Source organism: Bradyrhizobium sp. BEA-2-5 (genome assembly GCF_032918025.1).
GTDB lineage: Bacteria > Pseudomonadota > Alphaproteobacteria > Rhizobiales > Xanthobacteraceae > Bradyrhizobium > Bradyrhizobium pachyrhizi.
In genome coordinates this window covers 7,191,854-7,249,524 of record NZ_CP136629.1, presented here as the reverse complement: position 1 = coordinate 7,249,524, position 57,671 = coordinate 7,191,854, and the positions used below count along the sequence as shown (strand labels likewise).

At 59.9% G+C, this 57,671-nt stretch carries 49 protein-coding genes and 6 pseudogenes (2 of these 55 running past the window's edge); 39 read left to right on the top strand and 16 right to left on the bottom strand.

The window, feature by feature from the left end; genetic code table 11:
• The 3 genes in view from RX327_RS33780 to RX327_RS33770 are tightly spaced (at most 28 nt apart) and all read right to left on the bottom strand, a layout consistent with a single transcriptional unit that may run on beyond the window.
• Positions 1-613: the 5' portion of a CpaD family pilus assembly lipoprotein gene (locus RX327_RS33780; protein ID WP_283088543.1), read on the bottom strand. Its footprint begins 50 nt before the window's first position; the window shows 613 of its 663 coding nt (coding positions 1-613); the start codon lies at positions 611-613; the stop codon falls past the left edge of the window.
• A gap of 9 nt (positions 614-622) precedes the next feature.
• Positions 623-2,089, bottom strand: a complete 1,467-nt coding sequence (locus RX327_RS33775; protein ID WP_410712109.1) for a type II and III secretion system protein family protein — start codon at positions 2,087-2,089, stop codon at positions 623-625.
• Between the two features lie 28 nt (positions 2,090-2,117).
• A complete protein-coding gene (locus RX327_RS33770) occupies positions 2,118-2,807 on the bottom strand; it encodes a response regulator transcription factor (protein WP_283088542.1) in 690 nt (229 codons plus the stop codon).
• A 583-nt stretch (positions 2,808-3,390) separates the two neighbouring features.
• Here RX327_RS33770 and RX327_RS33765 point away from each other — a divergent pair.
• The gene (locus RX327_RS33765; protein WP_317248480.1) at positions 3,391-3,609 is read left to right on the top strand and encodes a hypothetical protein; all 219 of its coding nucleotides are present in this window, start codon (positions 3,391-3,393) and stop codon (positions 3,607-3,609) included.
• 79 nt (positions 3,610-3,688) lie between these two features.
• Positions 3,689-3,847 (top strand): annotated as a pseudogene (locus RX327_RS39425) (DUF6538 domain-containing protein); the annotation flags it as partial.
• Here the strand turns inward: RX327_RS39425 and RX327_RS33760 are convergent.
• Positions 3,842-4,330 carry a hypothetical protein gene (locus tag RX327_RS33760; RefSeq protein ID WP_317248479.1) on the bottom strand — a complete coding sequence of 163 codons (489 nt, stop codon included), beginning with the start codon at positions 4,328-4,330 and terminating at the stop codon, positions 3,842-3,844. The pseudogene RX327_RS39425 and the gene RX327_RS33760 overlap by 6 nt on opposite strands.
• A gap of 8 nt (positions 4,331-4,338) precedes the next feature.
• Between RX327_RS33760 and RX327_RS33755 the strand changes: the two genes are divergently transcribed.
• The gene (locus tag RX327_RS33755; RefSeq protein ID WP_317248478.1) at positions 4,339-5,082 is read left to right on the top strand and encodes a site-specific integrase; all 744 of its coding nucleotides are present in this window, start codon (positions 4,339-4,341) and stop codon (positions 5,080-5,082) included.
• Here RX327_RS33755 and RX327_RS33750 read toward each other — a convergent pair.
• The gene (locus RX327_RS33750; protein ID WP_317248477.1) at positions 5,079-5,612 is read right to left on the bottom strand and encodes an Lrp/AsnC family transcriptional regulator; all 534 of its coding nucleotides are present in this window, start codon (positions 5,610-5,612) and stop codon (positions 5,079-5,081) included. The genes RX327_RS33755 and RX327_RS33750 overlap by 4 nt on opposite strands.
• 160 nt (positions 5,613-5,772) lie before the next feature.
• Here RX327_RS33750 and RX327_RS33745 point away from each other — a divergent pair, with 160 nt between their 5' ends.
• The 5 genes from RX327_RS33745 (at position 5,773) to RX327_RS33725 (ending at position 9,978) form a co-directional block, all read left to right on the top strand.
• Positions 5,773-6,645 (top strand): DMT family transporter, encoded by an 873-nt coding sequence (locus RX327_RS33745; RefSeq protein ID WP_317248476.1) that lies wholly within the window; start codon positions 5,773-5,775, stop codon positions 6,643-6,645.
• Positions 6,646-6,895: 250 nt separating this feature from the next.
• The gene (locus tag RX327_RS33740) at positions 6,896-7,306 is read left to right on the top strand and encodes a hypothetical protein (RefSeq protein WP_317248475.1); all 411 of its coding nucleotides are present in this window, start codon (positions 6,896-6,898) and stop codon (positions 7,304-7,306) included.
• Complete coding sequence (locus RX327_RS33735) at positions 7,188-7,943, top strand: UvrD-helicase domain-containing protein (protein WP_410712108.1); 756 nt, start codon at positions 7,188-7,190, stop codon at positions 7,941-7,943. The genes RX327_RS33740 and RX327_RS33735 overlap by 119 nt, the downstream gene beginning before the upstream one ends.
• Before the next feature lie 435 nt (positions 7,944-8,378).
• Complete coding sequence (locus tag RX327_RS33730) at positions 8,379-8,714, top strand: helix-turn-helix transcriptional regulator (RefSeq protein ID WP_283088535.1); 336 nt, start codon at positions 8,379-8,381, stop codon at positions 8,712-8,714.
• Positions 8,704-9,978 (top strand): HipA domain-containing protein, encoded by a 1,275-nt coding sequence (locus tag RX327_RS33725; RefSeq protein WP_317248473.1) that lies wholly within the window; start codon positions 8,704-8,706, stop codon positions 9,976-9,978. The genes RX327_RS33730 and RX327_RS33725 overlap by 11 nt, the downstream gene beginning before the upstream one ends.
• Before the next feature lie 201 nt (positions 9,979-10,179).
• Here the strand turns inward: RX327_RS33725 and RX327_RS33720 are convergent, their stop codons facing one another.
• Positions 10,180-13,593: an autotransporter domain-containing protein gene (locus RX327_RS33720; RefSeq protein ID WP_317248472.1), complete on the bottom strand. Its 3,414-nt coding sequence runs from the start codon at positions 13,591-13,593 to the stop codon at positions 10,180-10,182.
• A 909-nt stretch (positions 13,594-14,502) separates the two neighbouring features.
• Between RX327_RS33720 and RX327_RS33715 the strand changes: the two are divergent.
• Positions 14,503-15,833: pseudogene (locus RX327_RS33715) on the top strand (MFS transporter).
• Positions 15,834-16,056: 223 nt separating this feature from the next.
• Here RX327_RS33715 and RX327_RS33710 read toward each other — a convergent pair.
• The 3 genes from RX327_RS33710 to RX327_RS33700 form a co-directional block, all read right to left on the bottom strand.
• Positions 16,057-16,452 (bottom strand): hypothetical protein, encoded by a 396-nt coding sequence (locus RX327_RS33710; RefSeq protein WP_317248471.1) that lies wholly within the window; start codon positions 16,450-16,452, stop codon positions 16,057-16,059.
• A gap of 401 nt (positions 16,453-16,853) precedes the next feature.
• Positions 16,854-17,111, bottom strand: a complete 258-nt coding sequence (locus RX327_RS33705) for a hypothetical protein (protein ID WP_317248470.1) — start codon at positions 17,109-17,111, stop codon at positions 16,854-16,856.
• Complete coding sequence (locus RX327_RS33700; RefSeq protein ID WP_280973388.1) at positions 17,098-17,667, bottom strand: type II toxin-antitoxin system HicB family antitoxin; 570 nt, start codon at positions 17,665-17,667, stop codon at positions 17,098-17,100. The genes RX327_RS33705 and RX327_RS33700 overlap by 14 nt, the downstream gene beginning before the upstream one ends.
• A 394-nt stretch (positions 17,668-18,061) precedes the next feature.
• On the opposite strand from RX327_RS33700, the gene RX327_RS33695 reads away from it, so the two are divergent.
• Complete coding sequence (locus RX327_RS33695; protein WP_317248469.1) at positions 18,062-19,084, top strand: IS1 family transposase; 1,023 nt, start codon at positions 18,062-18,064, stop codon at positions 19,082-19,084.
• Here the strand turns inward: RX327_RS33695 and RX327_RS33690 are convergent, their stop codons facing one another.
• Positions 19,085-19,723, bottom strand: a complete 639-nt coding sequence (locus tag RX327_RS33690; protein ID WP_317248468.1) for a hypothetical protein — start codon at positions 19,721-19,723, stop codon at positions 19,085-19,087.
• Between the two features lie 183 nt (positions 19,724-19,906).
• Here RX327_RS33690 and RX327_RS33685 point away from each other — a divergent pair.
• The 3 genes and pseudogenes from RX327_RS33685 to RX327_RS33675 form a co-directional block, all read left to right on the top strand.
• Positions 19,907-20,824, top strand: a pseudogene (locus tag RX327_RS33685) (Ku protein); the annotation flags it as partial.
• 223 nt (positions 20,825-21,047) lie between these two features.
• Positions 21,048-21,551 carry an NUDIX domain-containing protein gene (locus RX327_RS33680; RefSeq protein WP_317248467.1) on the top strand — a complete coding sequence of 168 codons (504 nt, stop codon included), beginning with the start codon at positions 21,048-21,050 and terminating at the stop codon, positions 21,549-21,551.
• A pseudogene (locus RX327_RS33675) lies at positions 21,548-22,011 on the top strand (metallophosphoesterase family protein). Before RX327_RS33680 ends, RX327_RS33675 begins: the two are co-directional and overlap by 4 nt.
• Positions 22,012-22,082: 71 nt before the next feature.
• On the opposite strand, the gene ligD reads toward RX327_RS33675, so the two are convergent.
• A complete protein-coding gene (ligD, locus tag RX327_RS33670) occupies positions 22,083-23,030 on the bottom strand; it encodes a non-homologous end-joining DNA ligase (protein WP_317248466.1) in 948 nt (315 codons plus the stop codon).
• 149 nt (positions 23,031-23,179) lie between these two features.
• Between ligD and RX327_RS33665 the strand changes: the two genes are divergently transcribed.
• Complete coding sequence (locus RX327_RS33665; protein ID WP_317248465.1) at positions 23,180-23,794, top strand: cell envelope biogenesis protein TolA; 615 nt, start codon at positions 23,180-23,182, stop codon at positions 23,792-23,794.
• Positions 23,795-24,019: 225 nt separating this feature from the next.
• Here RX327_RS33665 and RX327_RS33660 read toward each other — a convergent pair whose 3' ends face one another.
• Positions 24,020-25,438 carry an FAD-binding oxidoreductase gene (locus tag RX327_RS33660; RefSeq protein ID WP_317248464.1) on the bottom strand — a complete coding sequence of 473 codons (1,419 nt, stop codon included), beginning with the start codon at positions 25,436-25,438 and terminating at the stop codon, positions 24,020-24,022.
• 447 nt (positions 25,439-25,885) lie between these two features.
• Positions 25,886-26,518: pseudogene (locus RX327_RS33655) on the bottom strand (DNA ligase); the annotation flags it as partial.
• A 643-nt stretch (positions 26,519-27,161) separates the two neighbouring features.
• Between RX327_RS33655 and RX327_RS33650 the strand changes: the two are divergent.
• Positions 27,162-27,440 (top strand): hypothetical protein, encoded by a 279-nt coding sequence (locus tag RX327_RS33650; protein WP_317248463.1) that lies wholly within the window; start codon positions 27,162-27,164, stop codon positions 27,438-27,440.
• On the opposite strand, the gene RX327_RS33645 is transcribed toward RX327_RS33650, so the two are convergent.
• Positions 27,437-27,637 (bottom strand): hypothetical protein, encoded by a 201-nt coding sequence (locus RX327_RS33645; protein ID WP_317248462.1) that lies wholly within the window; start codon positions 27,635-27,637, stop codon positions 27,437-27,439. The two genes, RX327_RS33650 and RX327_RS33645, sit on opposite strands and share 4 nt — an antisense overlap.
• Before the next feature lie 155 nt (positions 27,638-27,792).
• On the opposite strand from RX327_RS33645, the gene RX327_RS33640 reads away from it, so the two are divergent.
• The 9 genes from RX327_RS33640 to RX327_RS33600 all read left to right on the top strand — a co-directional run bounded on the left by RX327_RS33640 (position 27,793) and on the right by RX327_RS33600 (position 40,502).
• A complete protein-coding gene (locus RX327_RS33640; RefSeq protein WP_317248461.1) occupies positions 27,793-27,981 on the top strand; it encodes a hypothetical protein in 189 nt (62 codons plus the stop codon).
• A 551-nt stretch (positions 27,982-28,532) separates the two neighbouring features.
• On the top strand, positions 28,533-29,054 hold the full coding sequence (locus RX327_RS33635; protein ID WP_317248460.1) for a thermonuclease family protein: 522 nt from the start codon (positions 28,533-28,535) through the stop codon (positions 29,052-29,054).
• Positions 29,055-29,159: 105 nt separating this feature from the next.
• On the top strand, positions 29,160-29,351 hold the full coding sequence (locus RX327_RS33630; protein ID WP_317248459.1) for a hypothetical protein: 192 nt from the start codon (positions 29,160-29,162) through the stop codon (positions 29,349-29,351).
• A gap of 534 nt (positions 29,352-29,885) precedes the next feature.
• Positions 29,886-30,842: an ArdC family protein gene (locus RX327_RS33625; protein WP_317248458.1), complete on the top strand. Its 957-nt coding sequence runs from the start codon at positions 29,886-29,888 to the stop codon at positions 30,840-30,842.
• Positions 30,843-30,950: 108 nt separating this feature from the next.
• Positions 30,951-33,068 carry a ParB/RepB/Spo0J family partition protein gene (locus tag RX327_RS33620; protein ID WP_317248457.1) on the top strand — a complete coding sequence of 706 codons (2,118 nt, stop codon included), beginning with the start codon at positions 30,951-30,953 and terminating at the stop codon, positions 33,066-33,068.
• A gap of 177 nt (positions 33,069-33,245) precedes the next feature.
• Positions 33,246-37,568 carry a strawberry notch-like NTP hydrolase domain-containing protein gene (locus RX327_RS33615; protein ID WP_317248456.1) on the top strand — a complete coding sequence of 1,441 codons (4,323 nt, stop codon included), beginning with the start codon at positions 33,246-33,248 and terminating at the stop codon, positions 37,566-37,568.
• Complete coding sequence (locus RX327_RS33610) at positions 37,568-38,668, top strand: toprim domain-containing protein (protein ID WP_317248455.1); 1,101 nt, start codon at positions 37,568-37,570, stop codon at positions 38,666-38,668. Before RX327_RS33615 ends, RX327_RS33610 begins: the two co-directional genes overlap by 1 nt.
• A gap of 294 nt (positions 38,669-38,962) precedes the next feature.
• Positions 38,963-39,886, top strand: coding sequence for a DUF2493 domain-containing protein (locus tag RX327_RS33605; RefSeq protein WP_317248454.1), 924 nt, complete (start codon positions 38,963-38,965; stop codon positions 39,884-39,886).
• 136 nt (positions 39,887-40,022) lie between these two features.
• Positions 40,023-40,502 carry a hypothetical protein gene (locus RX327_RS33600; RefSeq protein WP_317248453.1) on the top strand — a complete coding sequence of 160 codons (480 nt, stop codon included), beginning with the start codon at positions 40,023-40,025 and terminating at the stop codon, positions 40,500-40,502.
• 36 nt (positions 40,503-40,538) lie between these two features.
• Here RX327_RS33600 and RX327_RS33595 read toward each other — a convergent pair.
• Positions 40,539-40,658 (bottom strand): annotated as a pseudogene (locus RX327_RS33595) (DUF736 family protein); the annotation flags it as partial.
• Between the two features lie 402 nt (positions 40,659-41,060).
• On the opposite strand from RX327_RS33595, the gene RX327_RS33590 reads away from it, so the two are divergent.
• Entirely contained in the window at positions 41,061-41,381 is a 321-nt protein-coding gene (locus RX327_RS33590) for a DUF736 domain-containing protein (protein ID WP_128929802.1), read from the top strand.
• 175 nt (positions 41,382-41,556) lie between these two features.
• Here the strand turns inward: RX327_RS33590 and RX327_RS33585 are convergent, their stop codons facing one another.
• The gene (locus tag RX327_RS33585) at positions 41,557-42,885 is read right to left on the bottom strand and encodes an MFS transporter (RefSeq protein WP_283088512.1); all 1,329 of its coding nucleotides are present in this window, start codon (positions 42,883-42,885) and stop codon (positions 41,557-41,559) included.
• A 1,426-nt stretch (positions 42,886-44,311) separates the two neighbouring features.
• Between RX327_RS33585 and RX327_RS33580 the strand changes: the two genes are divergently transcribed.
• From RX327_RS33580 to RX327_RS33515, 14 genes are all read left to right on the top strand, one after another.
• Entirely contained in the window at positions 44,312-44,656 is a 345-nt protein-coding gene (locus RX327_RS33580; RefSeq protein ID WP_317248452.1) for a hypothetical protein, read from the top strand.
• 392 nt (positions 44,657-45,048) lie between these two features.
• Positions 45,049-45,309 (top strand): hypothetical protein, encoded by a 261-nt coding sequence (locus RX327_RS33575; RefSeq protein ID WP_317248450.1) that lies wholly within the window; start codon positions 45,049-45,051, stop codon positions 45,307-45,309.
• Between the two features lie 119 nt (positions 45,310-45,428).
• Entirely contained in the window at positions 45,429-45,968 is a 540-nt protein-coding gene (locus RX327_RS33570; protein WP_283088507.1) for a nucleotidyl transferase AbiEii/AbiGii toxin family protein, read from the top strand.
• A 354-nt stretch (positions 45,969-46,322) separates the two neighbouring features.
• Positions 46,323-46,565 (top strand): hypothetical protein, encoded by a 243-nt coding sequence (locus tag RX327_RS33565; RefSeq protein ID WP_317248449.1) that lies wholly within the window; start codon positions 46,323-46,325, stop codon positions 46,563-46,565.
• Between the two features lie 78 nt (positions 46,566-46,643).
• On the top strand, positions 46,644-46,922 hold the full coding sequence (locus RX327_RS33560; protein ID WP_317248448.1) for a helix-turn-helix domain-containing protein: 279 nt from the start codon (positions 46,644-46,646) through the stop codon (positions 46,920-46,922).
• Positions 46,923-46,924: 2 nt separating this feature from the next.
• On the top strand, positions 46,925-47,827 hold the full coding sequence (locus RX327_RS33555) for a replication initiator protein A (protein ID WP_410712107.1): 903 nt from the start codon (positions 46,925-46,927) through the stop codon (positions 47,825-47,827).
• Positions 47,824-48,288, top strand: coding sequence for a DUF2840 domain-containing protein (locus tag RX327_RS33550; protein ID WP_317248447.1), 465 nt, complete (start codon positions 47,824-47,826; stop codon positions 48,286-48,288). Before RX327_RS33555 ends, RX327_RS33550 begins: the two co-directional genes overlap by 4 nt.
• Complete coding sequence (locus RX327_RS33545) at positions 48,285-48,797, top strand: S26 family signal peptidase (protein ID WP_317248446.1); 513 nt, start codon at positions 48,285-48,287, stop codon at positions 48,795-48,797. The genes RX327_RS33550 and RX327_RS33545 overlap by 4 nt, the downstream gene beginning before the upstream one ends.
• 206 nt (positions 48,798-49,003) lie before the next feature.
• Entirely contained in the window at positions 49,004-49,681 is a 678-nt protein-coding gene (locus RX327_RS33540) for a lytic transglycosylase domain-containing protein (RefSeq protein ID WP_317248445.1), read from the top strand.
• A gap of 721 nt (positions 49,682-50,402) precedes the next feature.
• Positions 50,403-51,464 (top strand): IS110 family transposase, encoded by a 1,062-nt coding sequence (locus RX327_RS33535; RefSeq protein ID WP_317248444.1) that lies wholly within the window; start codon positions 50,403-50,405, stop codon positions 51,462-51,464.
• A 546-nt stretch (positions 51,465-52,010) separates the two neighbouring features.
• Complete coding sequence (locus RX327_RS33530) at positions 52,011-53,774, top strand: relaxase/mobilization nuclease domain-containing protein (RefSeq protein ID WP_317248443.1); 1,764 nt, start codon at positions 52,011-52,013, stop codon at positions 53,772-53,774.
• A gap of 36 nt (positions 53,775-53,810) precedes the next feature.
• Positions 53,811-55,793 (top strand): conjugal transfer protein TraG, encoded by a 1,983-nt coding sequence (locus RX327_RS33525; protein ID WP_317248442.1) that lies wholly within the window; start codon positions 53,811-53,813, stop codon positions 55,791-55,793.
• Positions 55,794-55,799: 6 nt separating this feature from the next.
• A complete protein-coding gene (locus tag RX327_RS33520) occupies positions 55,800-56,228 on the top strand; it encodes a CopG family transcriptional regulator (RefSeq protein WP_317248441.1) in 429 nt (142 codons plus the stop codon).
• A 131-nt stretch (positions 56,229-56,359) separates the two neighbouring features.
• Positions 56,360-57,671, top strand: partial view of an MFS transporter gene (locus RX327_RS33515; RefSeq protein ID WP_317248440.1) — the 5' portion only. The gene runs 23 nt beyond the window's last position; only the first 1,312 of its 1,335 coding nucleotides appear in the window; its start codon is at positions 56,360-56,362; its stop codon lies beyond the right edge, outside the window.

Below are 57,671 nucleotides of genomic sequence, written 5' to 3'. Positions count from 1 at the left end.
ACGCCTTGTTGCTAGGTGTGCCCAAGTTGCTGTTATTGCCTGTCGCGAAGATTTTGTATGTGGCAACCGGAATGGCCGCCCGATTCCCATCACTTGGCATGACGACCTGATTGTCAAGCAAGTCGTGCGGATCGTTGACCATGATCGCAAGGTTATTGCGGATCGAGCAGCCAAGCGTCGGGTCGAAAGAATTGTCGTTCACTGATGGGCCGACGATTGACATCGAAGGACAGACCGGAGGGTGTGCCTCATACGTCGTCGCCTCGATTCGAGCGGCAAAGCCATCGCGCCGGTCGATGGATGGGCCGTACAGGCGGATGTTGTAAGCGTCGACGCCCATTGCGCGGGCCTCATGGGCTATCTGCGCTCCGAGCCGGGGTGAGGCGGCGATGTCGAGGTGGAGCGCGTCGCGCCGACCGCGACTGGTACGTGCGATGAAATCCCACAGGCGCCGCCGTTCGGACCCTCGAAGGCTCTGTAGCAGTAAAACGTTCCTCTCCTTTTGAACCAGGACCGCCTGCGCGGCCGGCTCGAGATAGGTTGGGCCCGTGCTTGTACAGCCACCTAGACTGGCCGTCAGAGCGATCAGGGGGCCCACAATTCGCGGTGTCATTGTCGATCCTCATTCGATGATGTGGCCGGTACGCCGTGTCGCGCTTGGTACGCTGGTCGAGGGAGCGCCGTGGTCAGTCGGGCGAGTTGCCATCGTGTTCGTCAGACTGCGCGCCAGGTCTGAGGGCGGTGCGATGCGGTCGGTAGGGGCACTCATCTGCCGCGTGTTCGATCTTGGTCGCACAACGTAAGGCGTGACGATAATTACGAGTTCCGTCTCCTCCTTTTGAAAAGAGGATGAACGAAACAGCGCACCAAGAATCGGCACGTCACCCAGCCAAGGGAAAGTCGTGATATCCGTATTGAAGTTACGGCGGATTAGCCCGCCGATTGCAAAGCTTTGGCCGCTGGCGAGCTCGACGACCGTGTTGGCACGCCGGGTGGAAAGCGCCGGCACGGAGATGCCGTTGATGGTAACAGCGCCTTGCGCCGATAGCTCGCTGACTTCAGGCTTTACGCGGATATTGATTTGATTGTTACTGAGAACGGTCGGCACAAACTCCAGGCTGACGCCGAAGTGGCGGAACTCGACGGAGACCTGGCGATTGTCCTGCAACACCGGGATAGGAAATTCGCCGCCGGCCAGGAAGCTGGCGGATTCGCCGGACATTGCGGTGAGGTTCGGTTCAGCGAGAACTGAGGCAAGGCGCTCATGGGCCAGTGCATCGAGTACAGCGCTGACGTTGACACCGCCGGCGTTGAAACCGATCTTTGCCGTACCGCCGCCCTGGGCCGCGCCGGTACCACCCCCACTGCCACTGATCAAGCCGAGCGTGAAAGGGCCAGCTTGACCGGAAGCGGAGAGGTTGACGCCGAGCTCCTTCATGGCGCTGCGGGAGACCTCCGCCACACGCACGCTCAGATTAACCTGCAATGACCCGGCCACCTGGATCTTGTTGACGACGAGGGCGCCCGTACCGAGAAACTGCTCGGTGACTTTGACCGCGCTATCGACGATCTCCGCATTGGGCGCTGTACCGCTCAGGATGGCGCCGCGCGGGGTGTAGCTGACCTGGATCGGATAGTCGCCGACCTGGGCTTTCAGCGTGGCACGCAGGTCCTCGATCGGCTGGGAAACGACGACACGCAGTTCGGCGAGCGCTTCCCCGTTGTCGTTCAGCGCGAACAGGCTGGTTCGTCCGGATTTCTTGCCAAAAACGAAGATGGTCTTGTTCGACGGCGCCTGATAGTCCGCGATCGTGGGATCAGCGACAAAGATGCTCGCAGCTGGCGCGGGCAGATGAATTGTCTTACCGAGCGAGGAGGAAATGTTCAGCGTACCGCTGATGCCCTCAGGAGCCGCACGCGGGGGTCCCCCTCCATCATCTCGTTTGATCTGAGCTACGGCAGCAGGCGGGGATAGCAGAACGATCACGCACAGGAGCTGCGAAAGACAAGCAAGCAAGCCGGACGAAAGGGCGTTGGTGGCGATCGGTCCTCGATTGACGCCAGCATGCTTATCAAGAACGAGTTTCAAGATGGTCGCTTCTCTCAAGTGCAAGTGACTACGCGGCCGACGCCGCACATTTCAATTCCAGGACGTAGCCGATCCCGCGCGCGGTCGTAATTTGCAATGTCGCGCCGGCCTGACTCAAATGACCGCGTAAACGATAGATTCCGACTTCAAGCGCATTGGTTGAGACTTCGTTGTCAAATGCATAGAGGCTGTCCTCCAACGAAGAGCGCGCTACGGTGCGCCCTGCGCGGCTGAGCAGATGTTCAAGAATGCACACCTCGCGGCGCGCGATCCTCAGCGGCCGACCATTAACGTAGGCCTGCCGACCGATCGGATCGAATCTTAGATTGCCGAAAGCAACGACGGGCGCCGTCATTTGCGTTGCTCGGCGCAATGTGGCGCGCATGCGCGCGATGAGTTCATCGGTAGACACGGGCTTGGGCAGGAAGTCGTCCGCGCCGCCATTGAAGATCGCGATACGCCTGCCGAGCTCGTTACAGCTGCTCATTATCAGGGCAGGCATCGAATGTCCGTCGCGTCTCAACTGTTTCAGCCAATCCAATCCGTTTCCGTCCGGGAGAACCAACTCGAGCAGGAGAATGTCATAGCTGGCGCAACCAAAAGCGGCGGCTGCCTCATCGAGAGTGTACGCTACGTCAACGGCAAAACCGCAATCCGAGAGCGCGTCGTGTACAATGCGCACTGGGTCCGTTTCATGATCAACCAGTAGCGTTCGCATTCATCACCTCTTCTCAAGTCGTGCCAAGAACGCTGAGAAAATCACCCTGGAACTTGACCCGCGAGCGAAATTGAGCGTTCCCCGCTTGCGCGTAAATGTTGGCAGCCGGAATGGACTAAGCAGAGCCGTACTGGCCAACCGAACACCTGATCCGGCCCATTGCTAGCTCGAGTCCTATTCCCGGCGGCCTGTGGCTCGCATGCAGCATAAATGGCGTCCAATCTGGATTGGCTGCAGGAGCACAGATCGCGATCAATCAAATGTAGCGACAAGCTTGGCGGCACCTCGTCCATCGCCACGACAATTTTGGAAGTTGTTGTCGACATTGTGAGTTATGATTGCGAGAAACACATGAGTTGGTGAAATCGATTGTTTGGATGAAATGCATTTACATGGCGGATCGATAACAAGGCGATTCTGTGGTCTGGACCAGATCGATCGATGTTCTGAACACCGACTGCTATTGCACGGCGTCGGGATTGAATGGCTACAGAGCATAATGGGCATGTGCGTCGCCGACTTGCCGGGCCTCACGCAGCCGGTAGATGTTCCGTAGCCAAGCGACCAGGCCGTGGCATCCCTGATGGATGCGGTTCTGGCCGATCTGAGCAGCAGCACCTCGGCAAGTGCCGCCGCGCACGCGTGTCCATCGCCCGATGCGATGACCGGCGCGGTGCGAGAAATGCAGAAGGTCGAACTTGCCTCCCATCTTGTAGGCCCTGATCTTCTCGAGCGGATCGACTTGGCCCTCTCAAGGCTGAAACAGGGGGTCGATTCCCCTAGGGAGCGCCAGCGGCTCTAGAAAGCGCTGAGAATTCAAAAACATCTAGCAAATCATGGCTTTGACTGCGCTCCGGTGGTAGCACTTGGACGTAGCTTTGATGCGCGCGCTGATGGGAATGATCAAGGATAGACACGGGACTTATTACGTCCAGCGGAGGGTGCCAGAACGATTGCAAGAGGCAGTCGCCCGCGTGCTCAATTCAGGCCGGGATCGCCAAGTCTTCCTCAAGAAGTCGCTAGGGACCAAGAACCTAAAGGCGGCCAACGTGGCCGCAACGCACGTCCTCGCAGACTTCGACCGGACGCTTGCAGATGCTGAGGCGCTGCTGAAGGAACGCCCCGTCATCCCGTCCCTGACCGATGCGCAGATAAAGCGCATGGCTGAAGCATACTACGCGGCCAGATTGGCGACTGACGAGGAGGAGCGCCGCGAGGGCACTGGCTCCGAGCCTTTGTTCCAAAGCATTGCGGAGCAACTCAGTGCGGCCGGTATCAAGTATCAAACCCCATTTGCCGTTGGCGTGATGCCAGAGGCGGGCTTGTCGGACCGCGAAGTTCTGAAGCGCGCAGGCACACTGGAATACGAGTTGGCCATCGTCCCTCCTGCCTTGGCTCGAGGTGACATCAGCGTCATCCGAGAGGAGCTGGACGAACTGATGAATGATTTTCAACTCAACCTTGACCCCAAAAGCGAGTCGTACCGAAAGCTCGGCATGGCGGTGTGCCTTGGTCTGACCCATTTAGCGAGATGCGACTGGAAGAGGATCAGTCTGAGCGAGAGCCCTTTGACGCCCGCGACCTCCAAACCATCTTCAACGCGCCGCTCTTCACCGAGCACAATCTCCCCATCGGCGCGAAGGGCGAGGCAGGGATATGGTTGCCGTTGCTCGCACTCTTCACTGGCGCGCGCCAAGCTGAGTACGCTGGCCTTCGTGTCTCTGATGTCCGTGAGGATGAGGAGACAGGCGTTCCGCTCATGTGGTTCACGAGGGATACCAAGGCAGGACGAAGGCCCAAGACGAAGACATCCGAGCGCGTCGTTCCCGTACACCCCCTGCTTACAAAACTGGGTTTTCTTAATTACGTCGCTACACGGCGCAAAGAGGGTGAGCGCGCTTGGCTGTTCCCTACAGTAGCTCCTGATCAGAAGGGCGCTCTTAGTGCTTGGTCGAAGTGGTGGGGCCGGTATTTGCGTAACCACGTCGGCATCAACGACCGTAACAAAGTGTACCATAGCTTCCGCCATGGCTTTCAGGACGCACTCCGGCGCACCACACCTGACGAGGAGCTGCGCGATGCTTTAACAGGACGAAGCAGCGGCAAGTCGGTTGGCCGAACCTATGGCGCCAAGGAGATGTTGCGGCGTTGGGGTGCCAAACCCTCAAGCGAGCAGTCGATGACATCTCGTATCCCGGTCTGGACCTGTCGCACATTCGTACGTCAGGGCCTGTTAAGCGCACGCGCGACATCAAGAAATAGTCCACGCGTTTAGTCCTCAACCGGGAGCTCAGTCGTAGATTTGGTTTCTGAGAGGACGATTTCACTCGTGTAAGCGCGAACGCCGGGAGCGACTTTCAACATGCGACGCGCAAACTCTTGGTAGTGAGCGACATCTCTACTGCGAACCAACAAGATGTAGTCCGTATCACCCGCAATTAGCATGCACTGCATTACGCGGGGCGAAGCCATCATGCGCGCTTCGAAGCTGTGCATCATTGCCTCAGTAGGTCCATCGAGCTTCAGGCGCACAACAGTAAGCAATGGGTAACCCATAGCTTCGGCGGACAGCAGGGATACCGTACGCTTGACTACACCGGCACTCCTCAACCGGCGGACACGCTTCAGGCACGCCGGAGGAGACAAGCCGACTTGATCGGCTAACACCTGGTTCGCAATCAGCCCATCCACTTGCAACGAGCGGAGAATGCGCCTGTCAATCGCGTCCAGCGCGAAGCTAGAGCCTTCGCCGGGCTTTTCATTTCGAAAGCCAAGCCGCCGCTTTGTGCGTTTAGATTTCTTCATACGTCAGTTATAGGGCCAAAAACCTAGATTTTCACGTCAAAAAAGAAATCATGATCTTGCAGGTTCGCGCTACATACTCCGCATGAACACACAAGCTCTCCAGCTCGAAACGCAGGGACCGCTTTCCACGCGAAGCCCGTCTGCGCGCGACATCGCTTACATGCTGGTGCTTGCGGTGCTTTGGGGCCTTTCAATCCCGGTCACGAAGTACGGCCTCCAATCAGTGCCACCGCTGACCCTGACTGCGATGCGTTTTGCTGTCGCAGTGGTTCTCCTGTTCCTTTGCTCGGTCGGTAAGCCAGCGCTGGGCCTCAACGCTCTTCCTCACGCTGCCGCCCTTGGTGTTTTGGGGATTGGAGTAGGTCAAGTCTCTCAGGCCTTTGGCATCAAAGGAACGACGGCCTCCGTTGGTACGATCATATCGGCCACAATTCCTATCTTCGTGGTGGTTTTCGCAGCGCTTCGTCTCGGGCAGCGGGTAACAGGGCGCCAACAGCTTGGACTGTTAGCGGCGTTTCTCGGCATTGGTTTGGTCGCGCTTGGACGCGAGCAGGGAGCTGGCAGTGTGCTCTCTTCTGGCGTGGCGGGCGCCCTTTGGATGCTGGTGTCGGCGTTCGCGATTGCGTTTTACTATGTTTGGAGTGTCGAGCTTACGAGAAAATATGACACCATTGCTGTAGCAGCGTGGAGCACCCTCTTCGGCTTTTTGGCGCTGCTGCCATGGTGCGCGTGGGAGATGTCGCAAACTTCTGTTCACGTCACGGCTGGAGCGTTGGGTGCCGCCGTGTACTTGGGCACCGCCGTCAGCGTCATAGGTCTCTTCTTGTGGCTCTACATCTTGAAAACCGTTTCTGCCCCTGTTGCGGCAAGCGTTCAATATCTTCAGCCCGTCTTTGGCATTGCCGCCGCCGCTGCGATGTTTGGGGACAGGCTTGGTCTGCTTTTCGGCGCAGGAGTAGTGCTGATCCTCACCGGCCTTGCTCTTGCTGTAGCCGCTCGCGGCAAGGCTGACGAAGCAGTGCCGCACGAATGAGCCTGATATTCTTCAAGCTGATTTACCGCCACTACTCATCCTCTCAGCCTCTTTGGCAGGACGTCGATGGGGAGATGCAATAGGTGGCTGGTTAGTCGGTTTGCCGTTGACGTCGGGTCCAGTCGCAGCCTTTCTTGCTGTCCAATACGGTGCGGATTTTGCTGCGACCGCTACAAGTGGCTCGCTGGTCGGCACCGCTGCGCAGGCCTGCTTCAGCCTTGGGTATGCGTCACTGGCCCGACAAGGCTGTATGGCAGCCCTATTGGTGGGAGCGGCGGCCTATGCAGTTGCAGGTCTCCTGCTTCAGTTTTTGCCGCTGCCGCATTGGGGCTTCTTTCTCGTTGCGTTTACCACGTTTACGCTCAAGAACGTGGAAGAGATCCGGCACAAGCTGATTAAGCTAAACGGATGCGTGCCGCCGGAGATCACGATCTATCCGTGGTACACCTTCGTCCTTCACGAGATGGTGCGCCCTTATCAAGGCTGCGTTCATCAAGAGCGGGTCGCAGGCGTTCACTTCGCCAAGGGCGCCACGCGTACCTATGTCCAGAAGGCGGACGTTCGCTCGCCTCATTGCACAGCAAGGCAAAATCGCCGAGGCGATCGGAGATGGGAAAGTCATTCGCAGGTTGAACGATATGTTTGCCCACATCTTGGTTGATGAGGTGCAGAACCTTGCTGGATTTGACATCGATGTCCTGGAGCTGCTGCTCCGCTCTACCATTGCCATGTCTCTCGTCGGCGATATTCGCCAGTCGACCTACCGCACCAGCTACGCGACAAAGAACAAGAAGTTTTGCGGACGCGGCTTCGTTCTGAAGGCCGGAGCCTGGCAGAAGGCGGGTCTCTGTGAAGTGACTTACATGGCGCAAAGCCGCCGTTGCATCCAACCGATCTGTGACGTGGCCGACCTCATTTTTCTCGATCTCCCCAAAGCTCAATCGAAGAACGAGCGTCAGACCGTGCACGACGGCGTCTTCGTGGTGCGGACGATCCACATCGAGAAATACCGGAGGCAGTATCGGCCGCAAGTGCTGCGGCTCGACCGGCGGTTTGGCACCGATCTCCCGGCCGAGAACTTTGGCATGGTCAAAGGTCTCGGTTTTGAGCGTGTTCTGATCATTCCGTATGGAGGGATCACCAAGTGGCTCCGCACAGGTAAGGTGGAGCACGTTGCCGGATCGGCAGACGAGGTCTATGTCGGCATTACCCGCGCCTATCTGAGTGTCGCTTTTATCCACGACGGTGATGTTGCCGTGCCGGGAATCTCTGTCTTTGAACCACAGGCTCAAGAATGACCCATGGTGCTCGTGTTAGAATGCCGCGATGACCGAATCCCCACCCGAATAGGACCAGCCCCGCCCAGCCGGGATCATGGCGCGAAACATTGCCGATCCTTTGAAGCTGTCCTGCCTCCAATTGCACGGCGTATCCGCAGAATGATCCAGCGGCTCGGACCGGCAATGCGAGTTCGCGCCATGCCGTCGGCCACGGCGCGGCAGCACCTGAAACCTACACGATGGTGCGAGCCCTTCAGGCTCTGCTTACCCTCGATCAGCTGGCCTTTTACACTGATGCGTGCCGGTGAGGCGCGCTGGTTCCCCTTCTAAGCGATCTATAAATAGATCACGAAGGCTTAAATGATCTGTTTATAAATCATTATCTTGACATTAGTTCCGTGATGGTCTATAGATAGACCATGAGGCCTCTTATGCCCCATTTATGGATCAAGCGTGCCCAAGACCAACCGTCCTGTTTCACCCTATGCCGCCGATGCCGCGATCCGGCTCGGTCAGCTCATTCGCCGCGGGCGCATTGACCGCCACATGACGGTCGGTGCCCTGGCGGAACGGGCAGGGGTCTCGCGTGGCCTCATGCAACGCATCGAGGCGGGCGACACCGGCTGCGCCATTGGTGCCGTATTCGAGGCTGCGGCAATTGTCGGCGTGCGCCTGTTCGATGCCGGCCAGGTGACGATGTCGCGCGATGTCGAATCCAGCCGCGAAGTGATGGCCTTACTTCCCAAAGCGATCCGCAGCCACCGAACCGAGCCCGATGATGACTTCTGAGCAAAGACATGCCTATGTATGGGTTTGGTTGCCGGACAGCATGCAACCTGTCGTCGCGGGTCTTTTGTCCGCGAGCGGCAAGCAACTCGTCTACAATTACGGGCAGAGCTATCTCCGCCGGAACAATGCGATCCCGCTTTATGAGCCGGAATTGCCGCTCAAAAGCGGCGTCCTTCCGCTCCTTAACGGGCTCAACATGCCCAACTGCATTCGCGACGCGGCACCCGACGCGTGGGGCCGACGCATCATCATCAATCGCAAATTCGGTTCAGGCGGAAAAGATGTCGATCCCGGCAGCCTCGACGAGCTGACCTATCTTATGGAGTCCGGATCGGACCGTATCGGCGCGCTCGATTTTCAAGCATCTGCGTCGGACTATGTACCCCGCGAAAGCGCCGAAGTGTCGCTTGATGAACTCCTGGACGCTGCAACGCTGGTTGAAAAAGGAGTGCCGCTGACAGCGGAACTCGACCGGGCGCTTCTTCTCGGAAGCTCCATCGGCGGCGCACGGCCAAAAGCCATGATCACGTCCGGCAACAAGAAATTCGTGGCGAAGTTCTCGTCGCAGAACGACCTTTTCGGCGTGGTGAAAGCCGAATTCGTCGCCATGCGCCTTGCATCCATCATCGGTCTCACCGTCGCGCCCGTGGGCCTCAAACGCGCCGCCGGGAAGGATGTGCTGCTCATCGAGCGCTTCGACCGCGAAAAAGCCCAGGAAGGCTGGCGCCGCAAGTCCATGGTCTCGGCGCTCACGCTGCTTGAGCTCGACGAAATGATGGCCCGCTACGCGAGCTACGAGCAGCTTGCGACCGTCATTCGACACCGCTTCACGTCACCCAAAGAGACCTTGAAGGAACTCTTTGGCAGGCTCGTGTTCAACATCCTGTCCGGCAACACTGACGACCACGCGCGAAACCATGCCGCGTTCTGGAACGGTGCGGCACTTACGCTCACGCCTGCCTATGACATCTGTCCCCAGAATCGGACGGGCGGGGAGGCATCGCAGGCCATGTTGATCATGGGGCAGGAGCGTGCGAGCCAAATCGCGCTCTGCCTGAAAGCCGCGCCCTTGTTCCTGCTCAATGAGGGGGAAGCGATCCTTATCGCGACCGCGCAAATCAAGACCATCAAGGAACGCTGGGCGCAGGTGTGCGACGAGGCCGCGCTCAGCGAGGTCGACCGGAATTTCCTGTGGCGCCGCCAGTTCTTCAATCCCTATGCGTTCATCGACGCGCCCGAGGCTATCACGCGCCTCGTCGGTTAAAGGCGCTGTCGGATAGATCGTCAGCGTTGATAAAAAGCGCTGCTTGCCCTCGAGCGAGTTCGCTCCGACATCCCGCTAGACGCCAGCAACGGCGTTCAGGCAGGCTGACCTCGATTGCGTAAGTTCTTGTCGACGAGATCTGGATTGAAATAACGTGATCTCATTGCTGTGCAGCACGCGGGCCGAAATGCTGCGTGCGTATCAGAACTTCACGTTGAAGGTGGCATTCAGTCCGTTCTGGGTGATGCCTGAACCGAACTGCCCCTGGTAGGCGATGCCAAGGGTGCTGTTGCTCGAAAGCTGGAAGTCCAACCCGGATTCGACGAGTGCCATGTCCTTGCCAATGGATAGGCCTGAAGCTGCAAAAGGGCTGGAGCCAGCAGCAAAGCTGGCGGTCGACAGCGGAATGAGGTCGCCTATGGCATGACGCCAGCCAATATCGGCTCGCGCAGTCGTGGCTATCTGGCCAAGTTGAAAACGGGTGGTCGCATAAACGCCGAGAGTGGAGAGCGTCGTATCCATCGTGTCAGGGTGAACACTAAGCGCCGCTCCGTTCAATCCCCTCTCGCTAAAGCTGTCCGTCGCCGCGCGAACATGGGCGAGACTGGCATAGGGCTTGATCACCGAATACTTACCGAGATGGACTTTATAGCCGAGTTCTCCAAAAATCTGGAACGTGCCTGCATCGTAATCCGAGATCAAGTTGTCGTTGAAGCCCGGGAACCGAACGTTGCGGCTCATCTCAAGATCGTGCCATGTATAGGCAAGCCCTGAGCGGAAAGCGATGGCCCCTTCTGGCACGGTCCACTCGGTGCCGGCATAGGTTCCGAACGTGTAATTGTCGCTGCGGCCTGACGAGGAAGCAGCGCCAACCTTGAAAGTGGAACGGCTATAGCCCGCAAGGACACCGACGCGCCAGTCATCAAATACTGGCGTGTCGATCCCGGTCATGAGGCCGCTAATGGTGGATCTGGTGCTTGCCCCATTGCTATCACCTGATTGGGTCGTCCATCCGCCAAAGGCAGAACCCCACGCCGCATAGCCTCGCAGGTCATAAGAGGGCAGGTCAGAGGAAGCCGGGCCGACCAGGCCTGTGGCAGATGCAGAATTGCCGTGCGACCTGTTCTGCTCAGGACCATAACCCATCACCGCCATCGCTGAGGTTGGCGCGCCGCCAAACGCCTGTTCGAGACGGTTGTAGACTGCCGAACGCGCATAGTAGCTGTCATTGACACGTCTGCCCTGCTCCGACGCATAGATGGACGGAGAAAGTTGACGCAGCCCAGATGTCACCGCCGTGCCGTCCGGCGCTGAAAAGTCGAGCGCCGCGACGAGTGGGTGCAGCCCTATAGCCGCGTTGCCAGCTACTCGATCGAGCGCCGCGCCCACCCGGCGGCTGTTGGCATCGGCTCCATAACGCGAATAGGCATCGGATGGGCGGGAGAGTGTCAAGGCGTAGGTGTTGTCGCCTTGAGCCGTTGCACTCGCCAGCAAGGTTGGGGATTGCAGGGCTGTCGTCACGTTCGCGAACGAGCCTGTGAGATTTGTTGCATTCAGCCACTGATCGGAGGAGACGTTAAAGCCGTTACCATACCAGCCACGCTGCGGGGTGATCGTGAGCGTACCATCGAGCGTCGCATTGCCATTCACCTCGAGATGGCTGAACGCGCCAGTATCGTTTACGGCGACCTGCAAGCGACCGGTCGAGGTTTGCAGATAGTCGCCATACACCTTGATGCTGTTGTCAAGGCCGCCGATGAGGGGCGCGACAGCACCGCTGTTGGTGAAGCGACCACTAGCATTGAGCAGATAACTGCCGTTACCGGACAGGGTTGCACCTTGCGCGACACTTGCGTCATACACCTCGTGATTGCCAGTCAACGTCGTGGCGCCACCGCCGAACTGCAGCGAAAGATTGTTACGTCCGACGATATTACCGTCGTAGCGGGTTACAAAATTTGCGTCGGGCTCCTGCGTTGAGTGACCGTTCGCATCAGGCTTCAACCCGAACGTAAATTTGGTCAGACGCGGAGCACCGTTCTCATCAACCTGGTTGTAGTCAGACAGGATGTGCCCCGACATCATTGCGCCACGCATCACATTGATCTCGCCGACGTAACCATTGTTCGACATGTACATCGCTGCATGATTGCCAGCCAGGCGCCCGGTCAGATCGAACTTGCTGACGAGCGGACCGTCGATTTCGCTCAGCATCGGGGCCGGTTTGGTGCCAATCGTGCGAATATACGAACCACGATATTCATCGTCATTGCCCATCGCATTGTTACCAAAATCGAAACTTGTCGCGATGCCACGCTCACCGAGAGCCTGTACGTCCCCGCGCTGAGTCAGCGTGTGATCCTTGCCATAGGCGAACATGACACCGCGCCCATTCGCGCCGTCGGCGTACACGCGGGTCCCAGGCGGAATTATGATCTGATTGTCTTCGCCGTCGACGCGGATGCCGGCGCCACCTGCTCCTTTCGAAAGCAGGTCGGCGCGCTGGACCACAGTGTTGCCGCTGCCATAAACGTGTAGTCCCAGTCCGGGCGAAGCCGTATTGTACGTATTTGGCAGATAGGCGGTACCGTCAGCATTCCGAGCGAAAAACGGATTGTCGTTTATCAGATCGCGACCAGTGCCATAGATGGAGTAACCAAATAGATTACGCCGATCAATGCTTTGGCCGGTGTCCTGGAAGGCGGCGATCTCCGCCTCCATCGGGGCGGTGTAGTTCCGGTATTGCTGGTGGCTCAACAGGCTGTTCTTAAGCTCGCTATGCGAGACAAAGGGGACATCCAGCCGGCCGTCCTCAGTCATCACTCGAACCGGAATACCTGGCATGGCACCGGCCAGCACTTCACTCACATGCTTCCCGGCAAAATAGCCCCGATCGTGGCGCAGGTCGAAAACGTTCTCAGCTGGCGGGTTCACGCACAGCGAGCAATAGATCACCTGCCCCGGCCTGGCTTGTTTGCCGTTGTCGTCATACAAATGGTTAGTCCAGGCATTTATCGCCTTAGGGAAGTACGGTGATATCGGCTCGGTGGGCCAACCGTCATAACCGTCAATGGTACCGGCCATTCCCAGCTGATGAGCGAACTCATGAATCATAACAGGTGCCAGGCCGATCTTCGGCGTCATTGGCAATTGCGAAGGAATGTATGCTTCGGATGAAAATCCCATTTCGCCGATCGCAATCATACCATGCGCGCCATGGTTCAACTCGCCCGGATTCTGACCGGTGACTGCCGCCTGCACCTTGTTCTCGCCATCAGGCGACCTCTGGACTGAGGCCCATGCCGTATTGCCCTGAATTCCGCCGATGTTGACGACGGCAGGCGACTGCCCGGGTTTGACCCTTATTATTTCGGCCCAATAGCGGATCGCTGCGAGCGAATGGTCCGTTTCCCATTGCGGTAGATTCCGAACTGAATACGCCGGCTCGCCACCTCCGCCACAACAGAAAGGGCCATCTCCGGGACCAAATATTCGTGCTCGGATGAAGGACACGCCGTTCGAATCTCTAACATCGTAAGTTTCAACCGCTCTACTGGGGGAATCCAGCAAAGCACTAGCGGCAAGCACGATAGTCGTAATTGTCTTCGTCTTCATTTACAGATTCTGTTCGAGGTCTTGATTTCCGGCGTGCTTCGCCGTCCAACTTGGAGCGCGCGTGCACGCAGATGCGCCAGCGAAGCGCAGCCGTCATTGATCGGACATCGGCCTTGCGCCTTCGTAGCCCGAGTCTGGCGGTAGAACTTCAATTCGAAAGGAAGGCTAGTTTTCTGGAGGGAAGTCAGCCTTGATGAAGTCAAGTCAACTCACAAGTATGTCCCTCATTGCTGGTGACTTTGATTTCAACTTCCTCAAGCTCAAACTCTGGCACTTCACGCTTGCCATTTGCGATTCGCCGAGCCGCGGCTCGCCAGAGCGAATATGACCGCCTGATGCTTCGCGGCCGTGGCCGATGTCGAGCGTTTTCATGGGCCCCGTTAACAATGCGAGCTCCTCTTTTGATCGCAGATAAATCCTGCATTCTGCAGCGCCAATCCCGACAAAGCAGGCGGCTGCACGCAACTAACAAGCAGCTGAGCAAAAGCCGGGCCAAATCGTGATGCCTTCGCCGTACGCAACCAGATAAACGCAGCAACGTCGCGCGGCGGCCCTCCTGCATGAAAATAGGCGGTGCCCGTTCGTCGCCCTCCAATGTTGTCGCAAACTCGCCATTGCACAGGAGCAAAACGACTGCCCCGCCCGACAATCGCAGCGCGCCTTGTTCATCTTTGCTGGCGATCACCGTGATTGGTTCAAGGTTTGAATGGGGCGCGCGCAAGAGGCAGGCATTTTTGTTGCACTCATCGCCGTGAGCTTCGTCCTGGCCTGCGTCAGGCAGATGTAGAGCATCGGGACGCGAGCCCGGCCACCTCAAGCTAGACGACCTGTAGAGCAACAGAAATACAACGCGCGCGATCTGACTGGTCGAAATGGTCGGCCGGCGATCGGAGTTCAGACGGATCGGGAATGGCTAGGCAGTTTACTGGGGAGAAGCCGGAGCGTGTCCTCGTTCCGGCAGACGAGCGTTTGACCGGCCGCGCCGTGTCGGGAGCAACCATCGGCAATATTCGCGAAATCTACGCTTCCGAAGCTATAGCTTTTTCACCATCCAGATCGATCATGCATTCTTCCCGGCAAGCGACCCGTTCGCCAGCCTCATGCTGTCGCTCGCAACCTTCGGCGCTGGTTTTGTAACCAGGCCGATCGGGGCCATCGTGCTCGGCTCGTACTAGGATCGGGCCCGCCGCCGATCCGCGATGAGCGCCAGCTTTACCTTGATGAGCGTCGCCGTCCTCGTGCTGCACTTACGTCCTTGTAGGAGACAATAGGATTTGCCGCTCAGCTGCTGGTTATTTTCGCGCGTTTAGTGCAGGGCTTCTCGCTGGGCGGTGAGATTGGTCCGACAACTGCCTATTTGCTGGAAGCGGCACCGGCCGAGGGGCGCGGTCTTGCTGTCTCGTTTCAGCCTGCCAGCCAACAGATCGCTGCAACGGCCGGGGCGCTTGTTGGAGAAATACTCTCCCTGACCATGACCAGCGAGGCACTCAACGCGTACGGATGGCGGATCGCGCTCTTGCTCGGCGCCGCTACGCTGCTGCCGTTCGGATTTTGGCTGCGGAGCGGCTTGCCCGAAACGTTGCACCGGCCCCAAGCGCCGGCTCCGGGCGTTCAGCCTGTAAGAAGATTGCCTGCCACTCGCCGTATCATCAGCTTGGGATTCGTCGTCCTGGCCATTGCACGATCATCACCTACGTCACGGGATATATGACCACCTATGCACTGAACACCCTACAAGTTTCCGCGCCTCTCGCCTTTGGCACCACGCTCGTTAACAATACGGTAGGAATTGCTGCCGCGCTGCTGGGCGGCTGGCTCGCAGACCGCGCGGGCCGCCGGCACATCATTATATGGCCGCAGATCGCTGCGTTGTTGATGACCTATCCGGTGTTCTTCTGAATCTCAGAGAGCCGCAGTGCCCTCGCACTTCTCGGGGGTCTCGGCGCGCTCACCCTCATCGGAACGATTCCGTATAGCGCCTTCTATGTGAGCATGGCCGAAGGTTTACCCAAGAACATTCGTGGTGGCGCCTTCGCGATCATCTACGCTTTTGCGATAGCGATCTTCGGAGGCACAGCTCAACCAGTCGTCACCTGGCTGATCTATCTTACCGGAAGCGCGCTGGCGCCCGCTGGTACATGCTTATCGCTAGCGCGGCTGGGCTCCTTGCCATGCTCATGATGCCGGAGACGGCACCGCTCAAAATCAATAGCGCTGTAAACAAGCAAAGCCCGCCATAGCGCTGGACAATATGATCACGGTTCACTTCCGGCCGATCGCGTGACGTCTCATGCGGTCTGGCGAGAATGTAGGCTACGAAGACGATGTTGGCCATCGCGCGTGCCTTGCCGAGCTCTTTAGTCAGAGCCTTTCGGTCGCCGCCCGACAGCGGCGTGGGGTGATACTTCGGGGCCATCCGGACATCCAGGCGCAAAGAGATCGGATTGGCAAATCCGCAGCAGACTACGGCGTCTCGAATTCTGGCCAGCACCCGTCTTCCTCATGCCTGCCGGTGCGCTGCTGGCAGGTGTTGTCGAGCAGCCGCTGCGCGACGTCCTTCCAGACCGCGTTGCCACCATACAATCGGACGGCATCGGCGGTCTGGATTTCCACGGTCCGCTCGCAGCGGCGGCAGGAGACGCGCAGGACGTGGCGCTGAATTTCCGACAGACGTCGCAGCCGCATCTCGGCCTCGGTCGCGCCGGCGCGAGGGTCTTTGAGGACCGATTCCCAATATTCGGCCGGGAGGGGCGCATCCGGAGCCGCGGCGGGGGGAATCGGCCTTCGGGCCGCTTCGGCGGCCAGTTTCTCCATCTGCTTTGGGGTCGGCATGCGCCAGCTCGCGGGTCTATCGGTCATTCCGAGGTAGTGGGTCAGTTTGATTGTGGCAATCGTCCGGGATGGAAATTTGCTGGCACAGGGTGCATATTTGACCCATGAGACGCTGGCTAAAAACTGCCTTGATCATTTTCGGCATGTGCGCCGGGTGGATGGCCATTGGTTACTTGACCACCGATGACGATGAGATCGTCAAAATCGTTGCGGCGCAGAAATGACCCCCAAACGCCCCAGAGACCCCAACCAGCTCGCCAAGCGGATCATTGATATCGCTACCGGCGAGACGCCCGACCGCGACCCTACGCCAGAGGAAGAGGGCAAAGACCCGGGTGCGGTTGAGTTGGGCCGGAAGGGCGGAAAGGCGCGCGCCGGTCGCTTAACGGGCGCGCGCCGAAGTGAGATTGCGAAAAAGGCTGCGGCTTCTAGGTGGAAGCAGGATTGACGATAGAGGCGTCTACCACAAGGGCAGCCGGAGCCCCATCAGTCGCCTTTTGAATTCCAATTGACGTGACAGCAACCATCGCGCCCGGGACAAGCTCGGCCTCAGTCGGACCCATATTACCCGCTCCGAGTCCGAAGTTCATAATCAGCTGCCACTTTCCTTCATGAATCCCGGCCTGCTTGACCATAGCCGCAATCAATTCGTGGTAGGTGAACATGAATTGGCTAGGTTCCGGCATGCGCCATATCCCTACGAGAATGTCCGAAAGGCAGTTGCGTGGTGGCTGCTTCCATATGGAGTGGAATACGAAATGTATTGCCGTGGTGCGGCACCATGAACATTCCGCCATTTCCGCCTAACGTGATGACGTTGATGCTCATGCCACCGAATGCCGTTTGAGCGTAAGTCATAGCAGGTCGAGCTAGCGAACCTACGTGTTCTGCCACGCAGCTCACAATGAACTGATTTAGGCTAACACCTTCTCGGTCTGCCCAAAGCGCTGCTCGCTTATGCAGGCCCTTCGGCATTCTAAGAACAAGCTTCCCGCTGTAATCCATAGCCTCCATCGGCTCCGGAACGTTTTGTCCCTGAGCGATGGTTGCATTAACCCAATCGACTGCAACACCTTCCAGATTTTCCAACGCTTCAACGGCTGTAGCTCCGGTTGCAAAGCAACCAGGGAATTCTACGATCTCAGCGAAATAGCTGCCGTCTTCGTCTGGCGTGACCATTCGTGCGTAGGGCTGTTTAAGAATCTCCGTCACCGCCATTTTACGCTCCTTCTTCATTTTCATTTTCGGCCTCAAGCACTTCCTCCCAAGCCGCTGCATCCGCCTCAAGGTGATTAAGGACAACCTTTCGCACATGAGGTGATAGGTCTGGATTGCCTCCATGTCTCTCGATGGGAAACGCTCGATGTCGTGGAAAAGCACTCACCCACATCGGGTGATTCCCGCCGCTCACTTCCTTCCGTCCTGCCAACTTTGCCAATACCTCTAGATCGCCCGCTTTCTGCGGGCTTCGCCGAGCGGCAGCAATGTCCGCCCATAGCTTATCTAGTTTCTTGCGATCCATAGTACTATATCCGATATCACAGTTGAATCAGAAAAACATCCCGTAGTACTAATTTTTCGTATTAAAGCTCCCAAAATGCTTGACGATAAGCATAAAGGGTCAGATACTCCAGCCATGAACAAGCTGGATCGAAAGGCCCGCTCCCAAATCCTCCATCTCCTTTGCGAGGGGCAGTCGATCCGTGCCGTCACACGTTTAACCGGATGTAGCAAGAATACGGTAGCCAAACTTTTGGTTGATGCAGGCCATGCTTGCGCCGCCTATCAGGACAAGGCGCTGCGCAACCTGCCGTGCAAGCGCGTCCAGATGGATGAAATCTGGTCATTCGTTTACGCCAAGGCAGCGAACGTGGAGAAGGCGAAGGCCGCTCCAGAAGCCGCTGGCGACGTTTGGACGTGGACGGCCATCGACGCAGATACCAAGCTGATCGTTAGCTGGTTGCTCGGCGCTCGCGATCTGGACGCCGCTCTTTCATTCGTGAGCGATCTGCGGAGCAGGATTGCTGGCCACGTCCAGCTCACCAGCGATGGACATAGGCCATATCTGACCGCCGTGGACGCCATCTTCGTTGATGTTGATTACGCCATGCTGGTCAAGATTTACGGCTCTGACCCGCAGGCGGAAGTTCGCTACAGCCCGGCCAAGTGCCTCGGTGCGCAGAAGCAGCCCAAGATCGGCGATCCCGATCCCAAGCACATCAGCACGTCCTACGTTGAGCGCAGCAATCTCACCATGCGCATGCACATGCGCCGGTTTACCCGGCTCACCAATGCATTTTCAAAGAAGGTCGAGAACCACGCCGCAGCGATTGCGCTGCATACGATGTACTACAATTTCGTGCGCATCCATCAGACGCTCAAGGTTACGCCTGCGATGGCCGCTGGCGTGACTGACAAGCTTTGGGAGATGCAAGACCTAGTTGTGATGCTGGAGCAATGGGAGCTGGCGAACTTCAAGCCTGAGTATCAGTTCGTGGTGCGGCAGTACGCTATCGGCAAGGGACACTCGGTGAGCGTTCTGTGGCGCGGCGGTGAGGTGGATAGCATCTTTGGTTTTGCTAGCGAACATGAGGCGCTGGAGTGGATCAGGGAGAAGTCACAGGCTTGGCTCAAAGACCAGAGGAAGCGGGGCGAGTAATCATTTCGTCCGCATCGTGTCTTTCATCCATTTCATTCTCAAAAGCGGCCCCCTCTGCGCGTCAATAAAGGCAACGCCAGAAAGCAGAACTTTCATTTCCAGTTCATGCTTCAAGTTTGCTTCCGATCTGCCATAGAAGACTCGGAAATGGAAATGACCTTCCATTTGGCCAAGTTTTAGCGGACCTATTTCTCCCAGCATAAAACCGAAACGCGCATTGGGCGCGACATTCATTATGTCGGTTCCGATGTGTTCGTGAGAACGGGGGGCGACCCCTTCAAGAACCAGGCTAAGAACCTCTATCTTGTAAAATATGATCTCGGTCGGATGGCTGCTAAGAAAGTCAGCCTGCAGAGACAGCACGCCCGTCAAATCGCTTTTATCGAAACTCCAGCCGGTCGACGCGACCCCTTCAAGAGAAAGCTTTTGGTAAACGGAGGCTTTTCTAACTTCCGAAAGTATCACGAGCGCCGAAGCGGCCGTCATCAGCGCTATCATCAAAATGACTGATGGCGGAAGGTGAGCTAGATATGACAGCCATCCACTCACAGCGGCAGTCCCGCTGGGAAACGCCCAATTGGCTGCCGTCCATAGATTCGAAGGGGAGGCGAAATCCTTGAGCCAAGCCTTCTTGTCCACGGTTGGTGTTTTTGCCATCTAGCGAATGTAGGCGCAGGTTCCCGATCCGGGCGAGTCCCGGCAGGCCATCTCCCGGAGTTAACCAAGAGATTTCTTTCAGGGTCAGTTTTCAAACTGACCCACTACCCATTCAAGCCGTGCCGTTCGCCTTGAATCCGGCACGAGTAATGGAGTTCCTCCGCGATGGCCCCCCGCGCTAACTGGAAAGGCTTCCTGCGTCTTTCCCTCGTCACTTGTCCGGTAGCGCTCTATCCGGCCACGTCGGAATCCGAAAAGGTCTCGTTCAACCAACTCAACCGGAAGACCGGCCACCGCATCAAGTACGCCAAGGTGGACGCCGACACTGGCGAGGAGGTCGCCAACGAAGACATCGTCAAGGGCTACAAGGTCGACACCGACACCTTCATCGAGGTGACGAAGGAGGAACTTGAGAACGTCGCGCTGGAATCGACGCGAACCATCGAGATCGATGAGTTCGTTGACCGCAGCGAGATCGACCCGCGGTATCTGATCCGTCCCTACTACTTGGTGCCGGATGGAAAAGTTGGCCATGACGCGTTCGCGGTCATCCGCGAAACCATCCGCGAACTGAACAAGGTCGCGATCGGTCGCGTGGTGCTGACCAATCGGGAGCACATCATCGCCCTTGAGCCGCTGGACAAGGGCCTGATGGGAACGCTGCTGCGCTATCCTTACGAAGTGCGTTCTGCAGACGAGTATTTCGACGACATCCAGGATGTCAAAGTCACCAAGGACATGCTTGATCTCGCCAAGCACATCGTCAACCAGAAGGCGGGCCACTTCGAGCCAGACAAGTTCGAAGACCAGTACGAAACCGCCCTTATCGATCTCATCAACCAGAAGCGCGCCGGCAAACCCATCACCGCGAAGGCGCGACCGCGTGGCGAGAACGTCGTCGACCTGATGGACGCGCTGCGCAAGAGCGTTGGAAGAGATGGGGCAGCTGCGACAGAGACACCCAAGAAGCCAGGCAAAAGGCCGCGCAAGGCGGCGGCCGGGCAAAAGGAAATGCTGATGCCGATCGCAGGCAAGAAACCGGGGAAAGAGGCCGCGGCGAAGAAGCTGGCGGCCAAACCTAGATTTTGTGGCGGTGACGCCGGACGGCTTCTGCTTCGTCGTCCGCGGGCGGCTTTGGCGGATGGCAAGTCTCAATCTCGACGAGGTTTTACGAAAGAGGGTACACCGGGGGCCCGCTGCGCTACTGGCCTGTTTCGAACGATCTTTGCTTTGCAACTAGCCAGTCATCGCGCCTCAGTGCTCCTTACCTGCTCTGCTCTAGACTGCTCTGCAAAATAGGAGCGATATGGCTGCGGTGAAAAAGACCTCCAGGAGATCGACCTTGAGCGCGGGCATTCTCGCATACCGCAAGGGCGCTCGTGGGCTCGAGGTTCTGCTCGTTCATCCCGGCGGTCCGTTCTGGCGTAAGAAGGATGATGGCGCTTGGTCCATTCCAAAGGGCGAAATCGATGCCAATGATGCTCCGGAGAACGTCGCTCGACGCGAGTTTGCCGAAGAACTCGGCCCGAGCGCTTTGATTGGTCCACTCCAGGCGCTGGGGGAAGTCCGCCAGCGAGGAGGCAAACGCGTCATCGCATTCGCCGGAGAAGGCCATTTTGACCCGGCGGCACTGGCGAGCAATACGTTCGATATCGAATGGCCACCCCGAAGCGGTCGGCGACAGAATTTTCCTGAAGTTGACCGCGCGGAATGGTTCGATATCGGGTTCGCACGAACCAAGATACTGTCCGGGCAAATGGAGCTTCTCGATCGTCTTTTAGCGATCGCGGGTGAGAGCGCCGGGAAATGATGTTCAAGATTGGAATCATTTCGGACACGCACGGCCTTTGAGGCCCGAGGCGGAACGACGCCTGACGGGCGTCGATCACATCATTCATGCCGGCGACATCGGGCGCCCCGAGATAATCGACGCGCTTCGCCGGATCGCGCCCGTTACCGCCATCCGTGGAAACGTGGACAGCGGCGAGTGGGCCCGCGATAACCCCGACACGAAACTCGTGCGCCTGGCGGGAAAGTCGATCTACGTTCTGCACGACCTGAAGACGCTACAGGTCGACGCCGGCGCCGGCATCGACGTCATCGTCTCCGGGCATTCCCATGTACCGAAGATCGCCGCGGTCGGCGGCGTTCTCTACCTGAATCCCGGCAGCGCGGGACGGCGCCGCTTCAAGCTGCCGATCACGCTTGCGACGCTCGAAGTCACGCCGGAGGGCATGCGACCGGAAATCCACGACCTTGTACGCGATTAGCGCACCACGGCGTGGGGAGTGCACATTGGCAGAGACGATTGCGCTTGCCGGAAACGGCCAAAAGGGAAGCACTATTTGCGCGGATGTTCTTGTTCGCGCACGACATCCTTCGCTCGCTTGTCGGACCTCAGTCCGAGGTAGACGGGCTGGCGCAGTTCGCCCTTGCCCGTCCACTCCGCGAATTTGACTTCGGCAACCAGCGAGGGCTTGACCCAGGTCGTGGCGGCCTCGTCCTTCACTTTGGCAGGGAAGGGTGATTTAGGGACTGTCAGCTTCACGAGCTTGGCATGGAGGTCTTCCAGGACCTTGTGGCTGAAGCCAGTGCCGACATGTCCGATGTAGCGCCATGCGTCGCCTTCCCGCACCGCCAGGACCAGGGCGCCGAAGAACGGCCTGGTGCGCCTCGGCGCCGTGAAGCCGGCGATCACCACTTCCTGTCGCTTTGCCGTCTTGATTTTCAGCCAATCCGGGGTGCGGCTTCCGGACGTATACGCGCTGTCGGCGCGCTTCGCCATGACGCCTTCCAAACCCCTCCGCTCTGCTTCGGCAAAGAATTTGGTACCATTCCCTTTGCGGTGAGCGCTGAAGGCGACCAGCTTGTCGCGCGGTAGAATCGCCTTCAACCGCTTCTTGCGCTCGAGGAGAGAGTGCTTGCGCAAGTCCACTGCGTTCTCAAACATGAGATCGAAGGCGCAATACAGGAGCTTCGCTTCATGACGCAGCGCGTTTTGGAGCAGCTGGAAATGCGAGACGCCGTCCTTTCCGATCGCGACGAGTTCGCCATCGATCACAGCGTTACCCTTCACGCCCTCCAGCGCTTTGGCGACTTCCATATAGCTGCGGTTGATGAGCTTGCCATTGCGGCTATAGAGGCCAACTTTGCCCCGCCGGATTTCTGCGATCATCCGGAAGCCGTCATACTTGTCCTCGAAAACCCAGCCGGGATCGTCGAACGGCGCGTCGGTGAGCGTGGCGAGCATCGGCTGCAGGCGCTTGGGCAGAGTCGACGTCCGGCTCATTCAAGGGCCAATCCTTCAGAGCTTGTTGCGTAATGCATGGACGTCCTTAAAGAATGAGGAACGCTTAAAACCATGGCGTGTTCCGTCAGAACCCGCGGCAAATCCCTGGTGCGCGACGTCACTTATCGACGGGAGTTCTGCTCAGAACCATGGCCAGGAAACTGAAAACCTATCAAACTTCGCTGGGCTTCTTCGATCTGGCGATCGCGGCGCCGTCGATGAAAGCAGCTCTGGAAGCGTGGGGGGCCGACAGCAATCTCTTCCATCAGGGCGCGGCGAAGGAAAGTGACGATCCAGACGTCATCGCGGCATCCATGGCAAAGCCTGGCGTCGTGCTCAGGCGTCCGGTCGGATCCGACGGATCTTTTAACGAACATGCCGAACTGCCCACCGATCTTGAGGGCGGCAGACCAACGAAAGCCGCCCGCAAGTCGAAAGGCCGTAAGGCGAAGAAGCCTTCCTCTTGCCCCGTCGACAAGGCTGCGGAACGACAGGCCGCTCTCGACTACGAACGGGAGGAAAGGCGCCGCGAGCTTGAGCGAGCAAGAGAGGAGGCGACCAGGCAGAAGGACCGTGAACGCCGGCAGCAGGCCATCGACAAGGCGCAGGCTTCGTTGGACAAGGCCGAGCAGGAGCACGCGAAGCGGGCCGCCGCCATCCAGGCCGAGGTCGAGGCTCTCGAGAAGAGATCGCAAGCCGAAAAAGCCCGCTGGGATAAGGAGAAGGAGCGATTGGAAGCAACGCTGCGGCGCGCGCGGGGTTAGTTTGTGGTTCTTGGTCGGCGGCACGAGCGATCAGCGCCATGAACTTGCAGTGGCTTATGGCGGGGCGGCTTATACTCGCCGCTTTCGGCGGTATAGCTGACGCGGCCGGACTTACCACTCCGTCGCTCATGTAGCGATTGACCCCAAGCCGACATCCGCGCAATTAAGCCCGGCTGACTCGACCACCTAAGGGGGATGGTTGCCCTCCACCGTGTCTACGTGTGCCTATCGTGGCGGGATGTTCTGTGCGCCGTGGAATAGATTTCCTGGATCGAATTTGGCCTTGATCTCGGCGAGCTGCTCGTAGAGCCGATTGCCATAGGCGTCGCGCACGCGGGCGTCACCCTCATCCTCGGTCATGAAATTGATGTAAGCGGCGCCGGTCGAAAACGGATGGATAGCCGCCCAGTATTCGCGCGCCCATTCGATATGACGGCGATCCTCCTGCGGATTTTCCCAAGCCGCCTGCACGTTCAACACGTATTGGGCCGTCCTGAAGCCTACGGCGTTGAGCCCGCGATCGAGTCGGGCGGGAGCGCCGCCCATGTGCATGAAGAGAGCGGCGGAATGCGGAGAGGTAATACGTGCGGCATGCTCGACCATCGCATCGATCAAGCGCTCGCTCATATCGGCGAAAAAATCCGACTTCCAGTAATAGCGGCGGCCGAACGGCTGGCCGGAATCGAGCATGGTCTGATGCGCAACGAACGGCTTCACGGTGATCGTATCGGCAGCCGGCTTGCCAAAGCTCTTGAGCGCACGCATCGCATCCTGTCCGGCGATGGGATCGCCGGTCCAGCACGCTGCAATCGCCGCGATTGGCGTGCCGTGCAGCGCCTCGGGCAGGAACGGCGCAGGGGGAGCGATGCGCAAGATGAGCAAGCAGCACAGTTCGTCCGGCGCCGTGGCGGCGATCCGACAAAATTGGTGCGCAACGTCGCGCGCTTGTGTCATCGGGTACACCACCATCCCGCATAGAGCCTGCGGTCCGTGTGGATGTGCCCGGAACTCGAAGGACGTGACCGCGCCAAAATTGCCGCTGCCACCCGCCAACGCCCAGAACAGATCGGCGTTCTCGGTCTTGCTGGCGTGCCGACGCTCGCCGTCCGCTGTGACGATGTCAACCGAGACAAGATTGTCGGCGGCGTAGCAGCATTTGCGCGACGTCCAACCGAAGCCGCCGCCCAGAGTGAACCCGGCAACCCCGGTATTCGACACGATGCCGCCCGGGACAACCAGCCCGAGGGGTTGCGCTTCGTGATCGACATCGCCCCAGGTGGTGCCAGCCTCGGCCCGAACTATCCGACGGTCAGGGTCGACGCGCACGCCGCGCCGCAAGCTCATGTCGATCATCAGGCCGCGGTCGCAGAGCGCCGTGCCAGCTATGTTGTGCCCGCCGCCGCGAATCGACAGCGGCAGTCCGTTCTCGCGGGCGAAGTTCACGCAGGCGACAATGTCCGACGCGCCGCTTACCCGGGCGATGAGCGCAGGCTCTTTGATGATCATGCCGTTCCAGATCGAGCGCGCTTGGCGGTATCCGGCATCGGCGGGCTGCAGGAGGGCGCCACGAAGCGCTTTACGAAGGTCCGCAACTGCCGCTTGACTCATTCTGTAGTCGGGCTGTTGGGCGGGAGCATGGGCCATGGCAACTCTCCATTTCCACGCGATTGCGGAGGGCGCACCTTGAGTTGTAGTTTCTCACGCTCCTCGTCGTCTTATCCAGTCCAAAATCTATGCTCATCGGACCGGCTGGCAGTGACGAACCCTGTTGTCGCTGCCGTTCGGCAGAACGAACGGCAAATCTCCACCTAGACGTTAGTTCGATCGGCAACAAAATGGTTCAGTCACCGAAGTCTCGTTTTGAACAATTTTCCCGCTTGGAACCTTCAGCTTTTGGCCCTTAGCTTCAGATTTTTGCGAAGAGAATTTGCTCGTCTCTTGGGCCATAGCGGACTTTAGGAACGAGCCGTGCGCTTGATAGACCACAGGTTCGCGGCCTACGCGCGGCGGCTTGGTGCAACTCGGCCGGAAGCGTCAGCGGACTTTCCAACGGCTTGTTCGCCCATTGCCAGAAGCAATCGAAGGCATCCATCACAGGTCCTCCCGCAGGCCCCGGAAGAACGGGTGCCTGACTTTTCCCTGGGCCGACTTCGCGCGATACTCGATCTCGGCCAGAAGCTTGGGTTCAACCCAGATGCCCTTGTGGTTGACACGCTTGGTATAGGGCTGGGTCTTTCGGATGAGGGGCTTAAGCCGCTTCTGCAGATCGGCCGCCGAGACCTTGTTGAAGCCGTGGTCGACTTTGCCGGCGTAGATGAGACCGTCGCCCTTGCGCCGGCCGACATAGAGACCATCCCATTTCGTGCCTTCGAGCGCGAAGCCGGCAATGGTCAGCGTCTCCCGCTGCACGCAGGTCTTCTTGACCCAGTCGTTCGTGCGTCCCCTGGGATAGGCACTGTCCCGCACCTTCGAGACGACGCCTTCGAGGCCGACCCTGCAGGCGTGCGCGAACATCTCGCGGCCATCGATCTCAAAACTTTCGCTGAATTGGATATCGGTGCCATTGAGGATCTTCTTGAGCTCGGCCTTGCGCTGAAAGAGCGGTAGCTTCCGGATATCGCGGCCGTTCAGATAGAGCAGGTCGAACGCCACCAGCACAATGCTCGTCGACTTGCCCTTGAGCTCGTTCTGCAGGACCGAGAAATCGGTCGTGCCGTCGGCGGCCATAGCAGTGGTGGTGTCATGAGAAACGGCCCCAGCACCCTTGGAGGGTAATGCTGAGGCCGTTCTCATTCCCATGCTTGCCGAACCGCCGATGCCGATAATAGGGCGGCCCTCTGGGCCTTGAAAAATTGTCCTTAATGAAACAGCCCTGCCCAGTCCCAGATCATCGGATTAAAGTCTGAGCCAGTCAATTAATGTATGTGAATCAAAGGTAAACATGTTGCCACTTTTTCCCACATGCTTAACGGGTGTCCTAGCTAGGACAGCACCGGGGTTTTGCGGGTCACAAGCTCCTTGCAACCGCCTCAGGCCGGGATCATTGTTCCAATATCACCGGCCAAAGATTGCCTGTAGGCGTCGGTGGCTGAGAGACCGATAGCGCTCCCGCCTGCATAACAGGGAGGGAAGCACATGACTGGGCTCCATCTTTCCAAGCAAATTGATCTTCGTGATAAGATCGCCTGCGTGGAAGCGGAACGCTTGCGCAAAGAGGCCCGTGGCACCCCACCAGGAATTGAGCGCGACCGGCTTATTCGCCGCGCACGGCAGGCTGAGGCAGCCTGCCGGATGACGCAGTGGATGGCCTCACGGGAACTAGGGCCGCCAAGGTAACGGGTGTTCTAATCGGGCCTCGGTTTGAAATTTGAAAAGAATCGAGGCGTATACTTGTGGCATGCCTCACTTAGACGCCTGCTTAGGAATTCTTCGTCGGTTAATCGCCAAGGGTGACCCGAACGGCGTTCCACTGGCTGAGCGCGCGATCGCTGAATATCTGGAAGCAACGCCGGTAGCCGCCCGTAGGAGCGGGCTTCGCCTACTTCAGGACGACGTTCTAAAACAGCGCGATGCCGTGATTGGAGATCGGCGCGACTTCGCCGAAATCGTCAATGCCTACATCGAAAAGATGCTGGCGCCGCCCTAGCGCACGTCTGGCGGGTTTTGCGTCACCAGCAACCCGGCCGCTGATGCAATTGACGCGAGAAGTGAACCGACCTGTATACCGAACAGCATATCTTCATCTTGACCGAAGCGGACACCAAACCCCGTATCAGCCAAAAGCGTCGTGATCGCGAAGATGATGAGACTGCCAATCAGCACCCGGAAGCACATTTCCTTCACGTTTGTGCCCGCGCTGGACTAATATCCGACTCATTGGGAACTGAGGGGAAGCAGCATGCGCCCGCAATCCGTTCTCGCAATAGCCGTCTTGGTTGCCATCATCGGACTTGGGGCGCGCTTGTCGTCTACGAGTACGTGCCTCATTAGGACCGGCCATGGCCAAGATGATTAAGTCGCTCCGCAAGCAGGCTGACAAGGCAGACCGCGCAGCACTCTCCGTTCTCGACCGCGACTTAGCGGAGGGATTGCAGGCGCTGGCACGGGCCTACCGGGCGCAAGCTGATGTGATCAAATCCAAAAAGAAGAAGACACGGAAGGGCCAAGCAACGCGACCTTCCACCTAATGTACCCACGCGAACGGGCGTTTTGGAATCGCTACTGTCCAGAATGGCTCAATGATGCCGCACGTTCTTGGAGGCGGGAACCGTATGGCATGCCGTCCACGTTGACCGAATGCGAAGCCGCTTCGCAATGTAGTGAAGAAGTTGCAGTCTCAATTTGGTCCCCTCCAAAAAAGACCCTCTGCACCAGCGATAGCCCAACCGACAGCTCAGACGACGCGAACGCACATCCCTGAGCGGCTCCCGGCAAGATCGCGAATAAAAGGCTAATCGGTTCCCAAAATCTCGCTCGGGAAGGTAGCTCCTTCAAGTGGCGCGTCGGGTCGTGGGCGAGATGCGCGGGCTTTGGGCCAATACTCGCGCGATTTGACAATAGGGTTTATGAGTCCACGTGGCAGATGGATGCGATTCTGTTCTGGGCGCGCTTCCAGGGACGCTGGCTGCACGGCACGGAGTTTCACTATCCCGACCGGCCCGAGACCCGCCCCTAAAGCCGCTCGAGAACTGGCCGAAATCCGAACCGCGAGACTTGCGGTAGCCGCGAGGTCATTAGCATGCGTCGAATCCTCCTGGCACTGATGCTCGCCCCTCTGTCGAGCATGGCATTGGCCGATCAGTTTGTGGGGCAGGCCAGCGTTATTGACGGCGACACCCTGGAAATCCATGGAATGCGCATCCGGCTTTGGGGCGTCGATGCACCGGAGAGCAGCCAGCTGTGCCGCGGCGACGACAGTTTACAATATCGTTGTGGTGCGCAGGCTGCGAACGAGCTCGACGCCTTCATAGCTCGCCGGACTGTCAATTGTGTTCCAGTCAGCCTCGATCAATATGGCCGCACGGTCGCGACCTGCTCGGTCGGTGGCGCTGACCTCGGTGAATGGCTTGTGCTTCACGGACTTGCGCTGGATTGGCCCCAATACTCGAAAGGCAGATATGGCGTGGCTCAGCACAATGCCGAACGCGCTGGTCGAGGGATCTGGAAGGGCAGTTATGTCGAACCGTGGCTCTACCGCTCCTGTGTCCGTGCGAACGGCAAGCCGGCCACCTGCTCGGATGATGCAAGCTCCCATCCGTGATCAGTTGAGGACGGCGAGTCGAAGCTTTCAGGTTACACTGGCCTGGTTTGGGCGACTCACGCTAACCAATCGTCATCGATTGCCTCACTGCATGATAGGGACGACATGATTGCAGCCACCCGTGAATTGCCATCTTCTGGTTACGCACTCGAAGTGGATGGCCGATTGAAGACCGAATTTGCCACCCGGGACGGCGCCAGGGCAGGCGGAGTAGAGTTGAAGAAGCGCTTCCCAAGGCTTCAGATCAAGATCTATGACGCAGAAACAAAAGTGCGGGAGGAGATTCAGCTTCGCTGACTTTCTGTCTTCGCTGATTTTTTGATTGGGCGCGCGCGGCTAGCGCCGGACCGGGCTCGCGTGAACCGAGCCGCGTAGCGGCTCGGCCTTCCGGCTTTGATCCCTCGCGCAGAGACTGCGGAGCTCCTCGCCGGGGGCACTCGGGAAAGGGTCCCGCCTTCGGCGATCGCTATCACTGCCCCTGTTCCGGGTGCCGCTGTTAACCGGTCTCGTCGCTGCACTCGGACCCGCGTGCCCCTTCGGGTCGCTATGCTCACGCTCTCCGGGTGCCATTTCAGTGGGGCGATGCGCCATTGGCGCACGCCTGATCAGGGCCTGCGGCCCTAAGCAGTCAGGGCCACATCCCATGAAGAAATGGGACGTAAGGTGGGTTGCTCCGCAGATTGTCGCGTTCTCCCACTTGCGAGCGACCGGTGGGGCGTCACGCGTCTTCGTTTCCGCGCAAGAGGCTGAGAGTAAGAGAGCTGAATGGGTTTGCCGTGATGGGTCACAGACTGCGAGAGAGGCTCGCGGCGCCCGTCGCGGAGACCCGCGATGTCCAGACACTATCCTCGGTCGCGTGCCGGCGAGGACCGGGCAAGCCTTTATGACGACATCACCAACAAGATCATCGGCGAACTTGAGGCAGGCCGACTGCCGTGGGTGCAGCCTTGGGGCACCGCGGCGGCGAAGGCGTGTTTGGCCATGCCGAAAAGCGCCGCGACCGGCCGCCACTACAGCGGCATCAACGTTCTGATTCTCTGGGGCGCAGCCACCGAGCGAGCATTCACAGGTCAGAGCTGGCTTACCTTCCGCCAGGCGCTGTCGCTCGGTGGTCACGTCCGCAAGGGCGAGCGCGGGACGACTGTCGTTTATGCTGACCGCTTTGTACCGGTCGACGAAAAGCGGCGCGCGAGCGAAATGGGCGATGAAGCGCAGGCCATTCCGTTCCTCAAGCGCTTCACTGTCTTTAATACTGATCAATGCGACGACCTGCCTTCGGAGATCGCGACGACCGCGCCGCCTCCGCCGCCAGGCCTGATCGAGCCGCGGGTCGAAAAGCTCATCAAGGCGACCAACATCAACTTCCGCATCGGCGGCAATCGCGCATTCTATGCGCCGGTAGAAGACTATGTACAGGTGCCGCCACCGCAAGCCTATTTCGAGCCGATCAACTGGCATCGAACCGCCTTGCATGAGTTGGCGCATGCCAGCGGCCATCCGTCACGTCTCAACCGCGACTTGTCAGGCGGCTACGGTTCCAAGAAGTATGCTTTTGAAGAGTTGATCGCGGAGATATCGGCTGCGTTTAGTTGCGCGTCGCTCGGTATCGTACCGACGGTGCGACATGCCGATTATATCGGCTCCTGGCTCGAGGTGCTGCGCGAGGACAATCGCGCGATCGTGCGAGCTGCCTCACAAGCCAGCAAGGTTGCGGATTATCTCCTTGGCTTTCTGCCGGAGTCCGTTGTTGACGTGACGACCGAGAGCGCGGAGCCGGAGGCAGCGTGAAGATCTCGCCAGTCGCTTCGGAAACGAGAGTGAGAGGGGAGTTGCGGTTTTCGCGACGGGTTGGAGGTCGAGAGAGAGGCTCCCGGCCGCCCGTCGTGGAGAATCGATATGACGAAGGCTATCCAAAAGATCACCCTGTCGCCATCGCGGGACATTCCGTTCAACAAGCTGGTGCTCAGCCAGTCAAACGTGCGGCGCGTGAAGGCGGGCGTTTCGATCGAGCAACTCGCGGAAAGCATCGCCCGGCGGACGCTCCTGCAAAGTCTCAATGTGCGGGCGGTCGTAGACGCCGAAGGCAATGAGACCGGCATGTTTGAGGTGCCGGCGGGCGGCCGGCGGTATCGCGCACTTGAACTTCTCGTGAAGCAGAAGCGCATGGCGAAGACGCAGGCCGTTCCCTGTGTGGTGCGCGAAGGGGGCATTGCCGAAGACGATTCGCTTGCGGAGAACGACGAGCGGGTGGGCCTTCATCCGCTTGATCAGTTCCGGGCTTTCCAGACCTTGAGCGGCGCCGGCATGTCCGAGGAAGATATCGCGGCTCGGCACTTCGTGACACCTTCCGTCGTGAAGCAACGCCTCCGGCTGGCGTCCGTGTCGCCAAAGCTGCACGACGTCTATGCCGAAGACGGCATGACGCTTGAGCAGCTCATGGCGTTTTCCGTTACAGCGGATCACGGGCGGCAGGAACAGGTCTGGGAGAATGCCAGCCGCTCGGGTTACGATGAGCCCTATCAGATCCGGCGGATGCTGACCGAAAATACCGCGCGGGCGTCCGATCGCCGCGCGCTGTTCATTGGGCTCGATGTTTACCAGCAGGCAGGCGGCGGCATTTTGCGCGACCTGTTCGAGCACGATGATGGCGGCTGGCTTCAAGACGTCGCTCTGCTCGACCGTCTTGTCACGGAGAAGCTCAAAGCCGAGGCCGAAGCAATTGGTGCGGAAGGATGGAAATGGATCTCAGTCGCCATTGACTTCCCCTACGGCCACACCACACGACTGCGCGAGCTGGAAGGTCAGCCTGTCGATCTCACGTCCGAGCAGCAGGCCACCATCGACGCTCTCAACGCCGAGCAGGCGAAGCTCGAGACCGAATATCAGGATGCGGATGAGCTGCCCGAAGACGTCGACCAGCGTCTCGGCGCGATCGAGGCGGCGCTGCTGGCGCTCGAAGACCGGCCGAAAACTTACGATCCGGCCGAGATTGCCCGGGCCGGCGTGTTCGTCAGCATTGACGACGAAGGACGGCTTTCCGTCGATCGGGGCTATGTTCGGCCCGAGGACGAAGCGCCTGCGGCCGATTCCGAGGTCGAGCGGGGCACGGATGCGTCGTCAACTGAAGGGCAGGAAGCTGGTGGTCCCAAACCGCGCACAGCGATCTCGGTCGCCGGCGCAACGAGCGAACCGGAGGAAGATGATGAAGACCCGGCAAGGCCGTTGCCGGATCGGCTCATCATCGAACTGACGTCGCATCGTACGCTGGCGTTGCGGGATGCGCTGGCGGAAAATCCCGCGATCGCGTTCCAGGCGGTGCTGCATAACTTCGTGCTGACGGCCTTCTACCGGTTTGCTTCATCCGGGAGCTGCCTTGAGATCGGCCTGCGCACGCCGACCTTTCCCGCTCAAGCTCCGGGGCTGAGGGAAAGCGTCTCGGCCAAGGCTGTCGAGGTGCGGCATGAGGCTTGGAAGGCACGGTTGCCGAAGAGCGAGAATGATCTCTGGGATGCGCTGACGGCTCTCGATGGTGGTGCACAGGCATCGCTGTTCGCCCACTGCGCGTCCTTTGCAGTCAACGCCGTCTATGAGCCGGCCAACCGTTACAATCAGGGCCGTGTCTCAGCCCACGGCGTTCGCACGCGTCTCGACCACGCCAACGTGCTGGCGCGTGCGGCCGGACTCGACATGGTGCAGGCTGGATGGAGACCGACCGTCGACAACTATCTCGGCCGAGTCACCAAGCCTCGCATTCTGGAGGCGGTGCGGGAAGCCAAGGGCGAGTCTTCCGCGCAACTGATCGACCACCTGAAGAAGGCCGACATGGCCAAGGAGGCCGAGCGCCTTCTCGATAGCTCGGGCTGGTTGCCGGAGCCGCTGCGTCTCGTCGATTCCAGCCCGTCTTCGGTGGAGCCGGAAGGTGAAGCCGGCCCACTGCCAGAATTCCTCGCCGACGCGGAGGATCCGGAGAACGGTAGCGACGAGCATCCGCAACAGCTCGACGCGGTTGAGTAGGAGCGAACTGGCTCCTGCCGTCTCGCGGTTGCATGGGGACCGGTGTGCAGCACCGGTCCCCATTTTTATTGGGAGACGGTTGAGAGGGAGAGTGGGGCCGGGAAGGGTTTGAATCGCCGCGGTCTTAAGGAGAGCGCCGGGCGGTTCGACCCGTTCCTGCTCTCCGAAAGAAATCCCATGACCGAATCTCTCGCCGGCGGCGCTGCCGCTGCGCCGCTCTCGATGCGTGCCGCTGCAACTATCACCTCCGCTACGGTCAGGGCTGCGCGACAGCTCTTGACCGATCTCGAACGCGGCCGGCGCATCGATGCCGCGGTCCTGCGTGGCGCCATGGAGGCTGCCTTCGGCGCCTCGGACGCGGCCGGCGCCTGGAATTGGAAGACCGCCTATGACACCTGCGAGGCGGCCACCGTTCTCTTCCTTCGCAAGTTCGGTCCGGCCATCCGGACCAAGGCCGGCTCAACGGCCGCGATGCTGCCGATGCTCGCGAGAGTAACCAGTCTTCTGCCGACCCACACGCGGCGTTCCGAGGACAGCCAGGCGCTACAACAATTCTCGACGCCGATCCCTCTGGGGCTGGCCGCATGTACCGCAGCCGCGATTACACCCGCCGACCGCGTTCTGGAGCCGTCCGCGGGGACAGGCTTGCTCGCCATTTTCGCCGAGCTCGCCGGCGGCGGCTTGATATTGAACGAGTTGGCCGAACCCCGTGCGGAGTTGCTCGATCACCTGTTCGCCGGCTTTGAGATCACGCGGTTCGACGCCGCCCAGATCGACGATCATCTCAATGCAGGCGTCGTACCTAGTGTCGTCTTGATGAACCCGCCGTTCTCGGCGCTGGCAAACGTCGATCGACGAGTCGCGGACGCGGCGCTCCGGCACATTGCGTCGGCCTTGGCGCGTCTTTGCGACGGCGGTCGTCTGGTCGCCATCACGGGTGCAAGCTTCGGGCCGGACAATCCGGCATGGCGAGATGCCTTCGTTCGCCTTCAGGAACGCGGGAGTGTTGTGTTTTCTGCTGCGGTCGACGGCGCCGTCTACGCGAAGCACGGGACTCAGATCGACACAAGGCTGCTTGTCATCGACAAGCAGCCTGCCGGAGATCCGAAGCTCTTTGCCACCTCGCCGGGCATGGCGGGCGATGTCGCCACCTTGCTTGACTGGGTGACCCAGCATGTGCCTCCGAGGCTGCCCGTTGCCACCTCGGTCGTGCCGGAGGTCATCAAGCACCCTGCGAAGTCACGATTCCTCGGCGCCCCTGCACCACGTCCATCGTCCACTTCGAGAGGCGCCGCGTCAGATGGCGTAGAACTTGCGTACGAGACGGTCGGCTGGTCGCCGGCGGAAGGCGCCCGGCTTACCGATGCGCTTTACGAGGAATACGGATTGCAGTCGATCCGCATTCCGGGTGCGCATGCGCATCCGACCAAGCTCGTGCAGTCGGCTGCGATGGCCTCCGTCGCACCACCAAGACCTTCGTATCGGCCGCACCTGTCGCCCAATCTCGTGGCGAATGGCACCCTGTCGGACGCGCAGCTCGAGAGCGTCATCTACGCTGGCGAAGCGCATTCCGAATTTCTCGCAGGCTCCTGGACGGTCGATGCGACCTTCGATGTCGTGGCGGCCGCGCGCGATGGCGCGGAAAATGCCGTCCGCTTTCGCCGCGGCTGGTTCTTGGGCGATGGCACCGGTGCGGGCAAGGGACGGCAGGTCGCCGGCATCCTTGTCGACAACTGGCTCAAGGGCCGCCGGCGCGCGGTCTGGATCAGCAAATCCGACAAGCTGATCGAGGACGCGCAGCGCGACTGGTCCGCACTCGGCATGGAGCGGCTGCTTGTGACGCCGCTATCGCGTTTCCGCCAGGGGATGCAGATCCGGCTTTCGGAAGGCATCCTATTTACCACCTACGCTACGCTGCGGACCGATGAGCGCGGCGAGAAGCTTTCGCGCGTGCACCAGATCGTCGAATGGTTGGGCTCGGATTTCGACGGAGTGATCGTCTTCGACGAGAGCCACGCGATGCAGAATGCGGTCGGAGGCAAGGGCGAGCGCGGCGATCAGGCGGCCTCTCAGCAGGGGCGCGCGGGCCTGCGGCTCCAGCACGCCTTACCGAATGCGCGCGTGGTCTATGTGTCGGCTACCGGCGCCACCACGGTGCACAATCTTGCTTATGCACAGCGACTGGGATTGTGGGGCGGTGATGATTTCCCGTTCGCCACCAGAGCCGAATTCGTCGAGGCGATCGAGGAGGGCGGGGTCGCGGCGATGGAGGTGTTGGCGCGCGATCTCAAGGCCCTCGGTCTCTACGCGGCTCGATCGCTCTCTTACGAGGGCGTCGCGTATGAGCTCGTCGAGCACCAACTGTCTCCGGAGCAGGTTCGCATCTACGACGCCTACGCCGATGCGTTCAGCATCATCCACAACAACCTCGACGCCGCGATGCGGGCCGCCAACATCACCGGCGAGACCGGAACGCTGAACGGGCAGGCCAAATCCGCGGCACGATCCGCCTTCGAAAGCGCCAAGCAGCGGTTCTTCGGCCATCTCCTGACTTCGATGAAGACGCCCTCGCTGGTCCGCTCGATCGAGCGCGACCTTGAGGCTGGCCACGCCGCTGTCATCCAGATCGTCTCGACGGGAGAGGCGCTGATGGAACGCCGGCTCGTCGAGATCCCGACCGAGGAGTGGGGCGACGTCCGCGTCGACATTACCCCGCGCGAGTATGTGCTGGATTATCTCGCCCACTCCTTCCCGGTTCAGCTCTATGAGCCCTTCACCGATTCGGAAGGCAACCTCTGCTCCCGGCCTGTCTATCGTGACGGACAACCGGTCGAGAGCCGGGAAGCCGTCGCCCGCCGCGACCGCTTGATCGAGAAGCTCGCGTCGCTCCCTCCGGTACCCGGCGCGCTGGATCAGGTCGTCCAGCGCTTCGGTACCGACATGGTCGCGGAAGTGACCGGCCGCTCGCGCCGCATCGTTCGCAAGGGCGACCGGCTGGTGGTCGAAAACCGGGCCGGCTCGGCAAATCTTGCTGAGACCTCGGCCTTCATGGACGACGTCAAGCGTGTCCTCGTGTTCTCCGATGCGGGCGGCACCGGGAGGAGCTACCATGCCGAGCTATCGGCACGGAATCGGCGCCTGCGGGTTCACTATCTGCTTGAGCCCGGCTGGAAGGCGGACGCCGCGATCCAAGGCCTCGGCCGGACCAACCGGACCAATCAGGCGCAGCCGCCGCTGTTTCGTCCCATCGCGACCAACGTGAAGGCTGAAAAGCGCTTCTTGAGTACGATCGCCCGTCGGCTCGATACGTTGGGAGCCATCACGCGCGGTCAGCGCCAGACCGGAGGGCAGGGCCTGTTCCGCCCCGAGGACAACCTCGAAAGCCAGTATGGCCGTGATTCGTTGCGTCAACTCTACACGCTGCTCGCGCGAGGCAAGGTCGACGGATGCTCGCTCGCGAGGTTCGAAGATGCGACCGGCCTGAAGCTGACGGATGTCAATGGGCTCAAGGATGAGCTACCGCCAATCACGACCTTCCTGAACAGATTGTTGGCGCTCACCATCGAGCTACAGAACATCCTGTTCACCGCGCTCGAGCAGCTCTTGACCGCTCGGATCGAAGGGGCCGTCGCGTCGGGTATCTATGACGTCGGATTGGAAACGCTCCGCGCCGAGAGCTTTGTCGTCACCGACCGGCGGACGATCTATGCGCATCCAGGCACAAGCGCCGAGACCCGGCTTCTCACGATTACCCAGCGCCTGCGCAACCATCCTGTGGGGCTGGATGAGGCTCTCGCTCGTCTTTCCGATTGTCATGCCGTCCTGCTGATCAATGAGCGCTCGGGACGATCCGCCGTCCAGGTGCCAGCGGCGAGCTTCATGCTCGACGATGGCGAGGTCGAGCGGCGCGTTCGCCTGATCCGGCCGATGGAGCAGCACAGCGTCTCCCTGAACATGATGTCGGAAACCCATTGGATCGAAGCTGATCGTGAACGCTTTGCCGCCGCCTGGCAGGCGGAGCTCGCGGAGGTGCCCGAGTTCACGGACAGCACGATCCATGTCGTTGCGGGCTTGCTGCTGCCGATTTGGAAGCGGCTGCCGAACGAATCGACCCGGGTCTATCGGCTTCAGACCGACGCAGGCGAGCGGATCATCGGTCGCAAGGTCTCGGCGACCTGGGTCGCGAACGTCCTTGCGGCGGACACGCCGGCGTTGACGGCGGACGCCGCCTTTGTCGCGCTGATGGAAGGACGGACCGTCCTCGATCTTACCGAGGAGCTTCAGCTTCGTCGTGTCCGGGTCATGGGCGCATATCGCATCGAACTGTCGGGATTCAACGACGCGATGCGCGATCGTCTGCGAGCTTACGGCCTTTTTGGGGAGATCATCTCCTGGAAATTGCGCATGTTCGTCCCCACGGACGCAAGCGGAGTCGAGATACTCTCAAAGGTGCTCGACCAATATCCGCTGGTGCGCATCAGCGGGCGGGAGGCCGCCTGATGCCCCGCGATGCATCCGAGCTGTCACGCCGCCTTGCGCGCGAGGCCGAGGCGGTGTGCCGACACTATCTCTCCAATGGCAAGCGAGAGGGCCGGTACTGGCTGGTCGGCGACGTCCACAACACCCCGGGCCGCTCGATGTTCGTGCGGCTCCAGGAATCGCGGAAGGGACCCGCCGGCAAGTGGACCGACGCCGCGACCGGCGAGCATGGCGATCTCCTCGACGTCATTCGCGAAAGCTTGGGCTTGCACGACTTTCGCAAGGTGTCCAAGGAGGCGAGGCGTTTTCTGGGACTGCCTCGTACTGACCCGGAATTCGTCCCGAAACCCGATCGCCCGGCGCTGCCAGCCGGATCGCAAGCGGCCGCTCGCCGGCTCTTTGCGATATCCAGCCCGATCGAGGGGACCGTGGTCGAGACATATCTGCAGCGTCGCGGGATAGCCTGCGTGCACCATGGCGGCAGCCTGCGCTTTCACCGACGCTGCTACTATCGGCCGGACGAGAACTTGCCGACTGAGACCTGGCCCGCAATGATAGCTTGCGTCACGAATCTCGATGGCAGGATCACTGGCGTACACCGGACCTGGCTCGATCCAGAAGGCTTTGATCGGATTCGTCTCGGCAAGGCTCCGATCGAAACGCCACGACGCGCGATGGGCGACCTGCTCGGCAGCGCGGTTCGCTTCGGCGTGTTGGACGACGTGCTCGTAGCTGGCGAGGGGATCGAGACCATGTTGTCGCTACGCTGCGCGCTACCGACCATGCCGATGGCTGCAGCGCTTTCGGCCAATCACCTCTCAGCCATGTTGCTCCCGTCTGGCCTCCGCCGGCTCTACATTGCCCGCGATGCCGATGCCGCCGGGGATACGGTGCACGCCGTTCTGACCCAGCGCGCAGCAAACGCCGGCATTGAAGCGATCGCGCTGTCGCCCCGGTTGGGCGACTTCAACGAAGACCTTTACGTTTTCGGTCTCGAGGTCCTCCTAGCCGCCTTACGCATTCAGCTCGTACCGGAAGATGTCGCCCGTTTCCTGCATGCGTCAACGGTGGCTGCGGAAAAAGCCGCTGTCGTTCGATCGATCGTGAAAGGTCGATCATAGACGAGGCCAATGCCGGAAGAGGACGCGACCACGGCCTTCTAGAAGGCGATCGGACGGCAAGCGGCCCGGGCCGGCAATGGCTGCGTCCGGTTATTTTCCGCCGCGCGCCAGCGATGAGAAGACACACTAGCGAACTGACCGGCGCGCTTTGCATCGCGAAGCAAAATAGCCGGCCTTCGCCATCCTCCGCTGCCGCTTCGGCCCTTTCGGGTTCTGGCCCGTTCCGCCCGCCGTCTGAGTGATCGCCACGAAGGTCGCGATGGACGCGGCCGATCCGGCAAAGGACCTTCTCCCATGACCGATCATGACGACATCGAACTGCCGCACGCTTCATCTCCAACCGATCACGTCCTTACCGAATTGCAGCTCTTCGGCTACCGTCCGTTCGGCGATCAGCCAGATCCAAGACCGCTTCCCGAGGGCAAGATGATCACCGGTGCGGTTGCCGATGTCTTCGACGCCCTGGTTGCGACCTTGAGCGACACGCGACTTGAGCCGGATCTCAACGATCTCCTCTGGCCGACGGTCAACCTGTTCCATCGCGCCGTCGAACGCATCGAGCGCCAGCTCGACGTCAACGAACAGGCGCAGCAGAAGAGCCAGCGCGAGCAGAACGGCTCGGAAGTGCGCTCGGTCGAGCTTGAGCGCCTAACCGCCGAGGGCATCTCGCTGATCGAGCGCCGCAACTGTCTCGAACTCTTCCGCGACCAGGCGATCGAGCGTTTTGAGGCCCACACCGGTTCGTCCTGGCGCCCACGGTCGGGATCACTGGTCAGCCATCGCACGCTCACCGCGGCGATAATCGATTCCCGCGACTTCATCGCAGCCAAGCGCCGCTCGGAAACCGAGATCATGGTGCCGCCGGGTCCGAAGATCGCCCTGACCGGTGGGCTCGACTTCAACGACTATAGCCTCGTCTGGGATCGGCTCGACAAGGTGCACGCCAAGCATCCCGACATGGTTCTGCTCCATGGCGGCTCGCCCAAGGGCGCCGAACTGATCGCGTCCAAATGGGCGACCGCTCGGAAGGTGCCACAGATTGCCTTCAAGCCGGACTGGACCAAGCACGCCAAGGCGGCGCCCTTCAAGCGCAATGACGCGATGCTCGAACTGCTGCCGATCGGCGTCCTGCATTTCCCCGGCACGGGCATTCAGGACAACCTTGCCGATAAGGCAAAGCGGCTTGGCATTCCGGTCTGGAAGTTTGGCGGCGCGTGAGCGCCGTCTTGCCCGCGCAACCGAGGCGGAGTCGCAGGCGCCGCAACTCCGCCTCGTTTCGCCAATATATCAACGGTTGCGCCGTGGTGGTGGTGGAAGGCGCGACCATTACACCTTTGTACATGGAGCCACCACCATGCTTGCCCTTGGGCTTCTCCTCAACACCGTTGGCATCGGCTTGTTCTGCTGGCTGGTCTTTGCGCTGGCCGTATATGCCTTGCCGTTTTTCGTCGCACTGAATATCGGAATGATGGCGTTTCATGGCGGCGCCGGCGTCGTCGGCGCGCTGCTCATCGGAATTGCCGGTGGCGCACTGACACTTGCCTTTGGTCAAACCGCCCTCGCTGTTGCTCGATCGGTGGCCTTGCGCGTTGCGATCGCAGCCGCATTTGCTGTTCCAGCCGCCGTCGCCGGCTACAATGTGGTGCTTGCGCTTTCGCAGTTCGGCGAGCCTTCGTCCGCTTGGCGAGAGGTCTTGGCTTGCGTGGGCGCGATTTGCGTCGGCACGGCGTGGACGCGCCTGACCGTGTTTGCGGAGACCCGCTCGTTCGAGCCGGCCAGGCTGATGAAGCAACCGTCTCACCCCATTCTCACGACCGCCACGCGCGAGGGATGATCCTTCGTCGCCTTCGTCGTCAAACAGGTTCGCCTAGATCGGTGCGTTGAACGAGGGGTCATCGAGCTTGAGCGAGAGGTAATCTCGACCCATTTCGGCGTGCTTTGGCCAAGCCGCGCCCATTCCCGTCCGGCCCACATAGCCGCGGTGGCGCGGTGAGCTTCGCTCTCGTTCGTTCCTTTGCCGACGATACCGCCCTTTGCGGCAGATTGTTTCCCTTTCTACGCCTGATCGTTTCGACCTCTTGTGCAGCTCGACCGAGATTCGCCAAGTCTTCTCCTTAAGTTTGAGGTTCAGCACGCGGACGCACGAGGCCTCTTTGATGGCTCGATCTGGCCGAAGACCGGCTGCGCCTCGATCGGCTGAGCCGCAACGCCGTTGCTGCGACTTTCTTCCCCTGGGCTCACGCCCATTCCTCGCGAGACAAGAAAGTCTCTTCAACGGCGTCCTCCGCTGCGCTTCAGCCCTTGGAGCGGGTGCGTCGCCGATCGTCCTCGCCCTTGAGATCGCCATCGAGGCCGCGGTGGTCGCGGGCTCGAAACACAACGGAGAAGCAAGATGGCTAATATCGGAACTTTCAAGAAGGTCGGCAATGATTTCCAGGGCGAGATCGTCACGCTGAGCTTGCAGGCTAGGGGCGTCCGCATCGTCGCCGAGACCAACCGCTCCAACGAGAACGCGCCCAGCCACCGCATCTATGTGGGTCGGGCCGAGATCGGCGCAGCCTGGTCGAAGCGCTCCGAAGAGGGCCGCGACTACCTCTCGATCAAGCTTGACGATCCCTCCTTCAACGCGCCGATCTACGCGAGCCTGTTCGACGACGAAGGTGGCGAGGGCTACAACCTGCTCTGGTCCCGGCCGCGCAAGAACGGCGAGTAAGATCGCTGCACTACACCCCGCCCGGTCCGCCGGGCGGGGCCAGGTTCGGCAGCTATCCTCCGCATCGTCGATTGGCCCTCGTCTGGCAGGCTCCGCAAAAGCGGAATCCGATGCACGCATCGTGAGGTTGGCAACCTGGCTGGGGCCGTACCCCTTATCGCATTGTCCAAAGCTGCTACGGGCCCCGCGTCTTCGCGGCGGCCCGAGCTTTGGGCGGTGCCGTCTCGGGCATCATCAGCATAGCGCAGAGCCCGGCCGCGGAAGCGAAAAGCATGTACCAAGCGGGCGCCAATGCGTTCCCAGTAACGTGAATCAGCCAAGCGACGACGAGTTGAGCTGTGCCCCCGAAGATCGCTATCGCAACAGCGTAGATCGTCGCGAAGCCGCCGCCGCGGATGCTCTTGGGCAACCCTTCGGCCATACCGACATAGAAGGCGCTATACGGAATCGTTCCGACGAGGGTGAGCGCGCCGAGACCTGCGAGAAGCGCCATAGGACTGCGACTCTCTACGATCCACAAGAACACCGGATAGGTCATCAGCAGCGCGGCGATCTGCGGCCATATCATGATGGGCCGGCGTCCTGCCCGATCTGCGAGCCAGCCGCCCAAGAGTGCCGCAGCAATGCCTACCGCATTGCTGACGACAGTGGTCGCAAAGGCGAGAGGCGCAGCAACTTGCAGGGTGTTCAGCGCATAAGTCGTCATATATTCCGTAATATAGGTGAAAATCGTGCAGCTGGCCAAAATGACCAATCCCAAGCTCATCATGCGGCGGCTGGCACGCAATTTCCTTGCGGGCTCGACGGCGAGAGCCGGCGCTTCAGGTCGGTGCAGCGTTTCGGGCAGGGCCCTGCGCAACCAAAGTCCGAACGGCAGCGTACAGGCACCGAGCAGAAACGCGATCCGCCATCCGTACGCATTCAGCGACTCGCTTGTCATGGTGAGGGAGAGTACTTCTCCGACCAGCGCGCCGGCCGTTGCAGCTATTTGTTGGCTAGCAGGCTGAAACGAGACGGCAAGGCCCCGGCGTCCGGCCGGGGCCGCTTCCATCAGATAGGCGGTCGTCGGACCGACTTCGCCTCCGAGGGCGAAGCCCTGCACCAAACGCGCGAAAATAACCAATAACGGAGCAGCGATCCCTATCGTGTCATACGAGGGCGTCACAGCCAACACGAGTATCGCGGCGCTCATCATGACAAAACTGGCGGTCATTGCAGGCCGGCGTCCGACTCGATCCGAGTACGAGCCGATCACAATGGCCCCGATGGGTCTGGTCACGAAACCCGCTCCGAAGGTCGCGAGCGACAGCATAAGGCTGGCGAACTGATCCTTCGCCGGGAAGAACGTGTGACCGATCTGGATGGCGAAAAAGCTATACGTCCCGAAGTCGTAAAATTCGAGCATATTACCGATCGTCGCGCCCAACACTGCATGGCTGGTCAAGCCGTCATCTGCCGCAATGAGCGTCGGCTTCGAGTTTCGCCGAGTGAATTGTTTAGCCATGCGCTTGGATCCGTCTCGAATGCGATCCTAAAACATTTCGACAGACTATGTGGAGCACGTTGCGATTCGCATGAGCCACGAGCGGGTTCGCGCGAAACGCAATCTCAAAAGGCTGGATCACTATGGCGCAGCCGTGAGCCTGTACGTGGCCCCATTACAATCTTTGCCACGTCCATGAAGGCCCGCGGACAACGCCAGCGATCGCGCTCGGCGTTGCGGGATCGGGTCTGGGCGACGGCAATCTGTGTGGGCGCAGCGCGACCAGATGGCTGGGCTTGGGATAGCGTTGTAGCTCAGAGAATTCCGGCAACACTGTACCGATCCAGCTCGTGAATCGTAGTTCGAATATGCATTAGTGTTGAAATGGCTTGAACCGCACGTAGCGTAAGGTTGTAGAGTTGAAAAAAGCGGCCGCGCGAGAATGGCGCGTTAGCGCAAATGACTAACAGGAAAATCAAGAGAGGTCTGATAGCGATTGAGTTGGGATCCAATCACCTGGAAGATGAGGATCGTCTCGGTGCGAGCGCCCCGCCGTATTGTCTTGAGATGTAATGATGTGAAATGACGGGATGAGTGGTGACGGCCTTGGAATAGCGTTTGCTCGTGTCGAAGCCGCACCGGAGCCAGGTAACAAGAGGCTGCCAAACCCCAGAAACTTCCAACCACTGCTCTCGCGCTGTGGAGGCAACCAATGTCTAGCCTGGCGCCGGATGGCGATGACGACCCTGCGGAGCCGCGCAACGCGCTGGCGGCGCGCCTCAGAACGGATCTACGTTGCTTAATGCCCCCTAAACGAGATTGCTCGCGCGAGCCACATCAGCGACTTCTCGACCACAGTGGTCAAGCACGACAAGCAGTTGCGAATAATAGCGGATCGCGCGGAGTAGTTCAGCGGCTGAACAGTCAACATGTGTCATTGCTGCTGAACGCTTTCGGCAAGTGGCGCGAAGATGAGAGCACCTGCAGGGCTATATTCGATCGCTGGCGACGTCGCCGCGCCGATTGCGCCGGCATCGGGCTCTCTGAGTTTGTTCCCAGGGACTGTCGGTTCTCGGCATCGGATTCAGTAGATCGCCGGAACAGAAAGACTGCCGTCACGCCGCAGGGGCCATCGCCGGTGAGGTGTTGAGCCGCGACGGCCAACTCCCTCGCTTTGCGCCGATAGAACTTGCGAACCTGCTGAATGGATTCAGCAAGTGGCCAGAAGACGCCCGATCAAACCGTTAACCCCACGCGCAACTGCTTTCAAGCATTGCCACTGCATCGAACGTTGCACTCAAATATCCCCGCATTGCCGTGGTGGTGTGTGGCAGCAATGCGATCGCTTTCATCGCAAGTCCGGCTGTTGAAGTCAGCCGAAACGCGAAGTCGAGTATTGGCAGGTACCTTTCGCCCTTCTCTTCAGTACGCTCAGACGATGAGCTCAATGTCGAAGATTGTAGCGGTCGGGGAAATTTTCTTAGGAGAAGCCCTTTCGATAATCGCGGAGTTGGTCGCCTCAAAGCAGTTCGAAAAAGCCGGCGCGAATCTGACAACGCTTCTGCCGATGTTCCTGCTGATAATGATTGGTGGTGTCCTGCTCGTCTACGGATACGCACTCGGCTACATGCATCTCAAGAATATTTGGATAATTGTCGCAATATCGGTGGGAGCTATTTTGGTGGTGGAGCCGATTCTCGCGTTGCTGCTCTTTCGAGAAGTACCGACAATCGGCTCGCTGATCGGGCTGGCGTTGGGCGCGCCTGGTATGCTCGCTGCGATATTCTTATAGGCGCCATCGTGAGTCTGGTTCATGGCGGGCGCAGATTGAAAGTTACGCAACTTGGTTCTGCTCAATTTCGAACGCAAGAGCAGGAAAGGAGTTCTGTTGGATGTTAGCTCCGAGCTACTTTGTGCGAGCATGATCATTGGGTCGCGGGAGCTTTCAATTAAAGCTTTGCATACCCGCCTTCATTCGCCGACCTTCACCCAGGAACGATGCGTGAGACGGACACCCGGCTTGATCGATTATGGTACTGGTGGCAGTTCGGTAATATAATACCACAATGGATTGATGGAGTAGATCTCGTTGATGGTCGCTGCCCCATAATGGTTGACTTTGTTGGACGTTAGACCACCTTTAGTGGAATTCCCTCGTCCGCTCTCGGGCAAAGGATCGCAAAGATGCCGATCGCGACGATAGTTCTGGCCACCGTCAATGCGCCTCACAGTAAGCAGCTGGACGAGGAGGCACTCGTTTTTTGCCTTAAGAATCCTGCCGCTGCTAAAGAAGTGCCAGGACACATGGCAGCTTTCTTCGGTGAAGTTGAGCCGTCCTTGCAGAAAGACTTCGCACATCAGTTCGGCATCAGCGATATGGAGCTCGTTGCTTCTGCAAAAGCGTTTTCCAGCTATTCCGGTGAGCATTACCCGCTTGCAGCGTGATAATCGATAAGACCAGTTCGGATTGGGCGCAGCTATTTCGGATAGCGTGCCGCCTGATTGGTCAGGTTAACTCCCAAGGAACGATCATAGATCATTGGACCTTCGGCGGAGGCACCGCGATGATGCTGCAAATTGCGCATCGGGAAAGCCACGACGTGGACATCTTTCTTTCCGATCCGCAACTATTGCCGTTCTTGGACCCGCAGAAGCAGGACTTCAAATTCGAGATACTGCCAAGCGAATACCAAGGTGACGGTAATCGCTTTCTCAAATTGGCATTCGAAGCCATTGGCGAGATCGATTTCGTCGTGGCTGGCCCAAAGACCACGAATCCAACGATTGAGAGAGAAATTGAGGGGGTGAACGTCCTTCTAGAAACGATCCCGGAAATCATCGCCAAAAAGATCGTCTATCGTGGGAAGAGCATTAAACCGCGAGATATCTTCGATATTGCTGCAGCGGGGGTCGATCATTCTGCTGATCTGATCCGCGAGCTCAACCCATATCGACAAAACGTGATCGAAACTATCGCTCAGATCGACAAGCTAAATCCTGAGTTTGTGCGTGGGGCAATAGACAGTCTAATTATAAGGGACGACTATAGAGGAGTTGCCGCAAAAGCTCTCGACCGCACAAAAGAGATCCTTCGGGCTGTGTGAGCCAATTCCTTCTGCGATAAATAGCGCGTCTGCCGCGCATGAGTTTTTGGCCGCCGCCGTTCCGGTCGCGGCAGTCGCCGCAGCTGTTTGTCAGCATCTCAGCCCCTGTCAGGTGTTTGTCGCTCGCCCGATGGCTGGCATCTGCTCCGCCCCGGTCCGGTGGAACACGGATCTGGTCCAAAGAGCCGCCGATGGTCATGCGCGTCATACGCAGCCGAATTGCTGTTTGATGGCGATTTCGACGCTCGCCCATATGCAGTACGTTGACTGCGGCGCCACGATCGGACGCGCGACAGGTCCCGCTTTTCACCATTCATCCAAACGGCGGCGCGAACGCCTGAAACCGCTAGGCGGGTGCTCGACGCGCATATTGTCAGTGGCAGCTATCGCATCATTGCAGCGCTGTTCGCCCAGAAGCGCATCCTCGATCGCGCCTGGAAGATGCGCGATCTGCGCAATCGAACGATCCGACTGACACAGAGCGACCTCGCGCTGGTGCGGACGGTAGCGCAAGCCTGTGCGGTTCAAGCGCAAGGGCGACCACTCCTCTGTAAGGGGTATCGTAAAATCATCCCGGCATCTTCGGCATCCCCATAAGCAGTTCTACTACGCGATCGTGACCGTCGACGCGCGGCGACGCACGCCTGCACTCAAGACGATCACGGAGCTTTTCAAATGTCCGACCGGAGCGCGGATCAGCCGCAGCGATATCTGCGCACACCCGAAGCAGCGCGCTTTCTGAGCTTGTCCGCCCGCACGCTGGAGAAACACCGAACGTACGGAACCGGTCCGGAATATCACAAGATCGGCGGGCGCGTAGTCTATTCAGTGGCTGACCTGACAGCATGGGCCAAACTGGGCAAGAAGAAATCGACCTCGGACCCGGGAGTTGGCACCGTACTGCCCGCAAAGCGGCATGTGCCTATTCCCTATGCGGGTAAAGAGAGACGCTAGCCATGTCCGCAAACGAGTCCTCAGCGCACCACCGCCTCTCCGAGCGCGAGCTGCTTGATCTGTTTCGTGCAATTCCCAGCGATTTAGCGCCGCGCGATGCTCAGGACCTCATGGCCCTTCCATTCTATTCGCTCGCGAAAACGAAGCGAATTGTGCCGATTGATTGCCGTGTCGTTGCGATCTCAATTCATGCCGAAGCCGTGCCAAAACATGGCACGGCGGCCATCTGGGATGCGAACGTTCTCATCTGGGCGGCGTACCAAATCGTCGAATCCAGTGACGCCGTATCGAAGCCGACGCGCCCGATGGCTGCGACGGCTGATGAGAGTCTAATCTATGTCGGGCGTGGTACGAGGACGCAGGACTATGATCAGCTGAAGGCGGGTTCCGACAGGCTGCAGTCAACGACAGTGCAGACCTCGATCATGCTCGCGCCGCCCAAGACTTTTGCGTGCGACGTACGACAACTCGTCGAGTACCAGACGTTGCCCGGCTATCAGCTCGAGCTAATGCACGATCGGCACGATACTGAGCGCCAGAACGTCGCACTAACGCCTGTTGATCCCTTAGCAGAACGCCTCCGTGGGGCGCGGTCTCATTCTACATTCGGAGGGCAATCTGTGAATCCGCCAGTGCCATCGGGGACCGCAACTCACGTGCTGTCGGGAACCCGATTCTTGCGCTATTTGGCACCGAAATCGGACCTAAGCGATTGTTCCTGGGCGTTTGCCAGCCACCACAATTTTATTGATCAGAAGTCCTTCGGGGACCAGATCACAAGCCGCATTGGAGGTGACTGCCAAAGGCAGGCCGCCTGTCCTGCTTGGCCGCAGAAGCCACACACGCTCTTCACCGAACTCCGAGCTCACGGCTCCCGGTCCCAGCTTCGGGGAGCGGCAGCATGAGCGGCCTCACCGAGGTGGAAGTGTTGTGGCTCGAGAAGCGGATTGAAAACCGCATTCGGTTCGGACGCATCGCTGAGGAGAAGAAGATCGATCGTCACCGGCGCGTCCTGTCATTCGCGCCAGGCAGCATCTTTGCCTTCGTCCGTTGGACCTCCAACGACTTTGGCACGATCATCTCGCGGATTGACATCTTGCGCGCGGTCGCACCGGGACAGCGCTGCTCGACCGTGCCGTATGTGAAGCCCGGCGGAGAGATTTTGCTGCGGCTCTCCGGTTGGCCGAAGGTCGAACGGGTGCTGCAGATGGTCGATGCCGTCGAGGCGCTCGGCATCGATCCCGCTGATGTCGCTCCTGATCATTGGCATCACGTTCATAACCGTCTGTCCGTCAACGAAGATCCGCGTTCCTACACGAAAGCGCGCCATCAGGTTTGGCTCCATCGTCAGAGAGTAATGCGGTGACAGGTCGCCTGAAGACGCTGACTGCAACGTTTGGGGCCGCTGTTGCGCTGCTCACGACAATCGCCATGGAGCCGCTTCCGCTCTACATCTGGAATGCATCGACGAGCGTGCCAATCGGTCTCTATCGCTTACGACCAGCGAAAGGCTTCCATGTCACCGAACTGATCGCTGTTCGGCCGCCGGAGCCGCTCGCAACCTTCCTTGATCTCAACGGATATCTGCCCATTGGCATCCCCCTGCTCAAGCGCGTGCTGGCCCTTCCAGGGCAAACCGTCTGCAGAAGTGGGCTCACAGTTTCAGTCGATGAAATTAAGGTCGGCGAGGCCCGAGATCGCGATGGCCGCGGCCGGCCGCTCCCGAAATGGCAGGGCTGCCACGTCGTCGGGCCGGCCGAGCTCTTTCTCATGAACTGGCAATCGGATGAGTCCTTCGACGGCCGGTATTTTGGCTTTCTTCCAGCCGCAGCCGTGATCGGCCGTGCGGACCCGGTGTGGACACGGGAGGAATGATCGTGCGTGTTCCGCATGTCTATCCCGCAATTCCTCTGTTTGATCGATTACGGAACCATTCCTCCGTCTCGAACAATGTTTGCAAGGCCGTCGCGCGCAGCGGCGGTCCAGGGCGGCCGAAAGGCCGGCGCGAAGCGGCTTTACCCTGGACGGGCGTGAGCAGGACGGTATGCTCAGCTCGGTCGGGCGTGCGTGTTTGGGCTGTCGTGCCACTGCTGCTTATTTTGACCGCGTCGCATGGTGGTGCTTTGGCCGAGAACGGACCGGCGGCTCGAGCGGCCCATCAAGCGAAAAGCCCGTTCGCCGCTTTTACGGAAGAAGCGTCACGACGCTTTGCAATCCCGGTGGACTGGATCAGGTTTGTGCTGGACAACGAAAGTTCTGGGCAAGTGCACGCCAGATCACCAAAAGGTGCGATGGGCCTCATGCAAGTCATGCCCGCGACTTGGGCAGAACTGCGCCTGCGCTATGACCTAGGCAACGATCCGTTCGATCCGCGCGACAACATTCTGGCAGGCACGGCATATCTGCGTGAATTGCTCAGCCGCTATGGCTCGCCTGGCGTGTTTGCCGCGTACAACGCGGGACCAACTCGCTACGAAGAGTTTCTCACGGGCCATTGCCTGCCTAGTGAAACGCGAGCCTACGTGATCAAGCTTGCAAGCCGCCTGGGCATCAAACTGCCTCCGACGTGGATCGCCGACCGACGGTTGTCGGCAGCGGCAATGTTATTCGTTGCACGATCCGATCTCCTGCATAGGGACGATCCGCCAGCGTTCGTACCTTCGAGCGACACAACGACTGCATTCTCGTCGCGAGATATTATGGGCCCCAAGTCCACCGGGATGTTTGTCGCCCGATCAGGTTCGGGAGCGTCGCGATGATCAGGCGCGGGTCGGCAAGCGGTGGCGACCTTCAAGGAACGATTGGCGAAACGGCAAGACCAGTGCGCAAACACGACGTATGTGTTCGACGCCTGCACGTGAGGTCGGACATTGACGAGCCTGATGCTCTCGCGCCGGGCATTTGCGGGCAACGCCCCTGCAGCGCGAGCTCCTATTTCGTACGGGGAACAGGTTTGGAAGCTTTCGCGATCTCTGATTCGGCACATTCGATCGCGGCACTGAACTCTGCACTCTTCCACCTATCGACCGAATGGCCGTCATCGAACGGCTCGTTGGAAGCGTCCCGCGCTCGTGCGACCAACTCACGGAGCGCGGCAAGGGCTTGCGATAGCGGTTTGGCATCCGCTCCGTTTCGGGGAGATTGCGTCACCTCTCTAGCTCCATCACATCGCGATTACGGACCGTCAGGCAGTTTCGTTACACTAGATCACCGTCACTATTGTGCCGGGTCTGATCTTGTGTGCTTCGCAAACCTCTGCTCAGGCGGCGGCAGCGCCAGGCTCTGCGCATATTCAGTTCCACGGCAGCAGTTGCTCAATTCGGCTTACGGGATGCCGGAAAGGCGGAGAGCGATCACGAACGGTCGACGGCTCTTCAAATCGGGCTTCGAGATACCGGTGCGCGGTGATAGCGCGACCGTGGCCGAATCCGGAGCCAGGTGCAACAACTTGGAACGTTGTTGCCACAAGGGAGAGCTCCGATGAAACTTTACGTTGGACTGGACGTCGGTCTTGAGGAAACCAGCCTTTGCGTCGTCGATAACGAGGGCCTCGCCGTCCGCGAAGTGAAGCTCGGGACGGAGCCAGAGGCGATCCGCTCCGCTTTGGAGGGCTACGCGGATCACCTCGATAGGGTGGGAGTCGAGGCGTCATCGCTTGGCATCTGGTTATACCGCGAACTGCAGCCGGCCGGAGTTCCGATCGTTGTTGTCGAGGCGCGCCACATGCGTGTTTCGCTGTCGACGATGCGCAACAAGACCGATCGAAACGATGCGCGTGGCATCGCACAGATGATGCGTCTGGGCTGGTACCGGGCAGTCCATGTCAAGAACATCGACATGCAGAGGATGCGTTCGCTTGTGGCCAACAGGAAGCTCCTCAAGCGAAAGCTGATCGATATCGAAGATCACATTCGTGGCACGCTCAGGGCTTACGGCTTGCTCACGGGGGCCGTGGGTCGGGGAGGCTACGACGCACGCGTCCGGGCGCTGCTCGAGCACAGCGATCCGGTATTTTCCTTGATGATTGAGACCATGCTGGATGTGCGGCGGGCGATCTTCGACGGCTACGACAGATTGCATCACGTGCTCCTTCAAGTGGTCCAGCATGATACAGTGTGCCGCCGGTTGATGACGGTGCCTGGTGTCGGTCCCGTTGCGGCGCTGTCGTTTAAGGTCGGTGTCGATGATCCTCATCGCTTTGCGCGATCCCGCACGGTCGGCGCGCATTTTGGCCTGACGCCGAGACGCCAGTCCGGGACGTCGATCGATTTTGAAGGTCATATCAGCAAACAGGGCGATATCTCTGTGAGAGAAGCGCTCTGCGAGGCGGCTGCAAGCCTGCTGCTCCGGGTCAGGAAATGGTCGGCATTGCGAGCATGGGGCCTGCGGATCGCGAAACGGTCGAGCATGTTGTGCGCGATCGTCGCGGTCGCACGCAAGCTCGCGAGTATCCTGCACAGGATGTGGGTCAACGAGACCGACTTCCACGTCGGCTTCGGTGCCAAAGTCACGCAGCGATTGCGCCTGAAGCCTGCGCAGTAACTGCTGTGGGATCACGGAGGATGAGCGCTGGTGTTGCAACCGGCCTGCTGAGAAGGAGCATCAGTTAGAGATCCGCGCGCGCGGTGAGCGTCCCCTGGCGGGGCCGCGAAACGGGGAATGTCCGCTATTTCTTGCCTGCTACCGCCCTCCGGGGAGAGCGCCAGACTGCTTGGACAGCCTCCGTTGACGAACCTAATGAAGAGCATGCGACGGCCAAGTGCTGAACGCGAAGGAACGCATGGACCCCGCCTGGCGAATGCAAACCGCAGCCGCGGTTTTGGTGAGGCGTGTGCGTTGTTGCTGCAAGGAGTGCGTGATGACTGAAGTGCAGAAAGTCGCAGAAAAGCGTAGGCGTGGCTTGACTTTGCACGCCCGATTAGGACGGCGAGATAAAAGGGGCTCGCCGGTCGAACCGCAAGCCATTGACATGGCTTGGGTTCGGGCGTGCCGGTCGGTCGGGGCGCGTGCCGCGCCTTGGATTTTGACGAATGCAATCAAAGGGTTTTTCGGCACGGCATGCGCTCTTGATTGCTGGGAGGTCCGGTCGTGACCGCGGGCGACAGCGATCTGCGTGTTCGGCCCGGGCGCATCCGCAACACCCGCGCGCCGAAGCCCAAGAGCTTCATCAACCAGGTGCTGCGCGCCGCGAAAAAAGCCGGGCACACCTCGGGACAGGCCGCGGCTGGTAGGCGCTCTGCGGCCTACGGGCGCTCGACCTTTGGCCGCGGCAGACTCGGTTTCAGCCGCGCCAGATTGTTCAGCCCGACACGGCGCGTTGTGGTGAAGGCGCGCGTGGTTCGGCACAAAGGCCGAGCCTTCCGTTCGGCCCCCCTGACCGCCCACCTTTCATATCTGAAGCGCGACGGCGTGACTCGAAGCGGCGAGAGAGCCGAGATGTTCGATGCCCGCAGCGACCGTGCCGATAGCGCGGCCTTTGCAGAACGGTGCAAGGACGACCGGCATCATTTTAGGTTCATCGTCTCACCCGAGGGTGCCGGCGACATGACCGACCTGAAGGCCTTCACCCGCGATCTCGCGAAGCAGATGGAGACCGATCTCGGTACGCGGCTTGATTGGGTGGCCGTCGATCATTGGAATACCGACAACCCTCACGTTCATCTGCTCGTTCGGGGAGTAGATGAACAAGGGGCGGATCTCGTGATCTCCCGCGACTACATCAGCCAGGGCCTGCGCTCGCGCGCCGAGGAACTTGCTGCCATTGAACTAGGTCCGAAACCGGAACATGAAATCCGCATTTCGCTGGAGAGGGAAGTCACGGCAGAGCGATGGACGCGGCTCGATCAGGAGATCCGGCTGGCAGCCGACGAAACCGGCTATATCGATCTGCGTCCTGAGAATCCCGGCAGCTCCGATCCCGAGATCCGCCGCCTGATGGTCGGCCGCCTTCAGCATCTGGAGAAGACCGGCCTCGCTGCACCCGCGGCACCAGGTGAATGGATGGTCGGGCTCGAGGCCGAGCGTAGCCTGCGTGACCTCGGGATGCGCGGCGACATCATCAAGACCATGCACCGCGCCTTTAGTGAGCGCGGGGAAGCGCGTGGCGTTTCCGACTTCGTCATCGAAGGCGGACAGCCGACGTCAGGGATCGTCGGACGACTTGTCGATCGAGGATTGCATGACGAACTCACCGGCGAGGCTTTCGCCCTGATCGACGGAACGGATGGACGTGCACACTACGTCCGCTTCCGTGGAATCGAGGCCTTCGACTATGCACCACCGACCGGCGGAATCGTCGAGGTCCGACGCTTCGGTCAAACCGGCGATCCGCGGCCGACCGTGGTGCTCGCAACCCGTTCCGATCTCGATCTCGGTGGCCAGATCACCGCGAAAGGCGCGACCTGGCTCGACCACAGGCTGGTCGAACGCGATCCCATGCCGCTCGCCATGGGGGGCTTCGGCCGCGAGGCCCGCGACGCCATGGAAGCCCGTGGCAAGCATCTGATCGAGGCGGGCTTGGCGCGGCGCCAGGGCCAACGCATCATCTTGCAGCGCGACCTCCTGAACACGTTGCGCCGACGCGAACTGGACGACGTGGCTGCAAAAATGTCGGCCGACACCGGCGTGCCTCACGTGAAGGCGGCCTCCGGGGAGCATGTGGCAGGCGTCTATCGCCAACGCATCACGCTCGCCTCGGGTCGCTTCGCCATGGTCGATAACGGACTTGGCTTTCAGCTCGTGCCCTGGTCTCGCGAACTTGAAAAGAGGCTGGGCAAGGACGTCGCCGGCGTCATGAAGGACGGTGGCGGCATCGAATGGAGTTTTGGTCGGAAGCGCGACCTCGGCCTCTAGCTATCTCAGCATTTTAGTTGCGGAAAGGCGTTCGGGATGTCCGGAACAAAAATCCTCTGGGGACAGGTGATCGTTGTCGGCTCGATCGTCTTGCTGGCCATCTGGGGCGCGACCGAGTGGACAGCTTGGCGGCTCGCCTGGCAGCCCGAACTCGGGCGGCCCTGGTTCGAACTGGCGGGCTTCAAGATCTATTGTCCGCCGATCTTCTTCTGGTGGTGGTTCGTCTACGACGCCTATGCGCCTCAGGTCTTTATTGAGGGCGCCTTCATCGCGGCGTCGGGGACATTCATTTCGATCGCGGCGGCGATCGGCATGTCGGTCTGGCGGGCGCGCGAGGCCAAGAACGTTGAGACCTATGGCTCGGCGCGCTGGGCTGATGCAGAAGAGGTTCGAGCGGCCGGGCTGCTTGGTCCGGATGGCGTGGTGCTGGGCAAACTTGACAGGGACTACCTTCGCCATGATGGACCGGAACACGTACTGTGCTTTGCACCTACCCGCTCGGGCAAGGGTGTCGGTCTCGTCGTCCCCTCGCTGCTGGCCTGGCCGAGCTCGGCCATCGTTCACGACATCAAGGGCGAGAACTGGCAACTGACCGCCGGCTTTCGGTCGCAGCACGGCCGTGTGCTGCTGTTCGATCCGACCAACCCGAAATCCTCAGCGTACAATCCGCTGCTGGAGGTCCGGCGCGGGGAGTGGGAGGTTCGCGACGTCCAGAACGTCGCCGACGTCCTGGTCGACCCCGAAGGCTCCCTCGACAAGCGGAACCATTGGGAGAAGACCAGCCATTCGCTGCTGGTCGGAGCCATCCTCCACGTCCTCTATGCCGAGGCCGACAAGACCCTGGCCGGAGTCGCCGCCTTCCTGTCCGACCCGAAGCAGCCGATCGAGGCGACGTTGAAGGCGATGATGACTGCGCCGCATCTTGGGGAGCAGGGTGCTCATCCCGTGGTCGCCTCGACCGCCCGCGAACTCCTCAACAAGTCCGAGAACGAACGTTCAGGCGTGCTGTCCACCGCGATGTCGTTCCTCGGGCTGTACCGCGATCCCGTGGTGGCCCAAGTGACCCGCCCTTGCGATTGGCGAATCGCGGATTTGATTGCCGATGCCAGTCCCACGACGCTTTACCTCGTAGTGCCACCCTCCGATATCTCACGGACCAAACCATTGATCCGTCTGGTGCTGAACCAGATTGGCCGGCGCCTGACCGAAGATTTGCACGCCCGCGACCGCCGGCATCGTGTCCTGATGATGCTGGATGAGTTCCCGGCGCTTGGGCGGCTCGATTTCTTCGAGTCCGCCCTCGCTTTCATGGCGGGGTACGGCATCAAGAGTTTCTTGATTGCGCAATCGCTCAATCAGATCGAGAAGGCCTATGGGCCTAACAATGCGATCCTCGACAACTGCCACGTCCGGGTCAGCTTTGCGACCAATGACGAGCGGACCGCGAAGCGCGTGTCCGATGCGCTCGGTACGGCGACCGAAATGCGGGCTATGAAGAACTATGCCGGTCACAGATTGAACCCGTGGCTGGGGCACCTGATGGTCTCGCGTCAGGAGACGGCAAGGCCGCTCTTGACCCCGGGCGAAATCATGCAGCTTTCGCCGATGGACGAGATCGTCATGGTCGCGGGCACGCCGCCGATCCGGGCGAAAAAGGCCCGCTACTACGAGGATCGGCGATTCACCGAGCGGGTTCTGCCGCCGCCTGATCCGGCGACTGCCGGCCGGTCATTGCGAACGGACGGATGGTCAGCGCTCGGACCGCTGACGCCGGCGCCGCTTCCAGGGGACAGGGGGCAGGGAGAGGAAGACACAGCGAACAGCGGCCTCCGTCGTGAGCCCGAACTCCCCGATCACGTTGCGATCGCCAAGGAGACGACCGAACCGACGCCGGCAGAGGAATTTGCGGCCGTTCTTGACGATGACGAGGATGCGGTCCGCCAGTCCCGGCTCATACGCCAAATGCGTGGTGTCGCCCGTCAAGTCGCCCTGGATCCGAATGACGGTATGGAGCTCTGAATCGATATGCGCGACCGGATGAACGTCTATTTCCCGCCAGAGCTTCTGAAGCAGATCTCGGACCTCGCCGATCGCAAGAAGCTCTCTCGGTCGGCGATCGTGGAAGCGGCTGTTGCTTCGTTTTTGTCGCCTGACGGAGAGGACAGGCGGGAGGCCGCATTTGCCCGTCGCCTCGACCGGCTATCGCGTCAGATGCAGAGGCTGGAGCGTGACGTGGGTCTGACGGCCGAGACCCTTGCCTTGTTCATCCGTTTCTGGCTGACGATCACGCCGCCTTTGCCGAACGATGCGCAGGCGGCCGCGCAGGCAAAGGGCCGGGAGCGCTTTGAAGGGTTTGTCGAGGCGCTCGGACGCCGTTTGCAAAAAGGACAGAGCTTCCTGCGTGAGATTCCAGAAGAGATCGTCCGTCAGGAACCGGTCGGTGAAGCTGACTGAGGCCCTCGGCACGTTATCGCACCCGCCCCTCCTTTTTCTACGCCAGCCTACGACCGCAGCAATTTAGCCGAGCTGACAAAAAGCCGGACGCGCTATCGGCTCGCACGAGCTGAGAGCAAAAGGGGGCCAGCATGCAAATCTCAATAGCATGGCGTCGAACTGCGCGCGTTCTTCTCCCGTTTGCTACTGGATACTATCTTTCGTATCTCTTCCGAACGATCAACGCTCTGATCGTCGGCCATCTCAGCTCGGACACCGGGCTTGGGACTGCCGACCTCGGGTTGCTGACGTCAGTTCATTTCCTCATTTTCGCGGCGGCTCAGATCCCCATCGGCATATTGTTAGACCGCTTTGGTCCGCGTCGCGTCCAGAGTGCTCATCTTTTGCTGGCCGCGGTGGGAACCGGACTTTTTGCGGTATCGACCGGTTTCCTGTCACTTTTGATCGCGCGTGCAATGATCGGGCTTGGCGTGGCGGCATCGCTCGCAGCAGGGCTGAAGTCCATCGTTCTCTGGTTTCCCAAGGAACGAGTGGCCTTGCTGAACGGCTACATGATCATGCTGGGCTCGCTCGGAGCGGTGACCGCCACGGCCCCGGCCGAACACGTCCTCGGTTGGATCAGTTGGCGACAGCTCTTTGAAATCCTGGCGGCGGCAACCGCCGCGACCGCCATCCTCATCTATGTCGTGGTTCCTGAACGACCCATTGTCCCATCGACAGCGTCAATTCCCATCACCCTTAGCTCCGTTTTCGCTGATGGGCGTTTCTGGCGTATTGCACCGTTGTCGGCGACTTGCATTGGATCGGCCTGGTCTCTCCAGGGATTGTGGGCATCGCCGTGGCTGACAGACGTAGAGGGGCTCGATCGCACAAATCTCGTCAGAGAGCTCTTCATAATGTCGATCGGACTTTGCGGCGGTGCTTGGCTGTTCGGCACGACGGTCCATCACATCAAACGAAGAGAATTCGGGGCGGAGACGATATTAGCGATGGTTGCAGTGCTACTTATCGCAGCCGAGTTGGCCTTGATCCTGCGAGCGCCTCTGCCGTCCGTCCTGCCCTGGTCCGTTGTCGCAATTGTTGGAACGGCAACCGTGGTCAGCTTCGCGGTGATAGCGGATTACTTTCCGCTAGAATTTGTCGGCCGTGCCAACGGCGCCTTGAACGTTCTGCATTTCGGTTGGGCATTTCTTGCACAGTACGCGACGGGCCTTATCCTGGAGCAATGGTTCATGATCGATGGGCATAGGCCCATCATCGCCTATCAAGTCGCGTTCGGTCTCAACGTGGCAGTGCAGGTCGCGGCATTGCTTTGGTTCGCGCTTCCTTGGCTCCGATGCTCCACTTCGTGGATGAGTTCGTTTTCCTTGTTCGTGCCGGCTAACAGCTCCGACGTCGTCGAGTCGGTCGGTTTGTATGAGAGTTCCGTCGTACTAATTCCTT

Bases quoted from the DNA above. Each gene is read 5' to 3' on its own strand.
- RX327_RS33770 (WP_283088542.1), bottom strand. From the start codon at position 2,807: ATGCGAACGCTACTGGTTGATCATGAAACGGACCCAGTGCGCATTGTA.
- RX327_RS33765 (WP_317248480.1), top strand. From the start codon at position 3,391: ATGGATGCGGTTCTGGCCGATCTGAGCAGCAGCACCTCGGCAAGTGCC.
- RX327_RS33760 (WP_317248479.1), bottom strand. From the start codon at position 4,330: ATGGGTCAGACCAAGGCACACCGCCATGCCGAGCTTTCGGTACGACTC.
- RX327_RS33755 (WP_317248478.1), top strand. From the start codon at position 4,339: ATGCGACTGGAAGAGGATCAGTCTGAGCGAGAGCCCTTTGACGCCCGC.
- RX327_RS33750 (WP_317248477.1), bottom strand. From the start codon at position 5,612: ATGAAGAAATCTAAACGCACAAAGCGGCGGCTTGGCTTTCGAAATGAA.
- RX327_RS33745 (WP_317248476.1), top strand. From the start codon at position 5,773: ATGCTGGTGCTTGCGGTGCTTTGGGGCCTTTCAATCCCGGTCACGAAG.
- RX327_RS33740 (WP_317248475.1), top strand. From the start codon at position 6,896: ATGGCAGCCCTATTGGTGGGAGCGGCGGCCTATGCAGTTGCAGGTCTC.
- RX327_RS33735 (WP_410712108.1), top strand. From the start codon at position 7,188: ATGTCCAGAAGGCGGACGTTCGCTCGCCTCATTGCACAGCAAGGCAAA.
- RX327_RS33725 (WP_317248473.1), top strand. From the start codon at position 8,704: ATGACTTCTGAGCAAAGACATGCCTATGTATGGGTTTGGTTGCCGGAC.
- RX327_RS33720 (WP_317248472.1), bottom strand. From the start codon at position 13,593: ATGAAGACGAAGACAATTACGACTATCGTGCTTGCCGCTAGTGCTTTG.
- RX327_RS33710 (WP_317248471.1), bottom strand. From the start codon at position 16,452: ATGACCGATAGACCCGCGAGCTGGCGCATGCCGACCCCAAAGCAGATG.
- RX327_RS33705 (WP_317248470.1), bottom strand. From the start codon at position 17,111: ATGCCGGAACCTAGCCAATTCATGTTCACCTACCACGAATTGATTGCG.
- RX327_RS33700 (WP_280973388.1), bottom strand. From the start codon at position 17,667: ATGAAAATGAAGAAGGAGCGTAAAATGGCGGTGACGGAGATTCTTAAA.
- RX327_RS33695 (WP_317248469.1), top strand. From the start codon at position 18,062: ATGAACAAGCTGGATCGAAAGGCCCGCTCCCAAATCCTCCATCTCCTT.
- RX327_RS33680 (WP_317248467.1), top strand. From the start codon at position 21,048: ATGGCTGCGGTGAAAAAGACCTCCAGGAGATCGACCTTGAGCGCGGGC.
- ligD (WP_317248466.1), bottom strand. From the start codon at position 23,030: ATGAGCCGGACGTCGACTCTGCCCAAGCGCCTGCAGCCGATGCTCGCC.
- RX327_RS33665 (WP_317248465.1), top strand. From the start codon at position 23,180: ATGGCCAGGAAACTGAAAACCTATCAAACTTCGCTGGGCTTCTTCGAT.
- RX327_RS33660 (WP_317248464.1), bottom strand. From the start codon at position 25,438: ATGGCCCATGCTCCCGCCCAACAGCCCGACTACAGAATGAGTCAAGCG.
- RX327_RS33640 (WP_317248461.1), top strand. From the start codon at position 27,793: ATGGCCAAGATGATTAAGTCGCTCCGCAAGCAGGCTGACAAGGCAGAC.
- RX327_RS33635 (WP_317248460.1), top strand. From the start codon at position 28,533: ATGCGTCGAATCCTCCTGGCACTGATGCTCGCCCCTCTGTCGAGCATG.
- RX327_RS33630 (WP_317248459.1), top strand. From the start codon at position 29,160: ATGATTGCAGCCACCCGTGAATTGCCATCTTCTGGTTACGCACTCGAA.
- RX327_RS33625 (WP_317248458.1), top strand. From the start codon at position 29,886: ATGTCCAGACACTATCCTCGGTCGCGTGCCGGCGAGGACCGGGCAAGC.
- RX327_RS33620 (WP_317248457.1), top strand. From the start codon at position 30,951: ATGACGAAGGCTATCCAAAAGATCACCCTGTCGCCATCGCGGGACATT.
- RX327_RS33615 (WP_317248456.1), top strand. From the start codon at position 33,246: ATGACCGAATCTCTCGCCGGCGGCGCTGCCGCTGCGCCGCTCTCGATG.
- RX327_RS33610 (WP_317248455.1), top strand. From the start codon at position 37,568: ATGCCCCGCGATGCATCCGAGCTGTCACGCCGCCTTGCGCGCGAGGCC.
- RX327_RS33605 (WP_317248454.1), top strand. From the start codon at position 38,963: ATGACCGATCATGACGACATCGAACTGCCGCACGCTTCATCTCCAACC.
- RX327_RS33600 (WP_317248453.1), top strand. From the start codon at position 40,023: ATGCTTGCCCTTGGGCTTCTCCTCAACACCGTTGGCATCGGCTTGTTC.
- RX327_RS33590 (WP_128929802.1), top strand. From the start codon at position 41,061: ATGGCTAATATCGGAACTTTCAAGAAGGTCGGCAATGATTTCCAGGGC.
- RX327_RS33585 (WP_283088512.1), bottom strand. From the start codon at position 42,885: ATGGCTAAACAATTCACTCGGCGAAACTCGAAGCCGACGCTCATTGCG.
- RX327_RS33580 (WP_317248452.1), top strand. From the start codon at position 44,312: ATGTCGAAGATTGTAGCGGTCGGGGAAATTTTCTTAGGAGAAGCCCTT.
- RX327_RS33575 (WP_317248450.1), top strand. From the start codon at position 45,049: ATGCCGATCGCGACGATAGTTCTGGCCACCGTCAATGCGCCTCACAGT.
- RX327_RS33570 (WP_283088507.1), top strand. From the start codon at position 45,429: ATGATGCTGCAAATTGCGCATCGGGAAAGCCACGACGTGGACATCTTT.
- RX327_RS33560 (WP_317248448.1), top strand. From the start codon at position 46,644: ATGTCCGACCGGAGCGCGGATCAGCCGCAGCGATATCTGCGCACACCC.
- RX327_RS33555 (WP_410712107.1), top strand. From the start codon at position 46,925: ATGTCCGCAAACGAGTCCTCAGCGCACCACCGCCTCTCCGAGCGCGAG.
- RX327_RS33550 (WP_317248447.1), top strand. From the start codon at position 47,824: ATGAGCGGCCTCACCGAGGTGGAAGTGTTGTGGCTCGAGAAGCGGATT.
- RX327_RS33535 (WP_317248444.1), top strand. From the start codon at position 50,403: ATGAAACTTTACGTTGGACTGGACGTCGGTCTTGAGGAAACCAGCCTT.
- RX327_RS33525 (WP_317248442.1), top strand. From the start codon at position 53,811: ATGTCCGGAACAAAAATCCTCTGGGGACAGGTGATCGTTGTCGGCTCG.
- RX327_RS33520 (WP_317248441.1), top strand. From the start codon at position 55,800: ATGCGCGACCGGATGAACGTCTATTTCCCGCCAGAGCTTCTGAAGCAG.